Genomic DNA, 57,671 nt, shown 5'->3' on the forward strand with positions numbered 1-57,671 from the left:
TAGAACTATGCTTCACACGCTTAATTATACCGCCTCCGACTTAAATAAAAAAGCCTCACAACAAGACTTTTCCTACTTCAACAAAACATTAAAACAACATCACTTATAAAGCTTTCGAAAAAAAACTCAGAAAAAGGACCAAATAGGGCTTATTTAAACAAATAAGACATGCTGAGAAGTTATTTACAATAGAGTTCTTGGATAAGCAGCTTCCTTTAGTATTTTTAATAAATCAGCTTTATTAAAAGCTTATTTCCCTAAAATAAGCCAATTCAATTCTATATTATATTCATGATGTATTCCCTTATTAGACATAAATGCAAATTAATCTCACTTTAAATGATTAAAGACCATCAAATAGTGACTTTTTATAAAAAATAGCAAACATGAATAATAATCATATTTAATAGATTTTGAAGCCTTTTTTGAAAATTAAGGTCAAATTCTATTATTTTAAGAAATTTGACCCATTCTAATACTTAGTATAATGAATAAATTTTTTTTGGAATAAATAAAAGCCAATTTGATTACATATAACATTACATATAATAAAACATGAAATAAATTTTAGGCATAAAAACTCCATAAAAAATATATAAGACTCTAAAGTTATTAGGATTTTTAATTATATTTATACTGAATATCAATTCCAATTTTAATTATTGTTGAAAAAATCCATCATTTATACCACTTAAATTACTGTTATATTAGTTAGAAGTGAGTTTGAAGGTGAAAGAATAAGATGTCATTATCTAATCAAGCCATTGAATCATTACAAAAAAAAGGATACCGATTTGTAGGTTCAAACCAACATAGTGCTGCCAAAGTGTGTCACTGGACCAAAAAAAGTCTCCTGGATGAAGGTGTTTGTTACAAGGAAAAGTTTTATGGGATAAAAAGCCATCGGTGTCTACAAATGTCGCCAAGCATACCCTATTGCCATCATAAATGCTTGTTCTGTTGGAGGGACATTTCAATAACCAGCACAACTTGGGATGAAGAGTTTGATGATCCTGGTGAAATAATCGAAGGCTGTATTGAAGCTCAACGAAAACTTTTAGTGGGCTATTTTGGCAATCCTCATGCAAATCAAAAGAAATTAAATGAAGCTCAAACCCCTAACAACGCAGCAATATCATTAGCAGGTGAACCTCTTCTATATCCAGCTATAGATGAATTATTGGAAGAGTATAAAAAAAGACACTTCACCACTTTTCTGGTAAGTAATGGTTTGAGCCCTGAAAAACTAAAAAACATGAGCATGGAACCTACACAGTTATATTTATCCCTTGATGCTCCCAACAAAGAAGTATATCATGATATTTGTAATCCACAAGTTAAAAATGGGTGGGAAAACTTAAATCAGTCCTTAGAACTTTTATCCAGTTTCAAATGCCGCACTGTGTTAAGAATAACTTGTGTTGATGGTTATAATATGAAAAATCCAGAAGGATATGCAAAAATAATTCAGGAAAGTAATCCTGATTTTGTGGAAATAAAAGCATACATGTTTGTTGGAAGTTCTCGTGAACGGCTGAAACTGAACAATATGCCTAAAAATGATGATGTTCATCATTTTGCCCAGTCAATTTCTGTTTTGTCTGGGAAAAAGATTGTAGATCAGTCACCTGAAAGCAGAGTGTTTCTTCTTGCTTAAAATCTATTACCACTTACTCAATAGTACCATAATAAAACCTATTTTTAAATCGAAAAGTAGAATTTATGTATATGTTGCAAAATTTAATCAAGTTTAAAGGACACAATCACTTTATTGAATCATTCCAATAAATTTAATTAGGTGTTGGATAAATATACTACTATAAATTTAGTAAAAAATATTTTCACTTATTACGTGTTCAAGAGAGGTGATATAATGAAAAAATTGTTGTTGGCTATAATAGTAACAATAATTGTTTTAAGTCCGGTATACAGTGCGAGTACTAATTCGTGGGGATCTGGTTTTGCAATAACGTATGGAGAAACAACTTATAATAATCCTTCATACAAAAATAGTGTGGTAAACTATTTTGAGTCCCATACTAACCGTAATTTAGATGAAGCTAATACAGAAGTTATCACTGCTATGGAAGTAAACAAAGTCTCTAAAGATATAACAGGTCGAACATACCCTTCAAATCAGATTTTTTCTTGCGCAATGGTGGATTTAAGCTACACTCAAGGTATCAAAGTGGTTGTGGATGAAAGCAAAATTACAGTAGTGACCTCAAAAATGTATGCAACTGCATTGAAATCTACTGGAATTGAAAGTGGCTATGTGGTGGTTACTTCACCAGTTAGTGCTACTGGTGAATCAGCTCTAACAGGTGTAATGAAATCTTATGAAATAGCAGTTGGTACTCCTATACCTGAAAATGCCAAAAAAGCAGCCACCGATGAATTATATACCCAAAGTCAGATAGCAGAGCAAACTGGTCAAGACCCCAACAAAATTGCCGATTTATTTGACCAAGTCAAACAAGAAGCGCAAAAACAAAATTTAGATGACCCTGCACAGATTAAGGAAATTGTGATCAACATTGCCGCCACCTTGAACATCAATTTAACTAACGAACAAGCTCAACAAATAGCTAATGCTGTTGCAAACTCCCAGAAAGCCCAAGACAGTCTTACTGATTTCAAAAATCGGTTGGAAAGCGTAACACAACAAGCATCAGAGTCTCAAGGAATAATTAATCAAATAATGAATTACTTGCAAGGTTTCATAGACTATATTATGAGTTTTATCTAAATTAAATCAATGCAATAATCTAATATATAAAAAAAATTAAGATAAAATTACGATTTAATTAAAGACAAATTATATGATGATAACCCTAAATATACAATAAAAATCATTCTAACTATTGCATAAGATTTTTTAAATAGTATCATGAAACGGCTAGTATCCTATAGGACATTGTAACTCAAACTATCCCCACCTAAACTTGACACCATTGTGATAATATGTTAACTGCTCAAAACCATTTACAATTCATAATTGAAGTGGCCGTACTCGTGCAAATGGGAGTTGTGATCCTTTTAAATATTATTCCCTTTACTTTAAGCATGGTTTTATTTCTTTCTCTTATCTTAACCATGTTTTTGGCAGGATTGTTCAGCGTGGATAGTATTCTACTTTTTATCCCCTATGTTTCTCACCAAGAATTCACCCACCCTTTTGGTCCATTGGCAGTTTTTGCATGGGTGACTCTTTCAGCATCAGCCAGTTTGTTGAGTGAAGTTGAAATCAAATCAACATCAATTACTGCCCTTGCTATAATCCTTTTTGGAGTTATAGCTATTGCCGGGGGCTTGATGCATAGATCATTCCTGATTTTATGGTTCTTAGGATGGTTCATCGGATACTTCATCATGTCAAAAAGCTTCCGCAGAAGCGTGAAAATAACGCCAAAAAGAATATTTACAGGGTTTGGAGCAGTTATAGGTGGTTTTGCAGTTCTAGAAATTTTGTCTAAAGTTTTGAATGCTTCCGTTCTCAGTCCACTTCTTCGCCTCAGTCGAATAGGAGAATATGCCATTCCCAGTATTAAAATGGTGATAAAAAACACGACTCTATGGGGACATGTCCAAGGGTCGTGTTATTGGGCTGCAGACTGTCTGGGTGGGTCTGATGGCTATATTTCACTCCCCATGAACTTAATAAAAACATTCACACTGCCATTCCCCCTTTTTTTCGGAGTATTAGTGGTTAAAAAAGATGTAATCGATTACATGCTCCCCGGTATTTTCGGGTTTGCCTTCGACTTTGGATATGGAGGCCTTTTAGCACTGCTGGGTTGGTGTGTTATTGTAATGAGTAGTGGATTTTATGTGCTCCGACAATATCGAAGTAAAAGAAGAGTAGGAAGTAGAAAATTCCTTGGAAGAGAGGCTCTTTTAATAGGTGCACTTACTGCCTTCATATCTCAAACTTTAATTGGACTTTTTATATTTAACAGAACCGTTAACGGAGCCGCCATGTTAATCTACATTTTGCTATCCGCGATGGTAATGGCTCATTTGGTCAGCACCAAGAGAAGTTTAGGATAAATTTGTTTTTTCCAAAACAAATATTTTTAGAAGTTGAAATGTAGCTTATTTCAAACTATCACATATCTCAACAGCTTTTTTAGCAGCATTTTCCATGGAAGTTTCAAAGCTAACTCCTGCTTTTTGCAAAATTCTCTGCCCTTCTTCCTCATTTGTTCCAGTTAGTCTGATAACCAAGGGAACATCCCTTTCTGAATTTTTTAAAACAGTGATAACACCATTGGCAACATCATCTGCCCTGGTAATGCCACCTAAAACGTTTAAAAAAACAACTTTAACATTTGAATTGGATATAACTAAATTTAATGCTCTAGCAATGTTTTCTTTTGATGCTCCCCCACCAATGTCAAGGAATGTAGCAGGTTTTCCACCGTAAAGCTTTAACATATCCATACCAGCGAGGGTAAGACCAGCACCATTGCCAATTACAGCAATATCACCCTCTAATTTAACATAAGCAAATTCATCCAAAGGTTCGGTCCTTAGTTGTGTTAGATCAGGATGACGGTATAATGAATCGTCATCAATATCTAGCTTGGCATCAGCGGCAATCAAACCATTATCAGTAAGAACCAGTGGATTGATCTCGGCAATATTAGCATCATAATTTGAGAAGACTTGGTGAAGTTTCCAGATCATCGCCCCCACTTGCGAGATTAAACTGGTTTGAACCCCCATTTTTCGAGCTATTTCCCGAGCTTGAAATGGTAAAAATTGTTCCAACGGATTCAAATAATATTTAACGATTTTTTCTGGTGTTTTCAGTGCTACTTTTTCAATATCAACTCCACCAGACATGCTGGCCATTATTAAAGGTTTTTTAAGGGATCTATCAACAGCAACACTAATATAAAGTTCATCTTGAATATCGAGCATTTCTTCAACTAAGACTTTTTCTACAGTTTCACCATGAATTTGCATTCCTAAAAGTTCTTCTGTGATTTCATAGGCCATTTTAGGGTTTTTTGCGAATTTAATACCCCCTGCTTTACCTCTTCCCCCCACTAAAACTTGTGATTTTATGGCTACGGGTTTATCCAAATCTTCAGCGACTCTTTGAGCCTCATCAGGAGTGGTTACCACCACGCTTTGGGGCGTGATTATTCCATTTGCTTGAAAAATCTCTTTAGCTTGATATTCATGAATTTTCAAAATTTACGCCTCCTCACTGCTAAGTTCCATTCCTGCTTCAAAAGCTTTTAGATTTTTTTCCTCAGTTCCTGGTGGAACACTAGCAATTATGGCTTCACGCGCTGCGCTTTCTGATATTACCTTGGTAAATCCAGTTATAGCACCAATCATTACGATATTAGCAACAATTCTCAGCCCCACCTTTTCATCAGCAGTTCGAGTTGCAGGAGCATGATAAACTTTAACATCATGTTCTTCCACGAATGGAGCTATTTCACTCTCTTCAACCATGTCCGGATCAATTATGAGAATACCTCCGGGTTTTAAACCATCAATATAAGTTTTTAATGCTTCATGAGACATGGCAACAAAAATATCAGGATGATGAACTTTAGGATAATCAATTTCCTCATCACTGATAACTAATTCTGTTCTTGATGCACCACCACGTGCTTCGGGTCCATAAGATTGGGTTTGAACCGCATGCAAACCGTCATACAAAGCAGCCGCCTTACCTATTACTATTCCCGCCAGTATTATACCTTGACCCCCAAAACCAGCTATTCTAACCTCTTTACGCAGTTTTATTCCCCCTGATATGCTGATTTGGTTACCATAGGCTTGCCAGTTGTGCATTTAGATTCCAATAACTGGCAGACCTTTTCTGAAAATTCAAGTTCATTTTTATTTTGAAATTCTCCAACTATGATCTTTCCTTCCAATTCTTCCTCAGAAAGCTTATCTGCCCTTTTTTTAACAACACTCTCTTCTTTCATCCATTTCATCATATCAATAGGTGAACGCATCTTATTCTTACGGCCAAAATATGTTGGGCACTGCGAAATCACTTCAATAAATGAAAACCCCTTATTTTTAAGGGCTTTTTTAATGGCATTAGACAGTTGAACTGGTTGGGCTGTTGTCCAACGAGCAACATAAGTTGCTCCCGCAGATTTCACTAATTCTGAAAGATCAAATGGTGTTTCCAATGCACCATATGGTGCGGTAGATCCAAAACTACCCTTGGGGCTTGTAGGGCTGATTTGACCTCCAGTCATGCCATAGATGCTGTTGTTAATACAGATTACAGTTAGGTTGATATTTCTGCGAGCACCGTGAATTAAATGATTGCCTCCTATGGCTGCTGCATCTCCATCCCCAGTAAACACTATAACTTCATTTTGAGGATTTGCCAATTTGATGCCGGTGGCAAATGATATTGGACGACCGTGAGTGGTGTGAAGAGAGTCACACTTGACATATCCTGGTATTCGAGAGGAACATCCTATCCCCGAAACCATGATCACTTTTTCGAAGTCCATTTCTGCCATTTCCATGCCATTAAAGAATGTGTTCATAATAATTCCATTTCCACATCCTGCGCAGAATATATGAGGAAGTCTATCCTTTCGTAAGTATTTAATAAAACGGTTTTCCCTGTTTTCGTCCATCTTCTCCAGCTCCCAGGATACGATTAATTCCTACCCTTGGTGAATTTAGTGATTCTAATAAAAATCATCAGATTTAATCCTTAGTTGATTCAATTTTGTCTAGAATTTCTTGGGGAAGGTGCATTTCCCCACCTATTTTGGCAGCTAAATCCACTTTAACTCCTGGTAGAATTCTTTGAACCTCATAATATATTTGACCCAAGTTCATCTCCACAACAATGACCTTTCGAGCTTTTCCAACTGCCTCACGTATCATCTCATCAGGAAAAGGCCATATAACATCTATTTTTATAAATCCCACATTAACTCCTTGATTTCTTGCAGTTCTGACTGCTTTAAGGGCTGATCTTGACGGTGCACCGTATGATATTACAATTAATTCCGCATCCTCAACAGACTCTGTTTTTATCCGAGAGATGTCATTTTTATGGTTCAAAATCTTGTTACATAATCGTTTTACAAGTTTAGAATGCGTTTGAGGATTTGATGCTTCAGGATACCCTCTTTCATCATGGGTAAGTCCAGTTATATGTATTTTGTACCCATCACCAAATGCAGGCATTGGACTAGTTCCATCAGAATCTGCTTGATAAGGTAAAAAGTTTCCAGGTTCTTGGGTGGGCATTTTCCGGGCAGTTATGTTAACTTTCTCTGGGATACTGATCTTTTCGCTCATATGGCCTACGATCTCGTCACTCATAACCATCACTGGAACTCGATATTTTTCAGCAAGATTAAATGCTTCGACAGTGAAATCGAAACATTCCTGCACTGATGAAGGAGATAACGCTATTATTTCATAGTCTCCATGGGACCCCCATCGAGCTTGCATCATATCACTTTGACTGGCCATGGTGGGCTGCCCAGTTGATGGAGATCCTCGCTGCATATTCACAATTACTAGGGGTGTTTCAGTCATAACTGCATAACCAATATGTTCTTGCATAAGGGAGAATCCAGGTCCAGATGTGGCAGTCATTCCCTTCATACCAGCCCACACGGCCCCTATAACTGCTCCCAATGCAGCAATCTCATCTTCCATCTGGACAAATGTTCCTCCTTCTCTAGGTAGAAACAATGCCATGTCTTCAGCGATTTCTGTAGATGGAGTTATGGGGTAACCAGCAAAAAAACGGCATCCAGCTTTGATAGCTCCTCTGGCACAGGCCTCGTTGCCTTGTATAAAATAATTTTCAGTCTTCATCCTTCTCATCCACTTTTTCATCTACTTTTATTGCTTGATCAGGACACATCATAACACATAACTGGCATTTAGTGCATTTATCCTCATTTTCAGGCACAGGCACATGCACACCCTTTTTGTTCAGAAGATCAGATTTTTGGTAAACCTTTCTGGGGCAGAACTCAGTGCAGATATCGCAGCCCTTGCAGAGATTCTCGTTAATCGTTATCATTAAATCTACCATTTTTTGTAATAGTTTAGTATTGATATTTTAAATAATTGTTGTTGACTTAAACTGGTATAAATCCTAAATCCCAATATAATATGTTTAATTAATGGAAAACAATTTTTTATAGGATTTCAATCGATTTCTTCCACATACATTAGAGGATATTCTAAATCTTCAATATATTTCATTCGAACTGCAATTTTTATTCCATCATATTCTGAAACAACGCGTGCATCTAACATTTCCCCGGTAAGTGAAAGATACTGATATCTGTTTTCTGTTTTTTTCAAAAAATCACGATTAATTTCTATGTCAACCCGCACAATGCAAGGTTGTAATTCTAAGGATATCTTAATTGCGTTTTCTAGAGAATGTGCGCTTTCAAGACTAACTGGTGTCCCCACAAACTGGTGAAAAAGGGCCCCCATTGTGATTGCCCCTTCAAATATGGCTCTTTCTCGTGAGGTGATGTTTTGGAAGTATTTTTCATCACTCATCTTCATCACTCATCTTCACCTTGATCCGCATAATTGTTATAAATAACTATTCTTCAACAATCACTTTAAATAACGATAATACTGGAACTCTATTTTTAGGGAATTAATAGTTTATTCTACCACCATCTAATTGTTTTTTTGTCAAAATTTTAGTTAATATTAGAGATGGATAGTATTTTATTTAGTGATAGATTTAAAAACCTAACCCAATTAGGTCACTTATACGCGAAATGTTTGATTCCAATGTATCAGGAGGTGTGGGGAAGAAATAGCCAAGCACCAAGAAGAATGTTAAAGCTAGTGTTGCCAAAAATACTATAGCTCTTTCTTCTTGTATAGGGTAGAAAAAACTTAAAATAGTACCCACTGCCATGAAAGCGATGATAATAATTAGAGCATAATGTTTCTGAGAATTTGTTTTTCGTATAGTTTTAATTGGATATGTTTTCCCTTGTTCTGCCTTGATTATCAGCCTTTCCTTGGTTGAACCCAATGGATAACATGTAATAAGAAAGAGGACATTGCCTTGTTCAATTGACAGCCTGTAATCTGCTGGAACTATTGTACTGTTTATTATTTTATATTCAACATAGCCTATACCAGGCCATTCCAAAGTAACATTATCTCCTTGTTTTAGCTGATCAAGCTTAAGGAAAGGAGAACCATGCAAAGTACGATGGCCAAAAAGAACGACTGTTCCACTAGCAGGTTTAGCAGATTGTGGTTCATGATAAATCCCATAATCTACGGATTTGTTGTTAATTGCTTCATCAACACCAATTTTAGGAATGAGGATATAAGGAATATCTTCAGGCTTCTGATTAATGGTTTGAGTGGAAGAATAATAATTAACTTCTACCAATGCATAAAAAGAGATGATCATCATCCCGGCTATTATTAAAAAAGTGGATATTCTCATTATATTCACTGAGTGCTCTTAACTGATAACAGAACATTAGTTGTTATGAGTGGAGGGATGGGTGTTCCTTACATCCATATTTCTATTCAGATAAATTACCATGACTAGGACATCATCACTTTACTAGGAATTTCGTAAATACCTAAAAAAAGGTAAATGTAGTAAAGGGTACCTGTTCACAAATGATAAACCTTTGCTAAGTTATCGGAAGAACTTAGCGTAGGTTACACCACCAGCTATGCCAATAGCTGCAACAACAAATAGTGCAAATGGAACTCCAGTTTCTGATGTGGTAGGCACAGAAGCACTATTATGTGCTGCTGCAGTAGTCGGGATGTTATAAGATGATGAACCTCCACTTACACCATAGTCCGAATTTGATGATGCCGGCCATTGATAAGTGTAGGAGAAATGTTTACTTTGTCCAGGGTAGAGCAGAACATCCCATGCAGCAGTATCCGCCCAGGATACCTCTTTGTCAATATAAGTTACTTTAGGATTACTATAAGTGAGTTTTGAGTCTATAGGTACAATAGGTGCCCTGACAATTCCGGATACTTTTGGACGTTTATAATCAAAGTTTTTAACCCAAAAGCAGAAATGACCCTTCCACCAGACAAGATCTAAGCTGGGATTCAAGTACTCGATTTCATTGGGAAGGAACCATGAAGCTTGCAATCCAGGTTCATTTAGAAGAGGCCAAAAACTATTATTCATTCCAGGTTGTCTGATATAAGCAGGATGTATTGATGTGGGTTCGGGGTATGCGCGCAGTTTAAAGGAAACTGTTTTAGTTTCTCCGGGTTGAACTTTCCAACCAAGATCATCATCATCAACATCAGACATATACTTAATCATTTTTAATGCACAAGGATTGGTCCAGATTATGTTCCAAGTTATGGGAGTTTCAGGATCCAGAGTCCCCTGATACCTTTGACTTATTTTGAAGTATTCCACATGATCATTGTTGTTCTTGATCGTTGCAGTTATGGTAGCCTCGAGATAAGTAAATTTTACTTCTGCATCTTTTTCTACAACCCATGCTTTCTGATCTTTGAACGGATTATCCGCTGCCCATGAAGATGATATGGCTGTGAACAAAATAATTAAGGAAATCACAGCCACGCATATTTTGTTTATGTTCATCTTACAACCTTCCTATAAACTTTCTTATCTCATAGTAGTACTTAGATTTTACAGTACTGAACATTATCCTGCTCCATATATGCGTTTTAATTCTTTTACCATCCATTCTGGAGCATCTTGGGTTGGAACTGTTAGTTGAATATTTTCACTGTTCTGAATCAGGAACAATGCATTTTCACGTGGAACTTCTAAAACCACCATGTATTTTACATCTAGTTCACCTAGATTGGAAGCCCTTTCAAAGTCAGATAATCTCCAACCATAAGCATTTAGTAAACGGTTAACTTGATTTTCATTCCATGTTCGTGAAGCAGCGGCTTTAAGTAATTCTTGTAATCCTTTACCTTCTTCGGTAGTTGCTATTTGTTGACGGGTGTTAGTCATGGTTAATGTGTTTATGGCAATGGATTGTGATTGTTTCAAGTCAGCATCCATATCTCCACTTTCTTTTGCTCTTAAAATTGCTAAAACAGTACATCCACTAATATTAGGAGTCTTAGCAGACTCACCTATCTGAGAGGTTGGTTGCGTTGCGTTAGTTTCATTAGATGTATTGGTAGTTTCAGCAGGGGCAGTAGCATTGGTTGTGGTTAGGTAAACATCCACTGCGTCCCCTACATTAACCAGACCTCCAGCTGCTTGTAATCTAGATATTATTATAGGTACTGCAACAGTGTCCGGGGTTTCAATCACTAAGTTGGATAACACCGCAGCATCAGCTTCATTGACTACCTTTTGAGCCTCTGAAGTTTTCATAATCATGTTTTTCTGTCCACCAGCCTCATAAGTAATCATAACTCGGCCGTAGGGATCCTTCCTAGATTGAACTTGCTGTTTTTGATAATCTCTCCATGCCTGTGTAGCTGGACCTAAAACATCAACTGCTAACACCATTTCTGGAGTGGTTCCACCGTCGATCTCTGCTAAAAGCGAAGTTTTTTGAGGATGTAACGCAAGAGGTCCCTTAAAGTAAGTATCAACCTCTGTAATTTTCGTTTGCTTTGCATCCGCCATAGATTCCTGATATGGTGCAAAAATCATAAAGTAATAAGCAGCACCAACTAGCACAATAAATATAATACCAAAAACAGCTGCACCAACCAGGGTCCTCTGATCATCATCTGGAGCTCTCTTACCAAACCCAGCCCCACTAGTTATACTACTCAATGATCCTTTTTTCTTTTGAGGTTGCTTTTTAAGTGGGGGTTTCAGTGTAGGCTTGTCCTTTGGCTTTGGACGCGGTTTTGGCATGGGTCTGGGGGCTTTTTCAACAGATGGTTGTTGACCCTCATCTTTCCGACTAATCTTTCCTTTGGATTTTTCCGTTGCTTTGGACACCATACCTTTAAGACGACCCCCAATATCCGAATCAGACTTTTTTCCATCTTTTCGCAGATCAGGAGCATCTTTTTTATCTTTATCCTTTTTTCCTAAGATCTTATCTAACATGTGGACCACTTCTCAAGAAGCCTGCCGTATAATTTCATAAGAGGCACAATTATTACATATAGTATCGTGAAGATGAATAAAAGCTTTGCGGGAATAAATGCAATTGAGGATGAAATGTTCTGGGGTAAAAGTGTTCCAATGATCAATATACCGCCGACAACCATTAACATCATACCCCTAAACTTAGGATACTCAAATGTGCTTATCATGAACACCGCTACCACCGTCATGATGATTAATCCAAGGTCCATTCGGAACATACCCGAGAGGTAGAATGATCCTAGGATAAGTGCAGTGGTAGGTATAGGTAATCCCACGAATTTATCTCCACCTGGAACGTCACTTGAATCTGCCAGTACATTAAACCTGGAGAGTCGTAAAATTCCACATATAACTATTAGGAGTGATACTAGTATATTAATGTATTGGATCGAAAACGATTGGCACGCGCAAAACAAAAGCATTCCGGGAGCAACACCAAATGAGATCACATCAGAAAGTGAGTCCATGTTCTTGCCGAAACCATGTTCATCAACCCGATTAGTTCGACGGGCCACCCATCCATCCACAGAGTCAAAGATCACCGCCAAGAGCATGAACTTGGCTGCCAGTATTAAGTTTCCAGTGGACAGCATTACCACTGCTAAGAACCCTGAGGAGGCGTTAGCCAATGAAACAAAGTCAGCACTCGCCACATAATAAGTTATCTTCATAATAATGCTCCAATATCAATTTTAAGAATATTTTTAATGTTTTTTTCGCATTGAGGCAATTACTGTCTCTCCAGCCGTTGGTTTTTCACCTTCACTGACCATCAATTCTGTATTTTCAAGTGGGATTATTAGATCAACTCTGGAGCCAAATCTTATCATTCCAAGACGGTCCCCCATCTGTACTTTGTCACCAACTTCCACATACTGAACAATACGCCTAGCCACGAAGCCAGCTATCTGTATAACACCCACTTTACCAAATTCGGAATCTATAACTATTAAATTCTTTTCATTTTCAGTGTGTACACTTCCCATGGCAATTTTAAATTTTCCAGGGTAATGTTTAGTCTTGGTAATAGTACCAGAGATGGGAGCCCTGTTGACATGAACATCAAAGGGTGACATAAAAGTACTTACCAAAATACCTCGTTTTCCAGGACTTAGTACATATTCCATCAAGGGTTCATTATGATCAATTATTTTCACACAATCGATTTTCCCCTTTAAAATTCGCCCATCAGCAGGAGCCACAATTAAATCGCTGTCTAAAGGAATTTTCCGATTAGGATCCCTGAAAAATTGCATTAAAAAAGCTATTGCTGAAAACATTATAAAACTTATAATTACATAACCAAAAATAAAAGGCAAAACTGCTATTGTTAATAATATGCCTACTTTTTTAAAAGTTCCCCTGACAAACATATGATATCACTGTTGGTAAAAATTCAGTTTTTCAAATATTGCATAATGCGAATATGCCAAAAAGCCAACACCTATGAAAATGTATATATGGAGTTAATATGTGCATATGATAGTAGCTTTAATCACTTACTTATATATTTTAGAAACCTAATAGTAGCTTAGTATCAATTAGTGGTTAATATTTAAATAATAGTTATTGTTAGTTCAATAATCTTTAATTTAAAAAAATTGATGAAAACTTTTATTGGAATTTAATCAAATGGAAATTAATTTATATTAAGTGGTAATTGATGATTGAAAATAAGATAAAAATCCTAAGAAAAGCAGCTGAGGTTTCCACAGTCCAAGATTCAGATTATATATGGTGTGTCATCGCTGGTAACGAGGAAATGGTTAACAATGTGGCTTACTCTGCGATAATGGATAAAAAACGGGTCAAAGTATTATGCAGGGAGCATATTACCACCAAGGAATCATTTGTAACCAAAAAATTTGATTTTATCATGCTTCACGGCGAAACAAGTAAGATAAGAGAGTTAAGCATGATATGTAAAGAAAATGGTGGGGCTTACCTCAAAATTGCACCTTACTATGTTAAGGATGAACCCAACTTAATGTTAACAGTTGGTCCTGACAATTCCATAAAAAATTTCGTTGGTAATTGCGAAAAAAACAATATAAAACTTTCATTTCTAATCGAGGATCAAACCACCGGATTCATTGAAACTGACGTGTATATAACCAATATGTTGCCCCGTTTCATTCGTAACACCATTGATCCCTTATTTAAAATGGCGGATGTTGCATTATCAACTGTTTTGTTATCATCAGAAGATCAAGAACTTCCTAAAATTAAGGAACTTGCCAGATCCAATAAAATATTCTTAATCGAATTTAACAAAATTTTAAAGGAGGATTAATTAAATGTTCAGTTTTTTAGGTAAAAAAGATGAAGTAAAAGAGGAGAAGAAAAAAGCTTTATCCCACACTTTAGGGATAGATCTTGGAACTCTAAATACAGTGGTGGCCAAACCATCAGGTGATAAATTTGATTTATTCAAAATACCCTCAGTAGTGGCTGTAAAAAAAGAAGATCCAGGTTATGTTTTAGCTGTTGGAGAAGAAGCCAAATCAATGCTAGGGAGAACTCCTGAGGATATTATTGCAGTTCGACCACTGAGACAAGGAGTAATTGAAAGTATAGCTCAAGCAGAAGCATTACTTATTTATTCCATGAATCTTGGATCAGGAGAAGAAAAAGAAATTATAGACCGAATAGTTGTTGGTATCCCTGGGGATGCTTCTGAAGTAGAAAAAAAAGCAGTTGAAGACATAGGTATAAAAGCAGGCGCCAATTATGTCCTGGTCATAAGTGAAGGACTGGCAGCAGCAATTGGAGTCGGCCTACCAATAGCAGAAGCATCAGGAACAATGGTTATTGATATAGGTGCAGGGTCCAGTGATGTTGTAGTTATCTCGTTAGGAGGCATAACGGACATCGAAACCATTCGCAGCGGCGGAGACGATGTTGACTCCAATATTGTGGAAAAAGTTAAAGAAATTTATAACGTGGAAATAGGAATTCACGAAGCAGAAAAGGCAAAAATTGAAGTGGGTATGGTTCACTCAGAAAGTGAATCTGAAAGTGGTAAAACGACTGTAATTGGTAAATCACTTGAAACCAACAAACCAGAGAAAGTTGAAATAGATTCTAAGTTAGTGGCAGACGCAGCTGAACCAATTGTCGTTAAATTAGTTGATGCTTTAGCTAATGTACTTGAAAGAATGTCTCCAGAATTGATTTCTGGAGTTTACGAAAAAACTGTGGTAGTGGGAGGAACTTCACAACTCAAAGGACTGAAAGAACGGATATTTGAAGAAGTAGGTGTGCCTGTTGAGATTTCTGATGATCCCATGAATGTTGTCGCCAAAGGAACAGCCATTGTAGCAGCCGAACCACGTGCCCTGGAACCAGAAGTACGTTTAAAGGCCATGAAATAACATCTTGGAGTAAAAATCATCCATAACAACATTATGAAAATTTTAGGAATTGATGAAGCAGGCAGGGGTTCTGTTTTAGGACCACTTGTTGTTTCAGGAGTAGTTTTAGAACAGAATCGGCTGAAGTATCTAGAAAGGCTTGGTTTAAAGGATTCTAAAAAGATATCACCCCAAAGAAGGATAGCTTTATCACGTAAAATTGAACGGATTGCTGAATGCCATACAATACATATAACAGCAAAAGATATTGATAGGCTACGTTCAAGGGATGTTAATCTCAATGAAATCGAAAAAATCGCGATAAACCGTATCATCAGAGAATCTGCACCATCAACTTGTTTCATTGACTCAATTGATATTAAACCAGAACGTTTAACCATTGAGTTGGAAACAATTCATCCTGATGTGAAGGTGGTAGCTGAACACAAAGCAGATGATCGTTATCCCATAGTTTCGGCAGCATCTATAATTGCGAAAGTAGAACGTGACAGGGCTATTCAAGAAATAAAGAAGAAATATAAAGATATAGGATCTGGTTATCCTAGTGATCCTAAAACCATCAAATTCTTGAAGAACATTCCACCGGGAGATCTACCAGACTTCATACGCAGATCTTGGGCCACAGTTGAAAAAATAGTAGGATAGAACTATTCTAAACCATAAAAGAGGATAAAATGATCTACGAGTTTTTCACGAGCTCTTTAAACACCATACTTGAGATGTTTAAAAGTGGAGGAATCATAACCTATATCATCACTATAATTGGAATTTATGGATTTTTTTATTCATTGGAGAAGATTTTCTATCTGCGAAAAATATCCCAAGTTAGCTTGGCAGAGATTATGGGTGAAGTTAACAAAGCCATGGAAAGAGGAGGTTCATTAGAGGCTTTACGCTCCATTGGCAGTTATCAAAACCCAGTTTCGAAAATAGTGGCTGAAGCTTTGAAAATTGGTTTCAGAAATAATAGAGAAGTAGAAGATGCTATGGAAAGAGTATTTATTGTGGAAATGGGTCGTATGACCAAAGGTATGGATACTATTCGTACTATTATAGAAATTGCTCCTCTTTTAGGGTTGATTGGAACTGTTCTTGGCATGTGGTACACTTTTAAAGCAATGGGAGTTAATGCCAGTGCAACGGGAATGGCTGAAGGAATTTATATTGCCCTTATAACTACAATTGCTGGTTTAGCCGTTGCTATTATCATCCTACCCCTTTACAGCTTAATAAACAGTAAAATTGAAAGTGAACTGGATAACATAGAAATTGCCAAAAAAATGACAAACTGGCGGTCTGCAGAAATGCGTATAAAGATAAATGCAGATGTTGAAAAAGCAATTAAAGCTTTGAAAGAATCTGATGGTATTTTGGAAGCAAAAAAAGTTCTGGATGACAAAAATGCCAACATATGGATTTTAATTAATCCCCATATGTTGGAAAAGAGCATTGGTAACATACTCAAAGAAAACTGTAATGCAGAAGCCAAAATAGTGGAAAGTAAACTAAAACAATAAAAATTAGAAACTTATTTATTAATTCAATTGCAGGAATGGATTAATTTGACCATCGACACCCAGAGTTATCGTAGAAAATTACGGAGCAGACAAGCTAAGGTGAATTTGGTCCCCTTAATAGATGTAATTTTTACTATTTTAATATTTCTCATGGTCACCAGTAGTTTCCAGACAGCCACAGATCCTGGAAGCAGTGGCAAACCCCAAGTAAGCCAGTCCAGTGGAGGTTCAGAGTATTATTTAATACCAGTTGCAGGACTGGAAAAAGTGACAGTTAATGGTGTGGATATGTCCCGTGACATCCGCAACAGTGCCATTGCAGTACATACCCGAGTTATTGATGAAGGAGAGATCATTATTAAACCAAAAGACAGAGCAATTATCATCACTGCCCCTCCGGGAATGAGTCCAGATAAGGCGGTTAATATCCCTCAAACTTAAAAAAATAATATTGTTAACAACTAAATTTTTAACCAACCTTAGTTTTCCAATATTTGTTGATGATGAAAAAGTTTAAAAAAAAGGTGATTTTATGTATCTAGGAAGAATATTGGCAGTTGGAAGTAATAAAGAAGGGAATTTCGTGGCTTATAGAGTTTCCAGTCGGTCTTTTCCCAACAGAACTACCCAAACATTCCAGAATAGGGTAGCTGTTGTTCCTAAAGAAGGTTATGAAACAGATGTATTTAAAAGTCCATATATTGCCTATAACTGCATTCGATTAGAAAATGAAGTTGCAGTAGTTTCCAATGGATCCCACACCGATGTGATAGCCGAAAAAATAACTTCAGGAATGAGCATTAGGGATGCTTTAACTCTTTCTCTTTTAACCATGGATTATGAGAAAGATGATTTTAATACTCCTCGGATTGCAGGGGCTACCACTCTAAATGGTGAATCATACATCGGAATTATTACTCATGAAAAGGTACAAGTGGAAAAAGTACCTGAAGGCAAAGCATGTTATATTGCTGTTTATGAACATATTGCTCCCCAAATAGTTGAATTTGATGCAACCAATGCATCAGAAGCTGCTCAATTCATAATGGACCAGGGGACATTTGCTCAATTCACCAATCCTGTGAGTTCTGCAGCTGCATTTGGTCGGGAAACATGGGATTTAAAATCAATTTAAACGCATGTTTTTCTTATTTATCAAATTACAAAAAAACCTAAACTCAAACATCATCTCAAAAAAAACCTTAATATGTTTTTTAATATGTGCTGGTCATACATTGATTATTATTAGTTGTTGGGTGAAAATATGGAAATAAAGGTTATTGGCATTAAAAACATTCCTTTAATAAAGAAAGGCGATGATTTATCCCAATTAATTCTGAAATCTGCGGATAGTCAAAATATTAAGTTGGATGATGGGGATATTCTAGTTATTGCTGAAACTGCTGTGGCCAAAGCCGATGGAAATGTTATTAACCTAAAAAATATTGAACCCGGAAAACAAGCTTATAATCTTGCTAAACTTACTGGAAAAGAAGCAGAACTTGTTGAAGCAATAATTGAGGAGTCTAATGAAATAGTCAAAGTGGGTCCTGATTTCATTATTTGTGAAACTAAGCATGGTTTTGTTTGTGCCAATGCAGGTATTGATGAATCTAATGTAGATAAAGGGATGGCAACACCTATTCCCTTGAATCCCGATTCCAGTGCCCATCAGATAAGGAAAAAAATGGAAATTAGTACTGGAAAAAAAATAGCAGTCATTATATCTGATACACAAGGAAGAGCATTCCGTGAAGGTGCAATTGGAACTGCAATAGGTATTTCAGGGATGGAACCACTTTGGGATCGTTGCGGCGAATTTGATCTATATGGAAGGGAATTAAAAACAACCAGCATAGCTGTAGCAGATGAATTAGCCTCAGCCGCATCCCTAGTTATGGGGCAAGCAAATGAAGGAATACCTGTAGTTATTATTAAAGGAATTTCTTACTTTGATAAACTTGAAAATGACAAAGCCACTATAAATCCATTGATAAGGCCAAAAAAATATGATGTATTTCGTGATTAATATATATTATATAAATAAAATCTAAATTCTTTAATTGACGAAAATGATTGAAAAAAATGAAAAATAGTAGTATTTAAAAAAAAGTTTTAGATCTTAAAAATCAATGATCATTAATATGAGATGATGATATGCCTATAAATCAGATTGAAACCCAACTCGAAGCTATAACTACCACCATCGCATATCTGGAAAAACAAGAATCTTGTGATCCAGAAATGCTAGAAAAGTTAAAAATTGAACGCGAACGTCTCTTAAGAGAACTGAACGTGCATCAGATTTAAAATTAATAATAGAGTATAAAATGATAAGCGTCCTTTCCGGTGGTACTGGAACTCCGAAACTCCTGCAAGGCATGGTACAAGTTACAAAACCTGAAAATATCACAGTAATTGTAAATACCATTGAAAATAATTACTTCTCTGGAGTTTATGTTGCTCCCGATGTGGATACTGTTATTTACACCTTAGCTGGAATCATCAATGAGGACACATGGTACGGAGTTAAAGATGATAGTTTTATTACCCATGAACGTTTGAAAGAAATTGGTTGCCCAGAAACCCTTAGAATTGGGGACCGTGATAGGGCCCTGAAAATTCAGAAAACAATTTTAATGGAAAATAATTCTCTTTCACAAGCCATTGATATTCAAAGGAAAGAATTGGGCATTAAATCATTGATAATTCCCATGAGTGATGATGAATCACATATAACCATCAGTACAGATGCAGGTGAAATGGAGTTTCACGAATTTCTGGTTGAACATCAGGGAAAACCTGAAGTTCTTGAAGTAAACTATCAGAAGGTTGATCCTGCTTGTGGAGTAATAGAGTCTATAGAAAATTCTGATATGGTGGTTATCGGACCATCAAATCCCATAACCTCGATTGAACCAATAATTTCAGCAAGAAACGTAACTAAAGCCTTGAAAAATGCTTATGTTGTTGCTGTTTCCCCAATAATAGGAAATCAGCCAGTCAGTGGTCCTGCAGCTAAATTTATGGAGGCCAAAGGATACGAAGTTTCGTCGATTGGAGTAGCGAAAATATATCAAAATTTTTTGGACAAATTCATTATAGATTTGTTAGATGCAAAGTATCAGGAAGAAATAGAAAAACTAATATCGGATGTTATGTTAACACAGACCATCATGAGAAATAATGATGACAAAATAAATTTAGCCAGATGTATTATTGGGTGAAAATGTATGATTCAAATGACTTTAATTCAGATTGACAACTACGGGCCTTGGACCGTTACTCCTACACCTAGGGCCGAATCAGACTTGCAAATCTTGCAGGCAGAGTTATACGCAGATGTTCAAAGGCAATTCGCAGCTAAAGGTGGATTGGTCTTCTTCACCCGCTTTGACAATATGCTGGCAGTTACAAACGGAGTGGATATGGAACATCACTTGCATATCCAGAAATCAATTGGAAACCGTTACCCCATAACCTTAAGTATGGGCGTGGGAACTGCTGAAACACCCTATGAAGCACAGAGAAGCGCTACCAGTGCCTTACAAAAATATGGTGGAGCCCAATCTGAAGAACGCAGCGAAATATTAGCCATTGAAGGATTAGTAAATCCAGATGATAGCTTTGTGCAAATAGCCCACATCGACATCAACGGTATCACTGATTCCTTAACTGATATTATTCCAGCATATGATACTTCTTTTATTGTCAATAGAGTTCAACATTTCTTAATGAAAAAGTTAATTGAAAAAGGTTCATTACTCTTCTTTATTGGAGGAGATAACTTTATGTCTCCTTGTAACGGCATGACACCAGAAGGAATACTTAAAGTCATTGAAGAAATTGAAGAGGAAATCAACATTGCCTTGAAAGCAGGGGTAGGTAAGGCACCCACAGCTGAAAAAGCAGCGAATCTTGCTGATCTCGCATTGGAAGAGATCAGAGATGGGAATACCTACAATTTGGTTCATGTGATGAAATAAGTTACTTAAAGAAATATAAATAGCCAAAAATCATTTTTCAAAAAAAAAATATTGATTACTTAAAATCATCAAAATATCATATCTAATTATAATCCAATGAAAACCGTCTAAAAATGATCAACTTTTGATTAAATTTTTAATTTACTGATAAATTATTGAATTTATTTAAGTGGAGTTGAATTAAATTAAAGTCTTAGCTCCCATGGCCGGCATTACTGATGGGACATTCTGCAGAGGCTTGTTAAATCATGGTTTTGACATGATAACTTTAGGTGGTTATAACGCAGACCCCCCCACTGTACGTGCAGGTCGAGAAATTCTCTCACGCGGAAGGCCTGAATTTGACATTAACGAAGAAGAACTAGTTGAGCACATTGACAAACAAACCAAATTAATCAAAGATCAAGATTTTTGGAATGGCCTAATCTCAGTTAACCTTCGTTCAATTACTCCTGAACCAATCATTGCGATATCCAAGCTTAAAAATGTGGATGTGGTGGAAATTAATGCCCACTGTAGACAACCAGAAATAACAAAACTAGGGTGTGGGCAAGAACTATTAAAAAGGACAGTTTTTTTGGAAAATTTCACTAAAGAAGTGGTTCGAAAAGCCAAGAGTCAAGTTTCAGTTAAGATCAGGGCCAATGTTCCAGAAGTTGATGATATTACTATAGTAAAAACAATTGAAAAAACTAATGTAGATTACTTGCATGTAGATGCTATGAGCCCTGGTTTTGACACTGCAGATTATGATTTAGTCAAAAATATTCGTGATGCAACTACGCTATTCATTATTGGTAACAATTCAATAAAGGATATTGAATCTGCAAGAAAGATGTTATCCTCAGGTGCTGATGGAATATCCATTGCTCGGGCTGCTATTAATGGAACATTGCCTTTTGATCTATCCAAAATATAGGAAGTCAAGATTTCCAATATAAAATTTTTAATATAAAATCATATAAAATAAAGAACAATGATCAAAATATAAGAACCAAAAGAAATATTTAATAAAAATAACTCATGAATTTAATTATTAAACATAGGTGGTTAAATGTCTTTCATAGAACTAAAAAACGTCACCAAAACCTTTAACGGAGCAAATGCCCTTAAAAACCTGAATATAACCATAGAAGAAGGACAAGTCCTGGGTGTTCTGGGAAGAAGTGGCTCTGGTAAATCTGTTCTCCTTAATATGCTGAGGGGCATGAAGGATTATCGTCCAACTGAAGGTGAAATTATATACAATCTTGCTGTTTGTCCATATTGTTTAAGGGTAGAACCACCTTCAATGTCAGATAAAGTTTGTGGATGCGGAACCAAATTCGAATCTCAGAGAGTTGATTTCTGGAATGCGGATCGAAAACTTTTTGCAGCTATTAAAAGGCGCATATCCATTATGTTGCAGAGGACTTTTGCTTTGTACGAAGATGACACTGTAATTGATAATGTTATAAAGTCCATAACTGGGCACACTGAAGAAGAAAGCACATACATGGCCATTGACCTTTTAGATCTGGCTCAGATGACTCACAGAATTACCCATATTGCCCGTGATCTATCAGGTGGAGAAAAACAAAGAGTTGTTCTAGCCCGACAAATTGCCAAAGAACCTATGCTATTTCTAGCTGACGAACCCACCGGTACTCTAGACCCCCAAACTGCGGAATTAATCCACAAAGCGTTAATTGAGGGTGTGAAGGATAAACACACTACCATGGTAATCACCTCACACTGGCCAGAAGTTATGCGTCAGATATCTGATTATGTGGTTTGGTTGGAAAATGGAGAGGTGATGGAGGAAGGAAATCCAGAAAAAGTGGTTCAAAGCTTCTTAGATCAAGTTCCTCTCCCTGAAAAGAAAGAAGAATTCGAAACAGGTGGTCCCATAATTCAAATGGAAGGAGTAAAAAAACATTACTACTCCATTGAAAGAGGAGTTATCAAAGCAGTGGATGGTATTGATCTCACAGTAGATGAAGGAGAGATATTTGGAATAGTAGGACTTTCCGGTGCAGGAAAAACTACACTTTCTCGTATCCTTTACGGCCTAACCGATCCTAGCAGTGGCCAGATAGAGGTTAAATTAGGAGATAACTGGATAGACATGACCGAAAAAGGAATATTTGGCAGAGGTCGTGTGAAGCCATATTTGGGAATCTTGCACCAAGAATATAGTCTCTACCCTCACCGAAACGTTCTGGGTAACCTCACTGAAGCAATCAGTCTGGAACTACCTGCTGAATTTGCCAAAATGAAAGCTTTGTACGTACTTCACGCAGTTGGCTTCGATGAGAACTATGCTGAAAAAATAATAACCAAATATCCCGACGAACTGAGTGGTGGAGAACGTCACAGAGTTGCATTAGCCCAAGTTCTCATTAAAGAACCGAACATAGTCATATTAGATGAGCCAACCGGCACTATGGATCCTATAACCAGAGTACAAGTTACTGATTCTATCCATGGAGCTCGAGATGAATTAAATCAAACTTTCCTCATCATCAGCCACGATATGGACTTTGTTCTGGACGTATGTGACCGTGCTGCCCTCATGAGAGGTGGAAAAATCCTTAAAATAGGATTACCTGCAGATATTGTGGAAGATTTAACCCCCTCTGAAAAAGAAAGAATGTTAAAGGAGGAATAAGATGGTATGGGAAGATGCGCCATCACATGTATGCCGAGGGGGAGATAAAAGAGCAATGACATTCTGCTGTCCTCCAGTAAAGCCATGCCCCATAACACTTGCTCTTGAAGATGCAGGAATTAGTGCACAAGAATATGTTGAAATAAAAGAGAATTTTGGAAAAAAAACACGCCTCGGAGAGGGTGAAGGAACTTGTTTCGGATCATTGGTTTGGTGTTGTAAACCCTCCAAACCATGCCCACTCAGAGATATGGTATTGCGCAGGATAGAAATGACAACCGACGAATACATGAATTTAAAACACCAATTATCACAGGAATTAGTTGGACATGACCCTGTAAATAATGAAGCCGATATCAAAGCCCTTTCTGAAACCTTTAATGTGTCTCTAGATGAAGCAGCTCAAGTTCTCTCTGAGTGCGGAAATGATATTAAAACTGCCATTAAAATCATAAGAATGAAAAATTTGGAGTTATAAGAGGGAGAGTATCAAGATGGGATGGACTCCCCTCTACTTAGATCTGCAAGATAAAAACGTGTTAGTAGTAGGATCAGGAGAAGTAGGTCAAAGAAGAGCACAGCGTTTCCTCAGTTCAGGAGCAAACGTGATTATTATATCCAGACACACTTCAGATGAGTTAAAAAAAATGGGAGCCCTCTACAAATCCCGGAAAGAGCTTAAAAAATGGGTAGAGTGGGCAGATCTAATGGTAGTGGCCAGTTCAGATTCCCAATTAAATCAAAAAGCTACTTTTTTATCTAAAGATAAATTAATAAACAGAGCAGACTATCCTGAACACGGAAATCTAATTGTTCCATCCGTATTTTCCATAGGTGATGTTCAATTTTCAATTTTCACCCAAGGTAAAAGCCCGCTGATGGCTAAAGAGCTGAGAAAACGCATTGAGTCTATTGTTAAAAATAAAGACATTTTTCAACTTGAACTGCAACATTTCACCCGCCAATTATTGAAAAAAAAAGTAACAGATCAAAAAAAACGCCGCGATTATTTATACCAAATCTTAAATGATAAGAAGATAAATGAATTTTTAGATAATGGTGAAGTAGACGAAGCACATGATTACGTTACTCAAATTCTAGAAAATCTGAATTAAATAATAAAATCTAAAAAAAAATTAAATCCTATTTAAACTACTTAATATTAATTAAAATAAAATTATTAATAGATCCTATCCATGATCTGGAGGAACACAATGATTCTAAATATCAGAATCGATCATAAAACAGCAGATATTGGTAAAATTGAAGAGTCTACCATGAAAATGGATGAAATTTTCACCAAAATCCAAGAAGATCATGAGATACAAGAACATGTTCAGATAAAAACTTGTAACCGTGCTGAAATTTACCTTGTAATGGATGATTCCCCCCTAAACTATCATTGGGATGGCTTGGTAGTTGAAAAGAATGAAAAAGCCTTGGAACATGTTCTTAAGCTTTCTTGTGGATTAGAATCTATGATAATTGGTGAAGATCAGATATTAGGCCAGTTGAAAGATGCCTATAAAACCAGTGTTAAAAAGATGTCTTGCGGCCCTGTTTTAGGCACAGTATTTACGAAAGCCATACATGTTGGACAGGCAGTGCGTAAAAAAACACAAATTAATCAAGGATCTGTTTCTATAGGTTCAGCTGCTGTGGATCTAGCCGAATCAGTTCTTGGTGATCTAAAATGTAAAAAAGTATTAGTTATAGGGGCCGGTAAGATGGGAACACTAGTAGCCAAGGCCCTGGTGGAAAAACACCTTAAAGCCATTGTAGTTGCTAATCGAACATATGATCGGGCCGTTTGCCTAGCCAAAGAATTGGGAGGGAGTGCTATACATTTTGATCGCCTGTCCAAGGCAATGTCCGATGCAGATGTGGTTATAAGTGCTACTGGAGCCCCCCATACCATACTCACCACTGAAAAAGTAAAACTTGCAATCAATCCCGAAAACTTGAAAAAAATGGTTATGGTAGATATTGCTAACCCACGAGATATTGAAGAAGACATTGCAAAATTAGGAGTTAAACTATATAATATAGATGATTTAAGGGGAATAGCAGACAAAAACAAAAAGATGCGTAAATCTAAGGCAAAAAAAGCTGAAAACATAATTGCTGAAGAATTAGAACTTTTGGAAAAATCTTTAAGGCACCTTAAAGTAGAGCCCATCATAGCTAATATACGATCACAAGCTGAAAACATTCGAATTCGGGAAACAGAGAAGGCTTGCCGCATGATGGGAGATATTGAGGGTAAAGAAAGGATTGTGGATGATCTTACCAAAGTTGTGGTTGACCGTGTATTTTCAGACATAATCAGTAATCTTAAAGAAGCAGCAGAAAATGATAATGAAGAAGTACTAAAGTCTGCTGAGTTCCTTTTTAAAAAAAAATGAAATAAATATCATTTTGATATCAAATTAACTATTTTTTATAGTCAAATTTATTTTATAATTTAACATCTCAAAAAATATTTTCGGAAATTATAATTAATCTATGCCATCTGAAACATCAATCAGTCCCAATAAACGTGTGGTGAATATCATTAGGAAAGGAGCAAAAAAAACCGTGGAAATAATATCTCCTAATGATGAGCCAATATAGGGCAATTCATGCATGGTGTCAAAAACAACTTGTTGAATTATATAAAGGACAAAAACCGTGATAAATGATACCAATAGCATGTTTTTCAGTCCCACCAATCGTATTTTTCGGAATACCATTGAAAAGTCAAAAGCAGAAAGTATACGCCCATGATGGTGGGCCATGTTCAAAACTGCCCCCTGAAACATGATGTTAAAGGCTAAAAAGAATATAATCACAAATAATAAAGCATATTGCATAATTATAGGGCCTAAATCTAGATTTAAAAGGTATTCAAACTCTGAAACTCCAATTACAACCAGAATCAGAGGCACTATAAAATATAGGAGTAAGATCACACTCTCCTTCACCCCATGCCAGAACAGATCCAATGGATTATGAAAACTGGGGGGCTTGCTGGAACCCTGGACTGTTTCTTCCACAATACGAAAACCATAGCCTATCTCCATGAACGATAAAAAAACCACAACAATAAGAATTATGATATCATTTATTCCTTTTATTATTGATGGGATGTCGAAATCAATCAAATGATCAGTTAAAAAAATAATTAGTCCCAATATAAGAATATTTTGCCAGTTTGCGATAGTGTAGCGCAAAGCATTGGACATTTTTCCCTTCATTAAAATCCATTCCTTAGTTTAAAATGCTGATGAAAAAATCATCATGCTTAGATTATTCTTAGTAACTAAAAGATATCCCTATTCATACAATATCTAATAATCATCTAATTTAATCTAGACCCAGAAAACCAATACATTTTGTAAAATTAAGAGTTATCCTAAATTATTCTTTACATCAGACCCTTCACCCCCGTGGTGGAGAATACAATCTAGGAAAAGAATTCCAACAGAAGTAATAATCTGCCACATTGAAAAAAACCTGAAAATCTAATATAGTTCAAAAATGGCAATTTCAACACGTTTATCAGCAGCATGTTAAATGGGAAAACCATTTCCCATGCATTTTTGAAATTATTAAAATAAAAAGAGCTCATGTAACTATCAGGCAAACATGCCCTTTGGTTCATTAGTTTCTTTTTTGTAATGTTTCAGAGCGTAATGGAAGTCTTCCATAGTTACAACATCCTTATCTTCAGAGATGGCTTTGTGGAGGGCTACCTTCAGTAAGCGGTCTTTAATGTCCCTACCAGACATTCCCCTGGAAAGATGTGCTAGTTTTCCAAGATCTTGGTCAACTGGTAAGGGCATGGAATTAACGTACATTTCAAGGATTTGTCTTCTTTCATTTTTATCAGGAAGAACAAATTCAATTTCCTCTTCAAATCTACTTCTGAGAGCATAATCCAACAATTGAGGATTATTAGTGGCTCCAATCGTTACCACCCCCAAGTTAGGGTTGATACCATCCATCTCAGTCAAAAGAGCATTCACCACTTCGGAAACATCTCCCCTGAGGGACTGATACCGGCGGTCGAGGCCGATGGCATCTATCTCATCTATGAAAATAACTGAGGGTGAGCAAGCAACTGCAGCCTCGAAAAGTTCGTGTATTTGGCGTGCTCCATCCCCCACGTGTTCCCCTATGAGACTTGTGGCCTTAACCAGGAAAAGAGGTACTTGAAGCTCATTAGACAAAGATTTTGCCAGCATTGTTTTTCCTGTACCTGGTGTTCCATGGAATAAAACATTGTTAGGTGCCCATTCCTGAAAACTCTCTGGTTCCTGTAAGTATCGTGTTATGATTTTGCACTTGGTTTTGGCTCTTTCCTGACCTATAACATCAGTGATTTTGAGGTTGCTCTCAATTTTTTTAATTTCCCGAACCTCTTCCACCTCCATGAGGAGGATGGAGGTGTTTTTGGTTATCCTTGAGTCATCGGGATGGGCTTTTATCACTTTAAAAGCAAAATCTGGTAATAATTTTTGGTCAAAAAGGAATGATCCTTCCTTGACCTTGTACCCGACCCATTGTTCTCGGGCGTATAACTCAAAAAGTTCATTGTCAAATATTTCTATTTTTGGATTCTCCACCAAGTTACACAAAAATGGGTATCCAATGGATTGGAGTACAACCATCTTTGTTTCTTTTCCAGAGTCCTCAAGACCAGCGGAAGTCTTTTTCTCGGATACAATAGGATCATTAGTAATGTTATTGTGTTTCAAAATATCACATTAAAATTTTATTGATTCTAATAAAAATTTGACTAAAGCGGGGAAGTATAAAAACTAAATTCATGTTAAAATTATATTTGATGTAGGTTATTAAAGAGCTTTTTGTTAAATATATATAATTCTTGATCTATTGTCAGGGAAAAAAGGAATGATTATCTTTAAGATGCTATTCTGATAGATAGATCAACGCCACCGATCTGATAAAGAATATGTATAAATAGGGTAACCAAATCAAGGAAGACAATCCCCACACAATAAATCCCCCTAATTCCCTATTAAAATGGCTTAAAAACCGAATCAAAGCGGGCACGGCAAACAACAAATTGAAGATAAAAAATACTGTCAAATACCATTTTATTAGGTTACCCCATCCGATATAATTTATTTCACCTATAATTTCACTGAATTGGAATGCTGAGAACAGATCGCCATCGTAGTCTGCCATATTTGCTAATGCCATTAAAAACAGGGGAACTATTACAACCAAATATATAATTCCCGCAGTAGAATAGATAGGCATAAAACTAGAAATAAAAGATAAACTACCAGCAGAAAAAAGGAAAAACTCCCCTACTTGTGACTGTATAATATTATCTATAATTAATGAATTAAAATCTATGCCATACATAGAAAGAACTTCTGGAAATGACGAGGTCATTAAAAACATTGAATGAAGCAAAATTAAGATAGCAGGGAGGATGTAGACTAATGCTACCAAGTAAATCTTTAAACCATCTCGTAACATTTCAATCCAATTGTCAAATTTTGGTAGTTCGTTCACATCATCTAAAGATGATTTTAAAATTCTAAATAAATACCCGTTGACAAAAAATCCTATAATAAACCCTGCAATGATAAATAATCGGTAAATTACAACATTTGTTACCCCCAAATAATCACTGCTTCTTGCAAGACTAATTGCAAATATAATAATTCCCAATGTCAAAATTTTCTTCCAGTCTGAAAGCGGATATTTCAAAGAATCAATAACTATTTCCTTTATAGCCATATAATCACTGAAAATATTAGAAAAATAATTATATTTAAAAATTTGTAAATTTGACCGAGTTCCAGAGATAATCCTTATAATAACAATGATTTTAACTTTTTTAAAGAATATTCAAGATTTATTCAATCTTTTATCGTTAATCAAATGGATATTCACCCAGATATTGGCCAATTTTTTTATAGTGAAAAGGATACCAAAACCTTTAAATATTTTGTTCTACTACAATAGAACATTCGATATATGCAGAACTATTCGGCATTTGTAAAACAAATTTAGCATATACGAAAACCCCAAAAAATGAATAAACTTGTTCCAAATTGGAGGAAATAATATGGGATTTGTTGATTTAATTAAAAAACCAGGAGTATTTAAAGAAGATGACCAAGGAGGAGATAAAATGGATAAAAAAGAAGCATTAGACATGTTTTGTTACCAGTGCTCGCAAACAGCACGTGAAACTGGTTGTACTATTGTAGGAGTATGTGGAAAACAACCCACAGTGGCTAGGCTACAAGACAACTTGTTATTCGCCATAAAGGGAATATCAGCCTATTTATACCACGCCCGTGAGTTAGGATATACTGATGATGAGGTAGATGCCTTCCTAGAGAAAGGTTTCTTCTCTACACTGACCAACGTTAACTTCAACGCTGAGGACCTGGTTGAACTAGCCTTGGAAGCAGGACGAATGAATATCAAAACTATGCAACTTCTAAAAAAAGCTCACATCGAAACTTACGGCGAACCAGAACCAACTGAAGTACCAGTAGGATCAATTAAAGGTCCTGGAATTGTGGTGACCGGACACAGCCTCAAAAACTTAGAAGATCTCTTGAAACAGACTGAAGGAAAAGGTATCAATGTATACACTCACTCGGAAATGTTACCAGCCCATGGATATCCCGGACTTAAAAAATACAAACACTTAGTAGGACAACTGGGAGGACCATGGTTTGACCAAAAACAGACCTTTTCCAAATATCCTGTAGCTATTCTGGGAACTTCCAACTGTGTACTCTTACCAAAAGATGAATACAAAGAAAGAATGTTCACCAGTGGTGTAGCTCAGTTACCCGGAGTTCAACACATAGACGACAACGATTTCACCCCTGTAATTGAAAAAGCACTAGAATTGCCAGAATTGGATGATGAACCCCGTGATACTGTATTAACAACTGGATTTGGGGCCTCCACAGTCCTATCTCTTGCACCTAAAATCAAAGAATTGGTAGAAGCTGGAAAAATAAAACAATTTATCTTGGTTGGAGGATGTGACTCTCCGAAACCACAAGCCAAATACTACAGAGAATTCGTTGAAAAACTCCCACAAGAAGCTGTGGTACTCACTCTTGCTTGCGGAAAATACCGATTCAATGATTTGGATCTAGGAGACATTGAAGGAGTACCCCGCTTAATTGATCTAGGACAATGTAATGATGCCATAGTCGCCGTAGATATTGCTGTAGCTTTAACTGAACTATTCGGTGTTGAACTCAATGAATTGCCATTAACCTTGGTTTTAAGCTGGATGGAGCAAAAAGCAGTGGCAATACTATGGAGTTTGCTCGCACTAGACATTAAAAACATGTATATCGGACCAATAATACCTGGCTGGGCAAATGACGATATTCTTAATGTTTTAGTAGAAAAGTATGGTTTAACGCCAATTGGAGATCCAGAAGAAGATATAAAAGCCATCATGGGGTAATTATGTTACCCTATTTCCACTTTTTCTTAATTCAGGATTTTAAATTTTAGGGGAATAGTTACATCATAATTGATTAAATTAGTAACTAAACAATAAAGGGATGTATCAAATGAAAGTAGTAAAAAAAGATGAAACCCCAATCGCAGACACTCCACACAAGGTAGATGTACGAAAATTGTACGATACCGAAAATGCACAAGCTGTTCATATCAAACTTGAGCCAGGAGAATCTCTCAAAAAACACATCACCCCTGTCGATGTATTTTTCTATGTTTTAGAAGGTGTTGGCATTGTTGAGATAGGTGATGAGAAGAAACAGGTCACTAGAGATACACTAATTGATAGTCCTGCCCGTATACCTCACTGCTGGTATAATGAGAGCGATCAAACACTTCGATTCTTGGTTGTTAAAGTACCTAGACCCACTGAAAATACCAGATTATTATAAAACTTTAAAAGAGATGATAAATTGTCGAAAAAAGTTATTGATGAGGATAAAGCATTTGAACAAGCATTGAAAGGGAAAATGGGTTGGAAATGTTCCTGTGCCCTTGAAATAATTGATAAAAAGTCATCTTTACGCGATGTTACTTGTAAAAAATGCGGTAAGACTTTTAAAACTGATAGAAAGACCGACACGTGCTTTCGTTGCGAAAGAGGCCAATAATTACAGCTAATCTGCAATACCTGAAAAATCTCCACAAGGATTAAAAAAATGGTAAATAATGTGAAAGAAAACGAAATAAAACCTTCAAAACCACCAGATAACAGCCAAATAGAACTTTTTGCAACTCCTGAAGGTGTGTTGGCTATTAAAAGCCCTGTTAGAGTGAAAATCCTATCAATGTTGAGAAATGGTGATTTGAGCTTTGATGAAATTGTGAAGCTTTCAGGCCGTGCAAAATCCACTGTATCAAGTCATCTTAAAGCAATGAGCCGTGATGGGATAATTAACTCCCGTGTTGACCCTGAAGATGCTCGTAAAAAGATATTTTACATCCAATCAGGGTATATTGGAAAATTACATCGCCAAAAACTTCAAGAAGATATTTCAGCTTATATCCAGAGGTACATTGCCAGTGAAAATGAACCTTTTGAATTTTTTAGACTCATCTTCCACACCCTGAGGATTTCTCTATTAAATCAAGGAGTTGACATAGATCCAATACTTTATGAAGCTGGTTTAAAAGTTGGAGATGCTTTATACGAAAAAGTGAAAGATCCGGATCAGTCTACTTTTCTTTCTAATATTGCTCAATTCTGGAAAACCCACAACTTGGGATCTATAAAGATTCATAGTTTAAAACCAATTACCATAAGTGTAACCGATTGTTTCGAATGCAGTGGCCTTCCTTATTTAGGACGACCTGCCTGTGCATTTGATAGCGGAATATTAGAATCATTATTCAGTTCATACAACCAGGAAAAGGTAAAAGTTTTGGAAACTGCATGTTATGCCTTGGGAGATAAAGCATGCCGTTTTGTCATCCAATAAAAATGCAAAATGGATCTAGCATGTAATTTTTCCAGTGTCCACAGATCATAACTTCTGCATAATATAAATTCAGAATTATAGACTGAATACTAAATCTACTTCAAAATATGAATATTAATCTTGAATTTAATCTTGAATAGCCCTAAATCTTGCTTTAGCCGCTAACCATCTAATTTCCCGTTCTTTTACTTTCAAATAGTCCGCATCTTCGTCGATAAACTTGTTAATGAGATTAATTAACACGTTTTCTTCGATTACATCATGAACAAACTCTAATAATTCTGTATCACTTGAACAATCTGCATTATCCAAGAAATTGAACCCAACTTGCTCTCCCATTAAACCACCCAGTATTCCGAGTAATATTTTGTTTAAACCAATATATACTTTATCAATACTTTATCAAAAGATTCTCATAATTCATTTAATGTTCAATAATTAATTAATAATGAAAAGGAATATTAACAGATATTTATAAATTAGTCACCTTTTTTATTGTTAAATTTGAAAATAGTATTCATTATCAGATTTATTCTAAAGTAAATTTTGGTATTTTTGCTTCATTATAAGAGCATCTCTTTCCAGAAAAGGAGTTTCACAAATTATAGTAGCATACCAACCACATTCAATAAGTGTTTCCAACAATAAGTCTAATGGTGGGCCAAATTCAGTTTCATTCAAAACATGATGTTTTCTCTCACCGGCATCTGTGTACTCGATCTTGGTGAAATGGCAATGTAGAGGTTGAACTTTTTTACCAACATCCACCAGGACATCCTCTAATTTCCTTAATATTTTAAAATAATCATCTAATTCTTTAATACAGCCTCTGCCTCTGGCATGTAAATGTGCAAAGTCAATTGTTGGTGAAAAATTATCAAATGAATCACAAATATCTATGATTTCATCTAAATTTCCTAGTTGTGACCTTTTTCCGGTAGTTTCAGGGGCAAAAGTGAAATTTTTAATTCCTAGAGAATCAAGATCATCCATTAATTTTGAAATTGCGAACTTACATCGATTAAGAGCCTCTTGAGGAGTGAATTTTGTATAAAACCCAGGGTGAAAAACAATTCTATACGCTCCCATCCATTCTGCAGCACGGGCTGATTGAACCAGCCTATCAATAGATCTTTCTAAAACATCGTCCTTCTGCGCTGATAAATTGATATAATATGGAGCGTGCATTGAAACCTTAATATCATTTTTTTTAGCATTCTTTTTCAATTTAAGGGCAGATTGTTTCTGAATACGTACTCCGTATGTGGCTTGGTATTCGTAAGCGTCCAATCCTAATTCACGAATGTAACCACATACTTCAACAGTTTGGCCATTGAAACCAATTGGATTTCCTGCTGGGCCGAATAAAATATTTTGTTTCATGTTAAAATTCTATAAATAGGTTGAATGACAAATTGAATTGGGAAATAGGTTTTCAGTTTATTGTATCATTATATGCTGAAATTGCTGCCACTGCACCTTCAGCACAAGCTACAACCCATTGTTTAATCCCACCAGTGATGTCACCAGCTGCATACATTCCAGATATATTTGTCCTTTGAAATTTGTCAGTGATGATATAACCATTGCCATCAACTTCAACACCTGCATTTTGTGCAACTTTACTAAGGGGTTCCTCACCAATTGCAATAAATATACCATCTACATGTAGTTTATTTCTCTTTTCTGTTTTGATGTTGCGAAGTGTTACACTATCCACGTTTTTATCTCCGTTTATCCGTTCAACTACGGAATCCCATATAATAGGGATGTCATTTTCATCTAATTTTTCCTGAAGATATTTTTCAGCCCTTAATTTGTTCCTTCGATGGACTATTGTGACCTTGCAGCCTAAACTTTTTAGATAAATTGATTCTTGGACTGCAGCATTTCCACCCCCTATTACCGCAACATCCTTGTCTGAATATAATGGCCCATCACAAGTAGCACAATAACAAACTCCACGACCAACAAAATCTATCTCACCCGGTACTTTGAGTCTTCTGTGACGACTTCCCGTGGATATTATAACAGACTTAGTTTTATATGTGCCTTTAGAGGTTTTGACAGTAACATACCCCCAATCATTTTTTATAATTTCTTTGACTTCTTCCATGTTCGCTATGGGAACACGTTTTTCAACCTGTTTTCTCATTTTTTCCAGCAAATCCTTCCCAGAAATCAAATCAAACCCCGGATAATTCTCCATAAGAGGGACCATATACCCAGAACCAGCACCAACCATCATTTCCAGTATGATGGTTTTCATTCCCTGCCTACCAGCATAAATTCCGGCAGTTAATCCTGCTGGCCCTCCTCCAACAATAATCAGATCAAATTCTTCCACCATATCTTTCACCACAATCTACCCTTCACTTTATACCCTTCACTTTAGATATTTCTCTATTTCTTCCTTAACAAGTTTATTTACCAGTTTTCCATCAGTTTTACCCTTAAGTTCTTTCATTGCCATCCCCATGAGGGGTCCCATGGATCCCATATTCCTTTCCCTAACTAAGCCCTCATTAGAAGAAACAATTCTCTTAATTATATTCGCTACATCCTCTTCTGAAAGCATCATCAAATCCAAATTATTTGCAACTTCTTCTGGATGTGAATTATCCTTTAAAACTCCGGCTAAAACGTTTGAAACTGCTTCTTTGGAAATTTTACCCTGTTTGAGGAGATAGAAAGTTTCTAAAATATTATTATGGTGGAGATTGTCAACGTCTAACCCTTCCCTTTTAAGTTCTTTTAGAGTGTAAGCCAGTACAGAAGCAACTGTAGTGGGTTCAACAGAACATTCTGCCACAATTTCCTCAAATTGCTGAACCCTATCTTGCTTGACTAGTTGACTTGCCAGATCCTCGCTTAAATTATATTCCGCAATAATACGTGCTTTTTTATCTTCAGGAAGTTCCGGAAGGTTTGCTTGTACACGATTCAAGAGTTTTTTGGATATAACTTGTGAAGGGATATCAGTTTCAACATGCATCCTGCTGGCAGTAGGTAATGGCCGGAGATATTCAGTATTAGCATCATCAAGTGCCTTCCTAGTTTCTTCAGGAACACCTTCTATCGCCATTTTAGCTCGTCTTTGCACTTCTAGCATGGCATTTCTAGCTTTTTCTTCGTCATCTGCCACCAAGATGAAAGCATCATTTTCCCGGATATCCATGACTTTATTAATTTGCTTCACATCTGCTTGAGTTATACCATATGCCGGAAGTTCATCGGTGTGGAATATTCCTGCTACACCCATTTTTTTCGCATACCCCGCCAGTTCAGTTCCAAACCTACGGTTAGGTTGTAATTCCTTACCTATTAATCCCTTGAACCCTTTTAATTTTATGGCTAAAACCTTTCCATTCTTTTTAAGGGCATTTTTTATTATATCTGATTCTGTTCCGCGAAATATCTCTTCTAAATAATAAATTTCTTCTTCAACATGAGCTTTACGTTCTTGAAGCTTTTCACGTATTTTTAAAAGTTTTAATTGACGTTTAACCTCATTTTCTACCATTAATGGCATGGAATCCAAGTCTTGTACACCTTTTATTTCAATTCGAGCTCCATCTCTTATCGATATATTCAAATCTTGGCGAATGGTCCCTAATCCACGTTTTACCTTTGTGCTACGCAATACCTGACCGATCTGATAGGCCACTTCCCTTACTTGTTCAGGTTCACGCATGGATGGATCCGTGGTTATCTCCAGAAGAGGTATGCCCAGCCTATCAAGACGAAATTCTACCTTGCCTTTCCTCTGACCCATCCTACGCGCAGCGTCCTCCTCTAAACACAGATTTTCAATAACTACCCTACCATAAGGTGTTTCCAAATATCCATTACTAGCCACTAATCCAGTTCTCTGAAACCCACCGGTGTTACTTCCATCAATCACTTGTTTTCGCATGGTATGGAATTCATCCACTACTTGCATGTTTAAAAGTGATGCTATTACAAGGCCAATTTCCAGTGCCTCCTGATTTAGAGGGTGCGGTGGTTCATCATCTGTTTCCACCAGACAAGTGTGCTGAGGATAGGCATCGTAGATAAATGTGAGTTTTCGTCGAGATTCTTCAAATGCAGCCCGATCAATTTTTCCTAATTCACTTTGAGTCGGCCTGAGATGCCGTAAAACATTGTAGTCAGGTTTTTTATCAGTTAATTCACATTCACAAGGGCAGAATAGTTTTGTTTTCGTGTCGAGCTGTTGATGTATTTCTAGACCCATCATGAGACCCAGTTCATTGTAATCCATTTTTTCATCCATATCAATCACCATAGTCATTCTATTCCCCATAATCCCTTGAGAAGTATTTTGAGGATGATTTAACTTCGAATTCCCCTTTAAGGTTAGTTAACATCATGTTTTTGACTTCTTCCTTATTTACAGATTGTCCTAAAACCCATGCTAGTTTTACGTAGGCTGTCTCAGGTAACATATCACCAACAGGTATTACTCCAGCAGATAGAAGTTTGCGCCCAGTACTGTACACATTCAAGTTGGTTCGACCGTATAAACACTGAGATGACATAACAACATGTACTCCTTCATCCACCGCTCTCCTAATGGGGGGGAGGAGATGATCTGGACAGTGCCCCAAACCAGTTCCCTCTAACAACATTCCTTTGTATCCTTTATCAATATGATAATCAATTAATTCACTAGTAATGCCTGGATAACTCTTTATGAATGCGACTTTTGGTTCAAATGAGTCATTTAACGTTAATGATGTTTGGTTTCGTTTTCGGTATGGATAATTTGTGTCAATGATTTTTATCTTCCCATCTTGCACTTGTGCTAGTGGATTGCTGTTAATACTGGTGAAGGTGTCACGACGACTAGTGTGCATCTTGCGAACTTTTGTTCCACGATGTAAATGGGCTTTGTTGTCGCTTTCAGTGGCGTGCATGCAGATCATTACCTCTGCAATATCAGATTTAGCAGCAACGACTGAACTCATGAGATTAAAAAATGCGTCAGATGATGGTCGGTCGGAACTTCTTTGAGCACCGGTAATAATAATTGGAACTGTAGAATCAATCATGAAACTAAGTGCAGCCGATGTGTAGTGCATTGTATCAGTTCCATGAGCTACTACTACTCCATCAGCACCATTATTTATCTCATCTACCACTGATCGGGCTGATTGAACCCAATTTTCCGGTTTCATATTCTCGCTTAATATGTTCATGATCGCCTTTCCCTGAATGTTAGCTTCATCCATAAGCTCCGGAGTGGCTCTAAGAAGATCATCAGCAGTGAATGCAGGATGTACCGCTCCTGTTTTATAGTCAATAAGAGATGCAACGGTACCTCCTGTGGATATAATGGATATATTCATCAGTTTTGGATCTTTCTGCATATCCATTGGAGAATGATCAATTTTTGACCGTTTTCCTTTGTTTATAAGATTTATTTCAGCTTTATCTATGGCAACACCAATATTATATCCATTATCTAACTTTAACACAATATGGAATTCATCAGCATCTTCTACTCGGTCTAATAACATACCCTTATATTCTATGCCCTCTTTTTTTATGGATATAATGTCTCCAATTGATATTCCCTGTGATTCTAAAAAATTTTTAGCTAATCCATGATAACTCATAACATCCCTCAAATCTTTTTTTAGATAAATTAAATTACGAAAACTAAAAATTACAGTGTTGCATGCCAAAATTTTAGATTGCTGAAATTCTGTCTAATAAATCTAATTTTTATTTTAGTCCCCTAACACAATTCTCGAAGACTATTAAGAGTTTCTTTATTTTTTGATAGTAATAATATAAATTATTTTTAGGGATTATCAAAGTTGTTCTGAGATTATGAATTTATTCCCTTAATTCTTTTTCAGATCCTTTGATACAGTAAAGATCATATTTAAGATCTAAATCTTCCACAACTTCACAATCAGGACATATGCATTCATCCTCTTCTAGAGTACATTCTGATTTGCCTAAAATACAGTAAAGTCCCTCATACTTTTCTTTGGCACACTGGTTGAACATTGGGCAATCTGGACAAATGCATTCGTCTCCCATTTCATCTAAAATTTTCTTTTCAACTTCTTCTTCCGACAGACCTTTCCTTGCAAAAACTTGTAATTTTTCCTCAAATTTGTCCATTTAATCCACCAAGATATATAGTTTATTTGGTTTCCGTCTATATGATTTCCTATTGCATGAACTTTCCTATAATTTTTAGTTGAATTTATTTATTGATAGTTTAATCATCTAATTTTAAGTCTATTCCCACAGGACAGTGATCAGAACCCATGACTTCAGACAAAATGTATGAATTTTCTACACGTTCCATGAATTCTTGGTTCACGAAGAAGTAGTCCAATCTCCATCCAACATTTCGATCTCTTGCCCGTGTACGATAACTCCACCAAGTGTAATTATCAGGTTCATGGTTAAATTCCCGGAATGTGTCCACATAACCATGACTTAAAAAGCGATCAATCCATTCCCTTTCAATAGGTAAAAAACCAGAGACTTTCTTATTTTCCTTGGGTCTTGCTAAGTCAATTTCTTTGTGAGCTGTGTTGACATCACCGCAAACTATTATATTACGCCCGTCATCTTTGAGTGTGTCTGCATATTCTAAAAATGAATCATAAAAGTCTAATTTGTATTGAAGTCTCTCTTCGGACATTTTTCCGTTGGGAAAATAAATATTGAATAGTACAAAATCCCCATAATCAGTGATTAAAGTTCGACCTTCACGATCAAATTTGGGTATCCCCCACCCATTTCGAACTTTTTCGGGCTTTTTATTAGTAAACGTTGCCACACCACTGTACCCCTTTCGTTCTGCCTCTGAAATATATGTCTGATAACCATTAATGCTCCTAATATCTGATGGAAACTGTTTACGATGTGCTTTAGTCTCTTGAATGCATAAAATATCAGGTTTATCTTTCATAAACCATTGCAAGAACCCTTTTCTATGCACAGCCCTGATCCCATTTACGTTCCATGATAATATTCTTAATTTTTTCATTTTCCACCTATAACTTTTTTTAATACGTTAACTAATGATTCCGAAACTAACCATAATAATAAACAATATGTATTCACACATCATCTTTTACTGTCTATTAGAGCTTTGATTTGATTTATATCAATTGTTCTTTGGAATAATGGTGTTTTTTTCTTTGAGTAAACGTTTAAATTCTTTTCAAATGTTTTTTTATTGGGGTTCATGTAAAAAACTCCTAAAGGATATTCTCCAGTTTCAATAGCTCGGTTGAATGCCATGGATCTGTCTAGAGGATCGTGATCATCCTCCAAGTAATAAGTATGTTCCCTAAACCAGTTTTTTGTATTCACCCGATTGAAGGTGACACATGGCTGAAATATGTCCACCAGTGCGTATCCTTTATGTTTTATGGCCGATTTAAAAATTTCAATGGTTTGTTTACGGTCTTCACTGTAAGCCCTGGCCACAAATGACGCATCAAGAGCAATAGCTACCCCTAATGGATTAAATGGCTCTAAAAATACTCCTTGAACTTGTAAAGGCGTGTTAAAATCTTTTTGGCTTGTTGGCGATGCTTGTCCCTTGGTGAGACCATATACCATGTTATTATGAACTAAGTTAGTGATATCGGGGTTGCGCCTTATGGTGTGCATGAAGTGATTTCCACCTTCTCCATACATACATCCATCTCCACTAATATCAATGACTGTTAATTCAGGGTTAACTGCTTTTATTCCCGTAGCAGGAGATAATGACCTTCCATGCAATCCATTGAATACATTACCTCGGATATAATGTGGGAGTTTGCCAGCTTGCCCTATTCCTGATACAAAAACCAAATTCTCAGGTGGAATTTCAAGATCAGCAAGTGCTTTCTTGAGGCTGCGTAATATAGAAAAATTACCACACCCCGGACACCATGCCACATCTGCATGAGGCATGTTAAAATCTTTCAGTTTCATTATAACACCCCCCTATCCCCATTATTATTAATACTAATACCCATGAATTTTTTAATCTTTTCTTCCACTTCCTCTACAGAAAATGGCATACCATCATATTTAAGAATCTTTTCTTGTATTTCAAAACCAGTTTCAAGCTTAATGAGGTTAGCCATTTGTCCTTGGGCATTATTTTCGAATATGATCACGTCATCTGCCTTTTCCAAATATCCTGAAACACTTCTGTGGAAAGGATAAATTTGTTTAAAATGAAGGAAGCTGATCTTATAATCAGGATGTGTTGTTCTGATGTTTTCTAAAGCCTCCATTATGGGCCAGTAGGTGGAGCCCCAGCCAATAACAAGATTGTTGTAATTAGTTGGTCCTTCTAAATCAGGCGGAATGACATCATTCTTCATATTTTCCATTTTTTTCAATCTTTTATCAACCATCTTCTTCCTTATAACCAAGTCTTCAGTTAGATGTCCTTCTTCATCATGTTCATCAGAATCAACAACCACCAGTCCTTCCCCATATCCAGGTATTCCCCTAGGAGTTATTCCATCATGAGTTATTAGGTATCTTTTGTATTCTGGAGGTGTTTTAATAAGATGATTTTCATTCTTAATATCATCAACAGGTAGTGAGGGTATGTTATAATAGCAATCAGCGAAGTACTGATCTGAAAGGATAAATACTGGGATTTGATATTTTTCAGCCAAGTTAAATGCTTTCTGGGTTAATGTAAATGCGTCTTCCAGTTTTCCTGGTGCAAATATGATCTTGGGAAACTCTCCTGTTCCTGAATATAATGCCAAGTTTAAATCTTCCTGACTGGTGCGGGTGGGAAGTCCCACTGCTGGGCCCGGCCTTTGACCTATATAAATAACAACAGGAGTTTCTATCATCCCTGCCAAGCCCACTCCTTCTTCCATAAGAGCAAATCCACTTCCCGAGGTGGCTACAATGCTTCGAGCGCCTGCATATGATGCGCCTACAGCCATATTAATAGCTGCAATTTCGTCTTCTGCTTGTTCATATACGAGTTCAAAATCATGAGAATGGGCTGCCAAAAATTCCTGTAAAGGTGTGGATGGAGTCATAGGATATGATGACATGAATTTACAATTTCCAGCCAGACACCCAAACCCTACAGCATCAGTACCATTTATCAACAATTCATCTTTTATTTTTGAGTTCACAGAAAGTGATAATTGAATTTTTCCTGATTCAGAATCCATTAATTCCCTGCCAAGATCATAACCTTTTTTTCCTGCCTTTAAATCCTTTTGAAGTATCTCATCACCTTTGCGTGCGAAAATATCATGGATGATCCTATTAAACATCTTTTTAGGAACGTTTAAAATACAAGATAAGATACCTGCCGCAACAACATTAGCAAATATTAGGCCCCCCATTTCTTGAGCAGTTTGTATTAGGGGAATCTCCAAAAAATGATACTGTTCATTAACTCCTGGATGATCCCTATGTTGAAATTCTTGGGTATTGTTCTCTTTTATAGATTTAAAGTGTTCTGGATCTCCGATTATGAATGTATCTGGAGATATTTTATCTTCAAGATGTTTTATAGCACCTGAACTTAGCACAAAAAGTATGTCGATTCTATTAACATATGAAGAAACTCTGTGAGAGGAAACTCTTATCTGTGTAGAATTGTAACCACCTCTAACCCTCGACATATACTCCTTGGTAGAAAAAATATGGTAACCACTACGTTTAAGAGCTTGAACCAAGATTGTCTCTACAGTCTGAATTCCCTGACCTGCTTCACCACAAATAACCACAGAAACATTATCTTTTTTGGATAAAAAAGTCATAAATTCACCCCTACAACATATACAGTTATTTACACCCCTTTAACCACTCACTTTAATTTTATCCAATAATTAACTTTGAGATTAATTTGTTACTCGATTAACTTAAAATTTTATATTTAATATTTGATGAAATAAAAAAAAATGGGAAAAAGAATTCACTCAAATGATATTAAAGGGAAAAATGATAAACAATACGTCAAACTGCTAAAATAACCTCAATATGGATTTTTATGGACTTTTTTAGACTATGAGATATTATATAGCAGTGCCAAGTAAACCTTGATAATTTTCCTAATAAAATTCAAACTATTTCTAAGCGTATTGCCTTCAAATTATAGTTCAAGGTTCTCTTGAGCCCATTGAACACCTGTTTCGAGTATTTCTAGATTCACGTTTATCAGTTTAGGTTTTTTATGGAAAGTATGTTTAATAGCCTCTTTAAAAACATTTTCCGGAAGGTTGGTCACTCCCATCGCCATGAGCACTCCTAACATTACAGTGTTTGCAGCTCTTGGCACACCATGTGCCTTGGCCAATTTTCGGGCTGGTACTGCAATTGCCCTTAAACCTTTGGGCACAAACCCTTCAACATCCTTAAAACGAGATATGCGCTTGTCAAATAGAATTAATCCATCTTTTTTAACTTTTGTAGCAAATTTCTCAAGTGCAGGCCTGTTTAAAGCTACAAGAATGTCTGAAATTTGTATTACTGGTGAACCTATGGTTTCTCCGGAAATTACCACAGTACAATCCGAAGTTCCTCCTCGTTGTTCGGGCCCATAGGCAGGATACCAAGAAACATGCCTTTGATCATTACAAGCAGCTTGAGCAAGTGTAAGTCCCATGCTCAAAACACCTTGACCTCCAAAACCAGCAATCCTAACCACTTTTCGAGCGAAAGACGGATCGTCCCGAGCTTCCCAAGATGTGTCTTTCTTTACTTCAAAGATGTTGTCCAGAGCTTCTTGTGAAAAATCGCTGCTAGCCCTGCAGAGAGGTTTAGCATCCTTTCTACGGTCCCTAAAATTTCTAATTGGGAATTCTTTACTCATTTCTTGATTGACAAAATCTTCGCATCCTTGAGCATCCATTCTAAGGTTAGTTGGACATGGTGAAAGTACTTCCACAAAAGCATATCCTTTACCATTTTTTTGCACTTCAAGGGCTTTCTTAACCGCTATTTTAGCTTTTCGAATATTTTTGGGATCTGAAACAGCTACTCTCTCAATAAAAACAGGTGCATCCAGATTGTCCAGTAATTCAGACATGTGCAAAGGGTAACCAGTGTAGCGGGGATCTCTACCACTTTGACAAGTTACAGTGACTTCTCCCACTAGGGTGGTGGGTGCCATTTGCCCTCCAGTCATACCGTAAACTGTGTTGTTTACGAAAAATACGGCCATCTTTTCCCCACGGTTTGCAGCTTGAATAGTTTCATTTAATCCTATAGACGCTAAATCTCCATCTCCCTGGTAAAGTATCACCACTGCATCTTCTTCAGCACGTGATAGGCCTGTTCCCACTGCTGGGGCACGACCATGGGCCACTTGTACATGACCACAGTCAAAGTAATAGTAGGCGAAAACTGCGCATCCAACTGGACTGGCCATTACTGTGCGGTTCTGAATTCCTAAATCATCAATAGCCTCCCCTATGAGTTTATGAAGTATACCATGGCCACAACCAGGACAGTAATGAGTAGCCGTAGGTGCACTACCCCCTTTACGTGGATATTCCTTAAGGATGGATTTGGGTTTCTGGATAATCTTTTCTTCCACTGTTGTCTCATAGTAAAGGCCATTTTTCTGGGTTTTTCCGTGTCCTGACATTTAGATACCCCCTGCCATTTCATGTATTTTATCAATTATGGTTTTTTGATCTATGAGGTTTCCTCCCATCCTGTTAACCAGTTCAACCGGGCGAAGGCATCCTATTGCTAATGTTATGTCCTCTTTCATCTGACCATTACTCATTTCCACTGATAAAAATTTGCATTCTGTTTTAATAGCAATTTCATTGAGTTTTTTTGAAGGAAATGGAAATAATGTCTTGGGACGGAATAATCCTGCCCGAATTCCCTCTTTTCTAACATAATCCACTGCTGAACGGGCTACGCGGCTGCTAATTCCATAGGCCACTAAAATTATCTGAGCATCATCCATCATGTATTCCTCAAAGTCCACTTCATTCTCCATTATTTCCAAGTATTTATCCTGAAGTCTATAGTTAAAGTCTTCTAATTGATCAAAATCAAGAAAAATACTTGTTACCAAGTTTTTCCTAGTATTTTTGTTGCCTCTAACCGCCCAAGATTCATCAAATACTGGTTTGATAGACTTAGATGGAAAATTAAGCCTTTCTACCATTTGTCCTAACACTCCATCCGCCAAGACCACTGTAGGGTTTCTGTATTTATCAGCCAAATGGAATGCCTTCATAGTAAAGTCACACATCTCCTGCACAGAATTAGGAGCTAGTACTATGTTTCGGTAGTTTCCATGACCTCCTCCTTTAACTAATTGAGTATAATCAGATTGTTCTGGCCCAATATTCCCAAGACCGGGACCTGCACGCATAATGTCTACAATAACACAGGGAAGTTCTGCTCCGGCCAGAAATGACATTCCTTCCTGCATAAGACTGATTCCAGGACCTGAAGATGCAGTTATTACCCTATGACCTGCTGCAGCTGCTCCGTAAACCATGTTAATAGAGGCTTCCTCTGATTCCGCTTGGACAAATGTGCGACCCACCTTGGGAAAGTATAGTGAGGCTTCGTGTAATACTTCTGAAGCAGGAGTTATGGGATATCCGAAGAAGCAATCACAGCCAGCATACATTGCACCTATTATAACAGCAGTGTTACCTTTTATTAATTGGATAGTCATTTGTTCTCCTCTTTTTCACCTTTGTTTATTTCTAGGATTAGTTTTGGCCTTTACTTTTTTTCTGAGGGGTATGTGAACTTCCACCGCCAGTGGCTCTGGACAAGTGTAATAGCAGTCCCCACAGCCATTACATCCATTACCTGTATATTCTGCGTAGTGATAACCTCGTTCATTTACTTCATCACTCATTTTAAGGACATGTTGACGACATGCTATTATACAGCGTTCACAAGCCTTACATTCCAGTTGGTTAAAAACTGGATATGGTTCTTTCTTTTTTCTAGTCATGATCTACTTCATCCTTAAAGTCTTCAATTACAATATCTTATTCTAATATCTAAAATCAATGTTGATCTCCAATTCATTATTCCAAAAAATAAAAAAAGGACAGTGTATGTTAAAAACAAAAAAATCGAAACATATCAGTTTTTCATTGCCCTTGGTCTTTTTCTCTGATTTCAACCCGCCGAATTTTACCACTGATTGTTTTTGGCAATTCTTCAACAAATTCAATGACTCTAGGGTACTTATAAGGCGCAGTAACTTGTTTAACATGGTCCTGAATTTCTTTTGCCAGTTCATCAGAAGCTTTATAATTATTAGTTAGTACAATAGTAGCTTTAACCACTTGGCCTCTGACAGAGTGGGGAACACCAGTTATTGCACATTCTAATACAGATGGGTGAGATATAACTGCACTTTCAACTTCAAATGGACCTATACGATAGCCTGAGCTTTTTATCATATCATCGTTTCGCCCAACGAACCAGTAATATCCGTCTTCATCCATCCAAGCAGTGTCCCCTGTATGGTAATATCCATCGTGCCAAACTTTTTCTGTTCGTTTTTCCTCCTTATAATATCCTTGGAATAAACCTGGTGGCTTGGCTTCAGATGTTTTGATAACGATTTCTCCTTCCTCACCCACATCACAAAGATTACCTTCATCGTTCATGAGCAGTATATCATATTTTGGACATGGCTTGCCCATGGATCCTGGTCTCGGTTCCATCCAGGGAAAATTAGCAATACAAACCACACATTCTGTCTGTCCATAGCCTTCCATCAGCTTAAGTCCTGTTAATTCATAAAATCGATTATAAACCTCCGGATTTAATGGTTCACCAGCGGTAACAGCATATTTAAGTTTTGAAAAATCATAACCCGAAATATCTTCTTGGATTAAGAATCGGTAGATAGTTGGAGGGGCACAAAAGGTTGTTACACCATGATAAGTTAATTTTTCCAGCATCTTTCCTGCATCAAATCGGTCATAATCATAAACAAACACTTTGCTGCCTAAAAACCACTGCCCATAAATCTGACCCCACATGGCCTTTGCCCAGCCAGTGTCAGCCACAGTATAGTGCAATCCTTCATCCATAACATTCTGCCAGTGCGAAGTAATAATATGCCCAAAAGGATACGTATGATCGTGCATGATCATTTTTGGCATTCCAGTAGTTCCTGATGAGAAATAAACAAGCATTACCTCATCATTTTTGGTTCCAGCAGCACCGGTGGGACGTTCAAATTTTTTGGATGTGTTTTCAATTTCTTTCCGGAAATTCATCCACCCTTCCCTATCGTGTTCTCCTACAATAACTTTTAATAGTTCAGTGCCCTCTAATTGGCGATTTGCTTCATCAAAGAATTCTGGAACACCATCTTCAGCTATACATACCACCATTTTGATACCTGCTTTCTCAACACGGTATACTATGTCCTTGGTCTTGAGCATGTGAGTGGCAGGGATGGTTATGGCCCCTAATTTGTGTAATGCTAATATGCAAAACCAGAATTCATAGCGACTTTTTAGGGTAAGCATAACCCTATCTCCTTTTTTTATACCTTGCTGTTTGAAAAAATTGGCAGCCCGATCTGAGTACTCTTTCAACTCTTTGAAAGTAAACGTACGGTCTGTTTCGTCATTACACCAAACCATTGCAACCTTATCAGGTTCTATGCGGGCGTACTCATCCACAACATCGTAGGCAAAGTTGAAGTTTTTGGGGATTTCAATATTGAAATTACTTTTAAAATCAGAGTATGACTTAAAATTCGCTTGTGAAACAAATTTATCCAGTAAAGATGACATCTTATCACCACTTAAATAATCCTCTTGCAAATAATTATAATTTACGATTAAACGAGTTATTTTGTTCTTACATTACTATAGCCAGGAATCGGGCAGTTTTATTCTCTAAAGCTTCCATGGCATGTTCATATGATGAATCAAAAAAGATTGAATCTCCTTCATGGAGAATAATTTCATTATCATGAATGTAAATTTTCAGAGTTCCTTCCAAAATATAGTTAAATTCCTGTCCAGGGTGTGTGTTGGTTGAAGGTTTATTCCCATCACTTTTAGGTTCTACAGTAACAATAAAAGGTTCTGCTTTTTTATGTATGAATTTTTCAGCAAGATTTTCATATTGATACTGTTTTCTACGACCAACTTCTACTCCTTTGCCTTTTCTAGTAACACTAAATATGTGCATTCTAGTTTCCTCTCCGGTTAAAAGGAGCCCCATATCCACTTGCATTTTTTGGGCTATTTCAAATAGAATACTGGCAGGGATATCTTTTTGTCCATCTTCATACTCTTGGTAGGTTTCCAGGGATATTTCAAGGTAATTTGCCATATCCTGAATACTGATGTCAGAAAGCTCTCGTAACTCCTTTATCCGAAGTCCTATTTCCTTCATTTTCTCTTTCATAATGAAAACCTCAATTAAATGCGGTTTAGACTTTTTGTTAGGCCTTGGCTTGGTAGCCATGGTAAAAAAACAACATATTCATTGATCTAATCTCTAATTTGAGTTCCAATTTATTTAATATTTATGTAATAAAGTTAAAATATTTTATAATGATTGTTAATGACAATTTATTCTGCTACTATAAATAAATTACCAATGCAAAAATTATTCTCAAAAAAGTATACTAATCCACAAACTGTTAAACTAACAAACTTCCAATTTATAACTAGGGGATCTTATGAAACTTGAAATCAAAATTGTTAAATTAGAATCGCCAGAAGGTTGTAATCTTATTTTAGGCCAAAGTCACTTTATAAAAACTGTTGAAGACCTTCATGAAGCCATAGTTAATACTGTACCGCAAGCAAAGTTTGGTCTTGCCTTTGGTGAGGCTTCAGGAGATTGTCTGATTAGAGTATCCGGAAATGATAATGATTTAGAAGAATTAGCCGGTGCTAAAATGCTAGAAATTGGTTGTGGTCATAGTTTTCTGATTTTCATGCAAAATGCCTTTCCCATCAACTTAACTCAGAGAATTAAGAGCGTTCCTGAAGTGGTGAATCTGTTCTGTGCAACTGCCAATCCAGTTCAAGTTTTAATCGTTGAATCTGAACAGGGAAGAGGCATAATTGGAGTTATTGATGGTTCCAAGCCTCATGCTTTGGAAACAAAGGATGATGTGGCTTGGAGAAAAAATTTCCTCCGAGACATTGGTTATAAATTATAAAAATCCCATAAAAAAAAATTGGAGGTTAAAAAAAATGGCAAACATAGTTTTCCATAGGGTTAGTGGTAGTAAAAAGAAAGATAAATCATTGGACGTAGATGATAAATTCATATCTCTCCAAAACAGACATGAAGGAGCAATGATTGTTAAATTTAGAGGTCCAGAAAAAAAAATAATTGAAATATGTCAATTTTTTGATGGTTTAGATGATATGGAAACTGTTCAAGTGGATATAGATAATACTGGCGCTGTTGACCATTATTTCAGAGGAATTTCACCCATAAGTGATGATGAAGAAGATGGTTTACCTATTAAAAAGTTCAACGTTACACTACAACTGAGAAAAGAGCTTATTTAATCATTACTGGCATATTTCTCAAATATATTAGGGATATCCTCAGGAGATTCAAATGCAGTAGTGTTTTCCATTTCAGATATTTTTTCCACGTGTTCCGCATCCTCCCTAGTAATATTCAACTCCAAAAATTTTCCATTAGGTAGTTTTGTAGTAACTATGCCCTCTCTAAAGTCCGTGGGCATTATGAATAATGGTGTTCTAGTTTTCTGGCCCATTATAGCAGCATTAGAAAGAAGAGTGTCTGCTATTCGCAACGATATCTTAGCCACCGTGTTGGATGTTGCTGGCGCAATTAGCAAAAATTCATATCTTCCCATCTGAATTTGACCGGCCAAAAAAGGAGCATTTGAATTTATTTCAGTCCATGTCTTATCAAATTTTGTTTCAAGCGTGGTGGAAAGGTTATAATACTTTAAAACTTGATCTCCAGCTCTTGAAATAAAAACTCTAATATCAAATTGCTTATGGTATTCATCCCGCATCTGTTGCATGATTTCCACGGTTTCAACCAGTTTTTCACCACTTCCAGTAATCCCCCAAGCAACTTTTCTTTTTTTCTTCATAACTATACTTATTATAATTATTCCATAATTTACTTTTCGCTAAATTTCCTATGGATTAATTAACTAGAATTGAAAAATTGAATATTAAGACAAAATCCATCAAATCAGCAGCATACATAAACTGATATATTGACAGGAAAAACTAAACAATAAAAAAATAATTATCATAAAGTGAAGGCAAATGGCGGTGTTAAAATAGAAAATTCCAGTTGTACAAATAACCAAACAGATGACAACTTACATGAAAAGTCAAAGAAAAATATGAAAAGTGAAAAAATTGAAACTTGTTACACTTGTGGTAAAAAATTTGATATGAACAAAGAAGATGGTAGTCGCTACCGTTATGAGAAATTTCCTCTTTGTGCTTATTGTGCTGAGTTTTACGGATTTTACTTTGATGACCCCGGTCAAAAAAGAAAAGAAAAATAGTAAGAAGTAGATAAAAAATCAATTAACAATTATTTATTTTTTAAATGCTTTTTAACAAGAGATATTCCCCATTCTGCCATTTTTTTAGCATCATCCACATTTTTAGACTCTGCAAAACATCTGAAGATGGGTTCTGTTCCCGAAGGACGGATAATGAGCCATCCTTCATCTCGGAAAATTTTAACCCCATCTGTGGTATCAACCTTGTATTGTTGAGTGTCTTGAGAGATTTTATCCATGACCTCTTGTTTCCGGTCATCAGGGCATTCCACCTTCATCTTCACAGATTGGTAGGCAGGAAGTTCTGCCACCAGTTGAGACAGTGGTTTTGATGTTAATGCCAATATTTCCACGATTTTAGCAGTAGAAAGAGCTGCATCCCTACCATAAACAAAATCCGGAAATATTAATCCACCATTTTCTTCTCCCCCAAACAAACCATCCCTATTTTTAAGTTCTCTGGCCACCAACAAATCTCCAACCCTGGTTGCAGTCACAGTTCCACCATACTCCTCAGCAATGTCATAAATAGCCGATGATGTGGCAACAGTAGTTACAATAAGTCCTCCCTGATTTTCTTGAAGTAATTGCTTCTCTACGAGGGCAAAAGTCTTATCACCCATTACAAAATTTCCTTTTTCATCTATGCATATAGTACGATCAGCATCCCCATCATGAGCAATGCCTAAATCAGCATTTGTAGCTTTTACAGTTTCTATGAGCTCTTGAAGGTTGTCTTCAGTTGGTTCTGGATTTCTTCCAGGGAAAAATCCATCAGGTTGACAGTTTAAGGTGATCACATCACACCCTAACTTACGAAGAACGTAAGGAGTGGTGAAACATGCTGCTCCACTACCACAATCCACAACAACCTTCAATTTAGCCTTTGCAATGGCATCATGATCCACCCGTTGTACTACTTCCTCATTGTATTCATCAACCAAACCCTCATTAGTGATAACTTCTTTGATTTCATCATAAGATACCCTGTTAGGATTGTCATTGAAGAACATGTCCTCAATTTCTAGTTCCATATCTTCAGCTATACCAATCCCATCTTGGTCAACGAATTTGATCCCATTATAATGTGGAGGGTTATGGGAAGCTGTTATAATTACCCCCCCATCATAATAGTTTCGAACAGCGTATTGAACCGTTGGTGTGGGTATAATTCCCATATCAACCACATTACATCCTGAAGAAAGCAGTCCGGCTATTACTGAGTGTTTTATGAGAGGAGTAGATGTTCTAGGATCTCCGCCAACTGCCACCCATCCTTTAACAAGTGACCCGTATGCTGCAGCTAATTTTGATGCAAATTCCGGCGTTAATTCTTTATTTGCTATTCTCCTAACCCCAAAGGTTCCGAATAATTTTTTCATGACAAGCACTTCCTTATAACACTACAATAAATTTTTATTGTTAATTATTATTTCACAAACTGTTTTAGATTTCTACTCGCCAAACTTTATAATCTTTGTTCTGATAAACCAATTTAAAATAATTAGGATTAACCATATCAGATGTTTCGACTAAATATCCTATATTATCCCGAATTAAATCTTCCCTCGTATAATTTCCACTATAATACATTTCACGATTTAAAACTTTAACCATACCCGGATGGTATCCCCCAGTGGAGACCGGTTGCCTGGAAACAGAAACAATCACTGGATCAATTCCTTCAGACAAAGACATTACTACTCTTTTTTTATCCCCGTTCTCCGCAAACCATTGAGCCACATCAATTTGAGAATTATTAACTAATGGTTCAACTGAATGAGCATATAAAAAACCTTGACTTACTCCACCAAAAATTAAAACTACAACCAGAATTCTGTATAAATTATTATAATAAATTGATTTTTCAGAATTAATAGACCTAACGTATTCCAATCCAAATGATGCCATTATCACCACCGGAAAAACAGCAAAGTTAAAAATTCGATCGATTAAAATAGGGATACCAATTAAATAGGCACTAGTGATTATTAAAATAAATGTTAACCAAATAACTAATAATAAATCATTCCTTGATAATTCTTTAAAAATCTTTCCGATAGATTTTTTTTCCATACCATTTTTAATCGATACAACAGCCCATAAAAATGCAAAAACGGTGCCAGGACCCCCCCATACTTTAAAAATTGTTTTTATGTACCATGTTAGACCAAAAAAAGCCGTGACGGGATTATTAAAAACATAACCATTCTGAAATATCAGTGGCCCCCACCACAATGAAGCGCAAAGGAAAGTAACCCCCAAAAATACCCACAAAGACTTGAATTCTACATTATCATTTCTTAGTTTAAGGGAAAATGTGAAAATTAGAACCACTCCTAACAGCAGCAGTGCAGTTAAAGCATGGGTTAAAAACATTACCCCAGAAATAATTCCAGAAATGAAAGCATATTTAAGACCTTTGCCTTCAAATGCTATGAACAAAAAGTAAATTGATAATGGGAAAAAAATCAAAGCCAATGTTTCAGGTATTGGAAGCATTGATCTGTGAAATACATTTGTGAAGAAAAGGAATCCCCCAGAAATAAGAGCTACTCTTAAATTATACAGTTTTTTAGTCACAAAAATGAAGGAGAAAACAAAGGAAAAAGAGAAAACTGGTTGCAAAAATCGGGACACTTGGAAAGGATCCATTTTAAGAATTTGTGAAAAGATAGCTAAAATGTAATGAAAAAATGGAGGATAAAATATTGGCCTGCCAAACGGAGCGTAAGTTAAATGATCCCCTAATGTGAACCATTGATCCATGTAAAGTTTGGCCAGATGAACATGGTAATAAATATCCCAACTTAAAGGTTGTTGAAATTTCAAAGTAGGGATTAAAGCAATTATAAAAGCAATAATCGGGAATATAATCAACAATAAATTTTCGTTGGTGAATATGTTCTGATATCTCATTACTTACCACCAGTTAGTTACTTACAGATCAGGACATAAGATTAGTTGAAATTTTTGCATTACTTATAAAATAATATATTGCAAATTCCTTGTTTTCATAAACCAGGCGAGTATAGGGTGGTGCTTTCATGCCTTTTTTCAACACAAAATACCCCACATTATACTTTAAATATGTAGATTTGTTGACTTTTCCATCAACATATTTCTGTATATCTAACGATTTCGTTCTTCCCTGACCATAGCCACCTAATGCAACTGGTTGTCTGCAAAGCGCCGCTATAAAACTGTCCCTATAATTAGAAGCTACTACAACACTTTTTTTATCCCCATGAGTTTGAAACCATTCTGCTACGTCAAGTTCTGGGTCTGAACATCTTAACCATGAATTACCTTCATCTACTTCAACCAGCATTGTAAACCCAGTTGCAACTGCAGTTATGTATACAGATATAATGAAAAAATGATAAAAATTCATTGATACGTTTTTTTCTTCAAATTTGACTTTTAAGAACTCAAATCCCACTCCTGCCATAACAACCAGTGGGAAAAGAGCAAAAGTCAATATTCTATTACTTATGATGGGAAATCCTAAATAATTCAAGTTACTGACAATCAAAAAAAACATCAAAAAGATAAGGATCATTACATCCTGTTTAAATCTTCTTTTCAGGGCTAAAATACATCCAAATATTGCAAATAATAGTGTAAATACTCCAAAAAATTTCGGATACTTAAATATACTCATCTTATTAGGAATATCACCGTCAACATTTAAAATAATCCCATATTTAGCCAGTAATGGCAACCACCATATCATAGCTACAGAAAAAGCAATGATGATTAATAATATCCCGTAAAAAAACATTTGTTTATCTTTTAAACCTATTATTATCGAATAAACGGATGTGGCTATAACAAATGAAAATGCTGAGAGAATATGTGTTAGTGCCATTAATCCAGCGATTATACCGGATGAAAATGCATATTTATAATCTCTTTTGTCAAATGCTAGATATATCATATAAAAAGCTAGTGGAAACATAATTAATGCCAAATTTTCTGGTAAAGGCAGTAAAAATCTCTGGAAAACTAGACTGAAAAATATGAAGAATCCAGCAGATACCCCTACTAATATGCTTTTATACAATTTATAGGCCACAAAAGAAAAAGAAATGAAAATGAACATGGTTAATATTGGTTGCAGAATACGAGCTGCTTGAAAGATATTTCCAAAAAGTGAGCCTATTGCAAGTATTAATAGATGAAATAGGGGAGGATAAGAAATTGGCCTCCCAAATGGTGCTGAAGTTAGTGGATCCCAGTAAACGAAACCCTGATCCATATAAAGTTTGGCTAAATGTATATGGTAAAAAATATCTCCACTTAAAGGCCACTGATATTTTATAGTGGGGATGAGAGATATGAAAAATGCTAGTACGGCAGGAATTAACAATAACAAAACTGGTTGTTCATAGAGAATAGACCGACAATTCATTTACACACCATATGTTACACCATTAAATATATTAAATTAGATTATTTGAATTAATCATATAATATTTTGCTGAGATTATGACTTTAATGCATTATAGGAATTTATATGAAAATCATAACGATTATTCCTGCTTATAACGAAGAAAAAACCATTGCTAAAGTGGTAGAAGCTGTTAAATATTACTCTGATGTAGTAGTGGTTGATGATGGATCCACAGATCAAACATCAACACTGGCGGCAAATGCCGGAGCATATATACTTAATCATTCCGAAAACATGGGTAAAGGTGCTGCATTAAAAACCGGCTTAAACTATGCTATTAACTGCGATTATAGTAAGATAGTTCTCTTGGATGGTGATGGACAGCATGACCCCCAATATATACCTCGATTATTGGAGGGAATAAACGGTGCTGATATGATCATAGGCTCTCGTTTCCTTGGAGTCAACCCCCAAAACATGCCATTGCAAAGAAAGTTTTCCAATGGAATAACCACCAGACTTATAAGGTTCGTGACTGGTTACCCCATTACTGATAGCCAATGCGGATTTCGAGCAATTTCTAAAAGAGCAGCACCATTTTTCGTAGACATATCATATAATGACTATGTTTATGAATCAGAAGTCCTTTGTAAAGCCTCAAAAAACAAACTTAAAGTAGATGAGATGCCGATCAAGTGTGTTTATGGAGATGAAAAATCATACGTCCATTTCAGACATGTTATTCACTATGTAATGTTCACTTTTCGCCTGTTACTTTGTAAATTATTAGGGAGGATCTGAAATTTGAAAAGATATTATGTTTTTTTGGTCAGTATCCTACTTCTAGCTCTTTTGATAATCTGGATAGGCCCACATCAAATGTGGGATGTGATAATAAATGCAAATATATGGTTGATACTATTGGCAGTATCCATACACCTATTTGTAGTGTGGATACGCTCTTTAAGATGGGGTTATATTATCAAACAACCGTGGGAGTTCAAGAAAAACTTTATAGTGAAGACAATTGGACTATTTGCCGGTAATTTCACTCCCATGCGCACCGGAGGCGAAGTTTTGAGCGCAGTGGCCGGCAAAAAAATCAACCAAATAACCCTTTCTGAGGGTTTATCTGCAGGCCTTACTGAAAGATTCTTTGACAGCATTATAGTAGCAGTTTTATTAATAACATGCGCTTTTTTAATTCCTAAAGTTAAATTAATAGCTATTTTAGGAGGTTTAGTGTCATTAGGCCTTTTATTATTAATATATCTTATTAACTGGAGAGAAGACACTAGTTTATGGATTTACAATCGGGTTCACTATATTTTTAGATTTTTACCCCTTTCTGAAGAATTGGTGGAAAACTTTTATCATAAATTCACCGTTGGATTGAAAAGCATAGTAGAATACACCAGATTATTCAGTAGCTTAAAAAATCTGTTAATAGTTTTGCTTCTAACCACAGGATCATGGATTTTTGAATGTGTGCGCCTTTACGTGGTATTCATGGCATTTGATGTTAAAATTAGCTTTTTGGCCATTATAATAATTTTCTTACTGGCCAATATAATTGGAATATTGTCTATTCTTCCTGGAGGTATTGGTTCCATTGAATTATCCCTCACTGGACTTTTCATGCTCTTTGGAGTTCCAAGCGCATTGGGAGGAAGTATAGCGATGGTAGATCGATTAGCCTCATTCTGGATTATAACTGCCTTAGGAATAATATTCTCTGCTTATTACGCTCGTGACATATTGTATGAGATAAAAAATTATACTATTGGACTTAAATCATCTGAAAAATAGGACCATACTTCCCATTTACTTGCATCATCACCGCAGTCCTAATATCAATCATATTTGTGATTATTATACTGGACGAGATTTACTTTCTTGTAATCAGGTAAAAGGAAGTGTAAATGATTAATTAATCATTAATTATTTCTTTCTTGAAATATGAAACTTTCATTAACTTTTTTGTGATAAATGGAACAAGAAAAATCCTTTTTGATAATGCAGTCTGATGATGGCTTGGTATGATAAAAAACACCATTGTGATTATGCAATAATTTTCAGCGAACTTGAATCTTTTAAAATTACTTCCAAACTACCGTGATATTCAGTTACTCGTCCCATCACCCTTATGCGCCTATTATTAAAGTTTTTGATGTTAATACCAGTTTTTTGGATTTCAAATGCCTCACTTTCAAAAATAATAAGCTTTATTTTACCAGTGCCATCCATTAACTCCAAAAAATATGTTCCACCACTCCGAGACTTGCTAACATCTGTTACTAACCCTTCAACTGATACCTCTTTATCAAGCATACCCCGGTTCATGTCTTTGATTTTAACTTCTTGAGGTGTTATGTAATTCGCAGCAAATATCACCCCTACTAATCCGAAAATAGTAGTGAATAAAGCCAATTTAAATATCTTTTGATCTTCCATATTACCACGAAATAATATAAATATTAATAATATTAATACTTTTGTATGTTAAAAATCTTATTAAAAAATTAACTAAAAAAAACAATAATCAGCTTTTTTGGGATTGTCTAAAAATAGATTCTACTCTTTCCAGAGTATCAATCTCATCAAGCCCTCGATCATTACGAATCCTCTTCACAACAGGGAATCGAAGTGAATATCCAGTTTCAGATTCAGGACTTTCGACTATCTCACTAAAAGCAATTTCCAAGATTATTGAAGGCTCAATTTTCACTTCTCTGCCCATTTTACTTATGATAAGCGGCTCCACCATATCAGAAAGTTCTTGCAGAGTATTATCATCCAAACCTGTAGCAGCGTAGGCTAATGGTTTGAGTTGGTTGTTTTCATCTTGAATGGCCATTAAATAAGAACCAATGAGATGTGCTCTTTTTCCAGTCCCATAAGTACCTCCTAAAACAACTAAATCGAGGGTTTCTGGTTCTGCTTTTAATTTAAGCATTTTTTTACCCCTTATACCCGGCATGTAAGGCGCATTGGGATCTTTGATCATTATCCCCTCATGCCCTCCCTTAATCGAAACTTCAAAAAGATCATTTGCCTTTTCAATTTCTTCAGGAGTCACAATGACTTGTGTAGATAACTCTAATTTACCAGGATCGGTTTTAACTAGAGATTCCAATTTTTTTCTCCTTTTTTTAAGAGGTTCATCCAGAACAGGTTTCTGGTAGTAAAGC

61 protein-coding genes (1 of these 61 running past the window's edge) are annotated in these 57,671 nt (G+C 36.2%); 27 read left to right on the forward strand and 34 right to left on the reverse strand.

Going from position 1 to position 57,671, the window contains the following annotated elements; genetic code table 11:
- The first annotated feature begins 742 nt into the window (after positions 1–742).
- The 3 genes from GXZ72_06655 (at position 743) to GXZ72_06665 (ending at position 4,050) form a co-directional block, all read left to right on the forward strand.
- The gene (locus GXZ72_06655; protein HHT19222.1) at positions 743–1,657 is read left to right on the forward strand and encodes a 4-demethylwyosine synthase TYW1; all 915 of its coding nucleotides are present in this window, start codon (positions 743–745) and stop codon (positions 1,655–1,657) included.
- Positions 1,658–1,873: 216 nt separating this feature from the next.
- Complete coding sequence (locus tag GXZ72_06660; GenBank protein HHT19223.1) at positions 1,874–2,749, forward strand: DUF1002 domain-containing protein; 876 nt, start codon at positions 1,874–1,876, stop codon at positions 2,747–2,749.
- 215 nt (positions 2,750–2,964) lie between these two features.
- Positions 2,965–4,050, forward strand: a complete 1,086-nt coding sequence (locus GXZ72_06665; protein HHT19224.1) for a hypothetical protein — start codon at positions 2,965–2,967, stop codon at positions 4,048–4,050.
- A 45-nt stretch (positions 4,051–4,095) separates the two neighbouring features.
- Here the strand turns inward: GXZ72_06665 and sucC are convergent, their stop codons facing one another.
- The 11 genes from sucC to GXZ72_06720 form a co-directional block, all read right to left on the reverse strand.
- Positions 4,096–5,202, reverse strand: a complete 1,107-nt coding sequence (gene sucC / locus GXZ72_06670) for an ADP-forming succinate--CoA ligase subunit beta (protein HHT19225.1) — start codon at positions 5,200–5,202, stop codon at positions 4,096–4,098.
- A gap of 3 nt (positions 5,203–5,205) precedes the next feature.
- Entirely contained in the window at positions 5,206–5,763 is a 558-nt protein-coding gene (locus tag GXZ72_06675; GenBank protein HHT19226.1) for a 2-oxoacid:ferredoxin oxidoreductase subunit gamma, read from the reverse strand.
- A 2-nt stretch (positions 5,764–5,765) separates the two neighbouring features.
- Positions 5,766–6,632 carry a 2-oxoacid:ferredoxin oxidoreductase subunit beta gene (locus tag GXZ72_06680; GenBank protein HHT19227.1) on the reverse strand — a complete coding sequence of 289 codons (867 nt, stop codon included), beginning with the start codon at positions 6,630–6,632 and terminating at the stop codon, positions 5,766–5,768.
- Between the two features lie 73 nt (positions 6,633–6,705).
- The gene (locus tag GXZ72_06685; protein HHT19228.1) at positions 6,706–7,836 is read right to left on the reverse strand and encodes a 2-oxoacid:acceptor oxidoreductase subunit alpha; all 1,131 of its coding nucleotides are present in this window, start codon (positions 7,834–7,836) and stop codon (positions 6,706–6,708) included.
- Entirely contained in the window at positions 7,826–8,047 is a 222-nt protein-coding gene (locus GXZ72_06690; protein HHT19229.1) for a ferredoxin family protein, read from the reverse strand. The genes GXZ72_06685 and GXZ72_06690 overlap by 11 nt, the downstream gene beginning before the upstream one ends.
- Positions 8,048–8,175: 128 nt before the next feature.
- Positions 8,176–8,541, reverse strand: a complete 366-nt coding sequence (locus GXZ72_06695) for a dihydroneopterin aldolase (protein HHT19230.1) — start codon at positions 8,539–8,541, stop codon at positions 8,176–8,178.
- A 193-nt stretch (positions 8,542–8,734) separates the two neighbouring features.
- A complete protein-coding gene (locus GXZ72_06700; GenBank protein ID HHT19231.1) occupies positions 8,735–9,460 on the reverse strand; it encodes a class E sortase in 726 nt (241 codons plus the stop codon).
- Positions 9,461–9,661: 201 nt separating this feature from the next.
- Positions 9,662–10,606: a hypothetical protein gene (locus GXZ72_06705; GenBank protein HHT19232.1), complete on the reverse strand. Its 945-nt coding sequence runs from the start codon at positions 10,604–10,606 to the stop codon at positions 9,662–9,664.
- Between the two features lie 63 nt (positions 10,607–10,669).
- On the reverse strand, positions 10,670–12,055 hold the full coding sequence (locus GXZ72_06710) for a DUF515 domain-containing protein (GenBank protein ID HHT19233.1): 1,386 nt from the start codon (positions 12,053–12,055) through the stop codon (positions 10,670–10,672).
- Complete coding sequence (gene pssA, locus GXZ72_06715) at positions 12,049–12,768, reverse strand: CDP-diacylglycerol--serine O-phosphatidyltransferase (protein ID HHT19234.1); 720 nt, start codon at positions 12,766–12,768, stop codon at positions 12,049–12,051. The genes GXZ72_06710 and pssA overlap by 7 nt, the downstream gene beginning before the upstream one ends.
- A gap of 33 nt (positions 12,769–12,801) precedes the next feature.
- Positions 12,802–13,470: a phosphatidylserine decarboxylase family protein gene (locus GXZ72_06720; protein HHT19235.1), complete on the reverse strand. Its 669-nt coding sequence runs from the start codon at positions 13,468–13,470 to the stop codon at positions 12,802–12,804.
- A 290-nt stretch (positions 13,471–13,760) separates the two neighbouring features.
- Here GXZ72_06720 and GXZ72_06725 point away from each other — a divergent pair, with 290 nt between their 5' ends.
- The 15 genes from GXZ72_06725 to GXZ72_06795 all read left to right on the forward strand — a co-directional run bounded on the left by GXZ72_06725 (position 13,761) and on the right by GXZ72_06795 (position 26,029).
- Positions 13,761–14,390 carry a hypothetical protein gene (locus GXZ72_06725; protein HHT19236.1) on the forward strand — a complete coding sequence of 210 codons (630 nt, stop codon included), beginning with the start codon at positions 13,761–13,763 and terminating at the stop codon, positions 14,388–14,390.
- 4 nt (positions 14,391–14,394) lie between these two features.
- Entirely contained in the window at positions 14,395–15,471 is a 1,077-nt protein-coding gene (locus tag GXZ72_06730; GenBank protein HHT19237.1) for a rod shape-determining protein, read from the forward strand.
- Between the two features lie 33 nt (positions 15,472–15,504).
- Positions 15,505–16,116 carry a ribonuclease HII gene (locus GXZ72_06735; GenBank protein HHT19238.1) on the forward strand — a complete coding sequence of 204 codons (612 nt, stop codon included), beginning with the start codon at positions 15,505–15,507 and terminating at the stop codon, positions 16,114–16,116.
- 29 nt (positions 16,117–16,145) lie between these two features.
- Positions 16,146–16,988, forward strand: a complete 843-nt coding sequence (locus GXZ72_06740; GenBank protein HHT19239.1) for a MotA/TolQ/ExbB proton channel family protein — start codon at positions 16,146–16,148, stop codon at positions 16,986–16,988.
- A gap of 45 nt (positions 16,989–17,033) precedes the next feature.
- Positions 17,034–17,429: a biopolymer transporter ExbD gene (locus GXZ72_06745; protein HHT19240.1), complete on the forward strand. Its 396-nt coding sequence runs from the start codon at positions 17,034–17,036 to the stop codon at positions 17,427–17,429.
- Positions 17,430–17,520: 91 nt separating this feature from the next.
- Positions 17,521–18,123: an IMP cyclohydrolase gene (locus GXZ72_06750; GenBank protein HHT19241.1), complete on the forward strand. Its 603-nt coding sequence runs from the start codon at positions 17,521–17,523 to the stop codon at positions 18,121–18,123.
- Between the two features lie 129 nt (positions 18,124–18,252).
- Positions 18,253–19,017 carry a coenzyme F420-0:L-glutamate ligase gene (locus GXZ72_06755; GenBank protein HHT19242.1) on the forward strand — a complete coding sequence of 255 codons (765 nt, stop codon included), beginning with the start codon at positions 18,253–18,255 and terminating at the stop codon, positions 19,015–19,017.
- A gap of 128 nt (positions 19,018–19,145) precedes the next feature.
- Positions 19,146–19,298, forward strand: a complete 153-nt coding sequence (locus GXZ72_06760) for a hypothetical protein (GenBank protein ID HHT19243.1) — start codon at positions 19,146–19,148, stop codon at positions 19,296–19,298.
- Positions 19,299–19,318: 20 nt separating this feature from the next.
- A complete protein-coding gene (locus GXZ72_06765; GenBank protein HHT19244.1) occupies positions 19,319–20,215 on the forward strand; it encodes a 2-phospho-L-lactate transferase in 897 nt (298 codons plus the stop codon).
- Positions 20,216–20,221: 6 nt separating this feature from the next.
- Positions 20,222–20,974 (forward strand): GTP cyclohydrolase IIa, encoded by a 753-nt coding sequence (locus GXZ72_06770; protein HHT19245.1) that lies wholly within the window; start codon positions 20,222–20,224, stop codon positions 20,972–20,974.
- Positions 20,975–21,176: 202 nt separating this feature from the next.
- The gene (locus GXZ72_06775) at positions 21,177–21,893 is read left to right on the forward strand and encodes a hypothetical protein (protein HHT19246.1); all 717 of its coding nucleotides are present in this window, start codon (positions 21,177–21,179) and stop codon (positions 21,891–21,893) included.
- Positions 21,894–22,028: 135 nt separating this feature from the next.
- On the forward strand, positions 22,029–23,624 hold the full coding sequence (gene atwA, locus GXZ72_06780) for a methyl coenzyme M reductase system, component A2 (protein ID HHT19247.1): 1,596 nt from the start codon (positions 22,029–22,031) through the stop codon (positions 23,622–23,624).
- 1 nt (position 23,625) lies between these two features.
- On the forward strand, positions 23,626–24,102 hold the full coding sequence (locus GXZ72_06785; protein HHT19248.1) for a methanogenesis marker 9 domain-containing protein: 477 nt from the start codon (positions 23,626–23,628) through the stop codon (positions 24,100–24,102).
- A gap of 16 nt (positions 24,103–24,118) precedes the next feature.
- Entirely contained in the window at positions 24,119–24,739 is a 621-nt protein-coding gene (locus GXZ72_06790; protein HHT19249.1) for a bifunctional precorrin-2 dehydrogenase/sirohydrochlorin ferrochelatase, read from the forward strand.
- A 99-nt stretch (positions 24,740–24,838) separates the two neighbouring features.
- A complete protein-coding gene (locus GXZ72_06795; GenBank protein ID HHT19250.1) occupies positions 24,839–26,029 on the forward strand; it encodes a glutamyl-tRNA reductase in 1,191 nt (396 codons plus the stop codon).
- Positions 26,030–26,122: 93 nt separating this feature from the next.
- Here GXZ72_06795 and GXZ72_06800 read toward each other — a convergent pair whose 3' ends face one another.
- From GXZ72_06800 to GXZ72_06810, 3 genes are all read right to left on the reverse strand, one after another.
- Positions 26,123–26,866 (reverse strand): DUF4013 domain-containing protein, encoded by a 744-nt coding sequence (locus tag GXZ72_06800; protein ID HHT19251.1) that lies wholly within the window; start codon positions 26,864–26,866, stop codon positions 26,123–26,125.
- A gap of 375 nt (positions 26,867–27,241) precedes the next feature.
- The gene (locus GXZ72_06805) at positions 27,242–28,363 is read right to left on the reverse strand and encodes an AAA family ATPase (protein ID HHT19252.1); all 1,122 of its coding nucleotides are present in this window, start codon (positions 28,361–28,363) and stop codon (positions 27,242–27,244) included.
- A 175-nt stretch (positions 28,364–28,538) separates the two neighbouring features.
- The gene (locus GXZ72_06810) at positions 28,539–29,381 is read right to left on the reverse strand and encodes a DUF4013 domain-containing protein (protein ID HHT19253.1); all 843 of its coding nucleotides are present in this window, start codon (positions 29,379–29,381) and stop codon (positions 28,539–28,541) included.
- Positions 29,382–29,778: 397 nt separating this feature from the next.
- Here GXZ72_06810 and hcp point away from each other — a divergent pair, with 397 nt between their 5' ends.
- From hcp to GXZ72_06830, 4 genes are all read left to right on the forward strand, one after another.
- The gene (gene hcp / locus GXZ72_06815) at positions 29,779–31,089 is read left to right on the forward strand and encodes a hydroxylamine reductase (protein HHT19254.1); all 1,311 of its coding nucleotides are present in this window, start codon (positions 29,779–29,781) and stop codon (positions 31,087–31,089) included.
- 109 nt (positions 31,090–31,198) lie between these two features.
- Positions 31,199–31,537, forward strand: coding sequence for a cupin domain-containing protein (locus tag GXZ72_06820; GenBank protein ID HHT19255.1), 339 nt, complete (start codon positions 31,199–31,201; stop codon positions 31,535–31,537).
- A gap of 21 nt (positions 31,538–31,558) precedes the next feature.
- The gene (locus GXZ72_06825; GenBank protein HHT19256.1) at positions 31,559–31,756 is read left to right on the forward strand and encodes a hypothetical protein; all 198 of its coding nucleotides are present in this window, start codon (positions 31,559–31,561) and stop codon (positions 31,754–31,756) included.
- Positions 31,757–31,804: 48 nt separating this feature from the next.
- Positions 31,805–32,584 (forward strand): ArsR family transcriptional regulator, encoded by a 780-nt coding sequence (locus GXZ72_06830; protein HHT19257.1) that lies wholly within the window; start codon positions 31,805–31,807, stop codon positions 32,582–32,584.
- A 126-nt stretch (positions 32,585–32,710) separates the two neighbouring features.
- Here the strand turns inward: GXZ72_06830 and GXZ72_06835 are convergent, their stop codons facing one another.
- The 14 genes from GXZ72_06835 to GXZ72_06900 form a co-directional block, all read right to left on the reverse strand.
- Positions 32,711–32,923: a hypothetical protein gene (locus GXZ72_06835; protein HHT19258.1), complete on the reverse strand. Its 213-nt coding sequence runs from the start codon at positions 32,921–32,923 to the stop codon at positions 32,711–32,713.
- Between the two features lie 195 nt (positions 32,924–33,118).
- Positions 33,119–33,967 (reverse strand): TIM barrel protein, encoded by an 849-nt coding sequence (locus GXZ72_06840; protein ID HHT19259.1) that lies wholly within the window; start codon positions 33,965–33,967, stop codon positions 33,119–33,121.
- A 52-nt stretch (positions 33,968–34,019) separates the two neighbouring features.
- A complete protein-coding gene (gene trxB / locus GXZ72_06845; protein ID HHT19260.1) occupies positions 34,020–34,931 on the reverse strand; it encodes a thioredoxin-disulfide reductase in 912 nt (303 codons plus the stop codon).
- Positions 34,932–34,970: 39 nt separating this feature from the next.
- Positions 34,971–36,848, reverse strand: a complete 1,878-nt coding sequence (gene gatE, locus GXZ72_06850) for a Glu-tRNA(Gln) amidotransferase subunit GatE (protein HHT19261.1) — start codon at positions 36,846–36,848, stop codon at positions 34,971–34,973.
- A 31-nt stretch (positions 36,849–36,879) separates the two neighbouring features.
- The gene (gatD, locus tag GXZ72_06855; GenBank protein ID HHT19262.1) at positions 36,880–38,205 is read right to left on the reverse strand and encodes a Glu-tRNA(Gln) amidotransferase subunit GatD; all 1,326 of its coding nucleotides are present in this window, start codon (positions 38,203–38,205) and stop codon (positions 36,880–36,882) included.
- A gap of 223 nt (positions 38,206–38,428) precedes the next feature.
- Complete coding sequence (locus GXZ72_06860) at positions 38,429–38,722, reverse strand: DUF2769 domain-containing protein (protein HHT19263.1); 294 nt, start codon at positions 38,720–38,722, stop codon at positions 38,429–38,431.
- 100 nt (positions 38,723–38,822) lie between these two features.
- Positions 38,823–39,602, reverse strand: a complete 780-nt coding sequence (gene xth / locus GXZ72_06865; GenBank protein ID HHT19264.1) for an exodeoxyribonuclease III — start codon at positions 39,600–39,602, stop codon at positions 38,823–38,825.
- 80 nt (positions 39,603–39,682) lie between these two features.
- Positions 39,683–40,543: a 2-oxoacid ferredoxin oxidoreductase gene (locus tag GXZ72_06870; protein HHT19265.1), complete on the reverse strand. Its 861-nt coding sequence runs from the start codon at positions 40,541–40,543 to the stop codon at positions 39,683–39,685.
- The gene (locus GXZ72_06875; GenBank protein ID HHT19266.1) at positions 40,543–42,360 is read right to left on the reverse strand and encodes a 2-oxoacid:acceptor oxidoreductase subunit alpha; all 1,818 of its coding nucleotides are present in this window, start codon (positions 42,358–42,360) and stop codon (positions 40,543–40,545) included. Before GXZ72_06875 ends, GXZ72_06870 begins: the two co-directional genes overlap by 1 nt.
- Before the next feature lie 332 nt (positions 42,361–42,692).
- The gene (locus tag GXZ72_06880) at positions 42,693–44,189 is read right to left on the reverse strand and encodes a ketoisovalerate oxidoreductase (protein ID HHT19267.1); all 1,497 of its coding nucleotides are present in this window, start codon (positions 44,187–44,189) and stop codon (positions 42,693–42,695) included.
- Positions 44,190–45,248, reverse strand: a complete 1,059-nt coding sequence (locus GXZ72_06885) for a 3-methyl-2-oxobutanoate dehydrogenase subunit VorB (protein HHT19268.1) — start codon at positions 45,246–45,248, stop codon at positions 44,190–44,192. It lies immediately after the preceding gene.
- 15 nt (positions 45,249–45,263) lie between these two features.
- Positions 45,264–45,536: a ferredoxin family protein gene (locus GXZ72_06890; GenBank protein ID HHT19269.1), complete on the reverse strand. Its 273-nt coding sequence runs from the start codon at positions 45,534–45,536 to the stop codon at positions 45,264–45,266.
- A 142-nt stretch (positions 45,537–45,678) separates the two neighbouring features.
- Positions 45,679–47,346, reverse strand: a complete 1,668-nt coding sequence (locus GXZ72_06895; GenBank protein ID HHT19270.1) for an AMP-binding protein — start codon at positions 47,344–47,346, stop codon at positions 45,679–45,681.
- Between the two features lie 67 nt (positions 47,347–47,413).
- The gene (locus GXZ72_06900) at positions 47,414–47,968 is read right to left on the reverse strand and encodes a helix-turn-helix domain-containing protein (protein ID HHT19271.1); all 555 of its coding nucleotides are present in this window, start codon (positions 47,966–47,968) and stop codon (positions 47,414–47,416) included.
- Between the two features lie 277 nt (positions 47,969–48,245).
- On the opposite strand from GXZ72_06900, the gene GXZ72_06905 reads away from it, so the two are divergent.
- Both GXZ72_06905 and GXZ72_06910 read left to right on the forward strand, forming a co-directional pair.
- Positions 48,246–48,734: a hypothetical protein gene (locus tag GXZ72_06905; GenBank protein HHT19272.1), complete on the forward strand. Its 489-nt coding sequence runs from the start codon at positions 48,246–48,248 to the stop codon at positions 48,732–48,734.
- A gap of 34 nt (positions 48,735–48,768) precedes the next feature.
- Positions 48,769–49,092 (forward strand): hypothetical protein, encoded by a 324-nt coding sequence (locus GXZ72_06910; protein ID HHT19273.1) that lies wholly within the window; start codon positions 48,769–48,771, stop codon positions 49,090–49,092.
- Here the strand turns inward: GXZ72_06910 and afpA are convergent.
- Positions 49,089–49,655: an archaeoflavoprotein AfpA gene (gene afpA, locus GXZ72_06915; protein HHT19274.1), complete on the reverse strand. Its 567-nt coding sequence runs from the start codon at positions 49,653–49,655 to the stop codon at positions 49,089–49,091. The genes GXZ72_06910 and afpA overlap by 4 nt on opposite strands.
- Before the next feature lie 261 nt (positions 49,656–49,916).
- Between afpA and GXZ72_06920 the strand changes: the two genes are divergently transcribed.
- The gene (locus GXZ72_06920) at positions 49,917–50,084 is read left to right on the forward strand and encodes a hypothetical protein (GenBank protein HHT19275.1); all 168 of its coding nucleotides are present in this window, start codon (positions 49,917–49,919) and stop codon (positions 50,082–50,084) included.
- Between the two features lie 29 nt (positions 50,085–50,113).
- Here GXZ72_06920 and glmM read toward each other — a convergent pair whose 3' ends face one another.
- From glmM to GXZ72_06935, 3 genes are all read right to left on the reverse strand, one after another.
- A complete protein-coding gene (glmM, locus tag GXZ72_06925; GenBank protein ID HHT19276.1) occupies positions 50,114–51,466 on the reverse strand; it encodes a phosphoglucosamine mutase in 1,353 nt (450 codons plus the stop codon).
- Positions 51,467–51,530: 64 nt separating this feature from the next.
- Positions 51,531–53,003 carry a hypothetical protein gene (locus GXZ72_06930; protein HHT19277.1) on the reverse strand — a complete coding sequence of 491 codons (1,473 nt, stop codon included), beginning with the start codon at positions 53,001–53,003 and terminating at the stop codon, positions 51,531–51,533.
- Positions 53,004–53,031: 28 nt separating this feature from the next.
- Complete coding sequence (locus GXZ72_06935; protein ID HHT19278.1) at positions 53,032–54,498, reverse strand: hypothetical protein; 1,467 nt, start codon at positions 54,496–54,498, stop codon at positions 53,032–53,034.
- Between the two features lie 105 nt (positions 54,499–54,603).
- Here GXZ72_06935 and GXZ72_06940 point away from each other — a divergent pair, with 105 nt between their 5' ends.
- Both GXZ72_06940 and GXZ72_06945 read left to right on the forward strand, forming a co-directional pair.
- Positions 54,604–55,281, forward strand: a complete 678-nt coding sequence (locus tag GXZ72_06940; GenBank protein HHT19279.1) for a glycosyltransferase family 2 protein — start codon at positions 54,604–54,606, stop codon at positions 55,279–55,281.
- Between the two features lie 3 nt (positions 55,282–55,284).
- On the forward strand, positions 55,285–56,289 hold the full coding sequence (locus GXZ72_06945) for a flippase-like domain-containing protein (protein ID HHT19280.1): 1,005 nt from the start codon (positions 55,285–55,287) through the stop codon (positions 56,287–56,289).
- Positions 56,290–56,541: 252 nt separating this feature from the next.
- Here GXZ72_06945 and GXZ72_06950 read toward each other — a convergent pair whose 3' ends face one another.
- Both GXZ72_06950 and GXZ72_06955 read right to left on the reverse strand, forming a co-directional pair.
- A complete protein-coding gene (locus GXZ72_06950; GenBank protein HHT19281.1) occupies positions 56,542–56,934 on the reverse strand; it encodes an exodeoxyribonuclease VII large subunit in 393 nt (130 codons plus the stop codon).
- 88 nt (positions 56,935–57,022) lie between these two features.
- Positions 57,023–57,671, reverse strand: the 3' portion of a protein-coding gene (locus GXZ72_06955; GenBank protein HHT19282.1) for an ATP-dependent DNA ligase. The gene runs 1,025 nt beyond the window's last position; the window shows 649 of its 1,674 coding nt (coding positions 1,026–1,674); the start codon falls outside the window, past its right edge — the gene reads right to left on this strand; it ends in the stop codon at positions 57,023–57,025.

The sequence above is a fragment of the Methanobacterium sp. genome, from assembly GCA_012838205.1.
Classification (GTDB): Archaea; Methanobacteriota; Methanobacteria; order Methanobacteriales; family Methanobacteriaceae; genus Methanobacterium.

Bases quoted from the DNA above. Each gene is read 5' to 3' on its own strand.
- GXZ72_06760 (HHT19243.1), top strand. From the start codon at position 19,146: ATGCCTATAAATCAGATTGAAACCCAACTCGAAGCTATAACTACCACC.
- glmM (HHT19276.1), bottom strand. From the start codon at position 51,466: ATGAAAAAATTATTCGGAACCTTTGGGGTTAGGAGAATAGCAAATAAA.
- gatE (HHT19261.1), bottom strand. From the start codon at position 36,848: ATGGATTACAATGAACTGGGTCTCATGATGGGTCTAGAAATACATCAA.
- GXZ72_06935 (HHT19278.1), bottom strand. From the start codon at position 54,498: ATGAATTGTCGGTCTATTCTCTATGAACAACCAGTTTTGTTATTGTTA.
- GXZ72_06730 (HHT19237.1), top strand. From the start codon at position 14,395: ATGTTCAGTTTTTTAGGTAAAAAAGATGAAGTAAAAGAGGAGAAGAAA.
- GXZ72_06890 (HHT19269.1), bottom strand. From the start codon at position 45,536: ATGACTAGAAAAAAGAAAGAACCATATCCAGTTTTTAACCAACTGGAA.
- GXZ72_06880 (HHT19267.1), bottom strand. From the start codon at position 44,189: ATGTCAGGACACGGAAAAACCCAGAAAAATGGCCTTTACTATGAGACA.
- GXZ72_06690 (HHT19229.1), bottom strand. From the start codon at position 8,047: ATGATAACGATTAACGAGAATCTCTGCAAGGGCTGCGATATCTGCACT.
- GXZ72_06900 (HHT19271.1), bottom strand. From the start codon at position 47,968: ATGAAAGAGAAAATGAAGGAAATAGGACTTCGGATAAAGGAGTTACGA.
- GXZ72_06895 (HHT19270.1), bottom strand. From the start codon at position 47,346: ATGTCATCTTTACTGGATAAATTTGTTTCACAAGCGAATTTTAAGTCA.
- GXZ72_06820 (HHT19255.1), top strand. From the start codon at position 31,199: ATGAAAGTAGTAAAAAAAGATGAAACCCCAATCGCAGACACTCCACAC.
- GXZ72_06930 (HHT19277.1), bottom strand. From the start codon at position 53,003: ATGAGATATCAGAACATATTCACCAACGAAAATTTATTGTTGATTATA.
- atwA (HHT19247.1), top strand. From the start codon at position 22,029: ATGTCTTTCATAGAACTAAAAAACGTCACCAAAACCTTTAACGGAGCA.
- GXZ72_06860 (HHT19263.1), bottom strand. From the start codon at position 38,722: ATGGACAAATTTGAGGAAAAATTACAAGTTTTTGCAAGGAAAGGTCTG.
- GXZ72_06710 (HHT19233.1), bottom strand. From the start codon at position 12,055: ATGTTAGATAAGATCTTAGGAAAAAAGGATAAAGATAAAAAAGATGCT.
- GXZ72_06950 (HHT19281.1), bottom strand. From the start codon at position 56,934: ATGGAAGATCAAAAGATATTTAAATTGGCTTTATTCACTACTATTTTC.
- GXZ72_06920 (HHT19275.1), top strand. From the start codon at position 49,917: ATGAAAAGTGAAAAAATTGAAACTTGTTACACTTGTGGTAAAAAATTT.
- GXZ72_06905 (HHT19272.1), top strand. From the start codon at position 48,246: ATGAAACTTGAAATCAAAATTGTTAAATTAGAATCGCCAGAAGGTTGT.
- GXZ72_06705 (HHT19232.1), bottom strand. From the start codon at position 10,606: ATGAACATAAACAAAATATGCGTGGCTGTGATTTCCTTAATTATTTTG.
- GXZ72_06870 (HHT19265.1), bottom strand. From the start codon at position 40,543: ATGAAACTGAAAGATTTTAACATGCCTCATGCAGATGTGGCATGGTGT.
- GXZ72_06740 (HHT19239.1), top strand. From the start codon at position 16,146: ATGATCTACGAGTTTTTCACGAGCTCTTTAAACACCATACTTGAGATG.
- GXZ72_06775 (HHT19246.1), top strand. From the start codon at position 21,177: ATGGCCGGCATTACTGATGGGACATTCTGCAGAGGCTTGTTAAATCAT.
- GXZ72_06660 (HHT19223.1), top strand. From the start codon at position 1,874: ATGAAAAAATTGTTGTTGGCTATAATAGTAACAATAATTGTTTTAAGT.
- GXZ72_06685 (HHT19228.1), bottom strand. From the start codon at position 7,836: ATGAAGACTGAAAATTATTTTATACAAGGCAACGAGGCCTGTGCCAGA.
- GXZ72_06770 (HHT19245.1), top strand. From the start codon at position 20,222: ATGATTCAAATGACTTTAATTCAGATTGACAACTACGGGCCTTGGACC.
- hcp (HHT19254.1), top strand. From the start codon at position 29,779: ATGGATAAAAAAGAAGCATTAGACATGTTTTGTTACCAGTGCTCGCAA.
- GXZ72_06735 (HHT19238.1), top strand. From the start codon at position 15,505: ATGAAAATTTTAGGAATTGATGAAGCAGGCAGGGGTTCTGTTTTAGGA.
- GXZ72_06790 (HHT19249.1), top strand. From the start codon at position 24,119: ATGGGATGGACTCCCCTCTACTTAGATCTGCAAGATAAAAACGTGTTA.
- GXZ72_06720 (HHT19235.1), bottom strand. From the start codon at position 13,470: ATGTTTGTCAGGGGAACTTTTAAAAAAGTAGGCATATTATTAACAATA.
- GXZ72_06830 (HHT19257.1), top strand. From the start codon at position 31,805: ATGGTAAATAATGTGAAAGAAAACGAAATAAAACCTTCAAAACCACCA.
- GXZ72_06680 (HHT19227.1), bottom strand. From the start codon at position 6,632: ATGGACGAAAACAGGGAAAACCGTTTTATTAAATACTTACGAAAGGAT.
- GXZ72_06695 (HHT19230.1), bottom strand. From the start codon at position 8,541: ATGAGTGATGAAAAATACTTCCAAAACATCACCTCACGAGAAAGAGCC.
- GXZ72_06785 (HHT19248.1), top strand. From the start codon at position 23,626: ATGGTATGGGAAGATGCGCCATCACATGTATGCCGAGGGGGAGATAAA.
- GXZ72_06765 (HHT19244.1), top strand. From the start codon at position 19,319: ATGATAAGCGTCCTTTCCGGTGGTACTGGAACTCCGAAACTCCTGCAA.
- GXZ72_06750 (HHT19241.1), top strand. From the start codon at position 17,521: ATGTATCTAGGAAGAATATTGGCAGTTGGAAGTAATAAAGAAGGGAAT.
- GXZ72_06910 (HHT19273.1), top strand. From the start codon at position 48,769: ATGGCAAACATAGTTTTCCATAGGGTTAGTGGTAGTAAAAAGAAAGAT.
- GXZ72_06840 (HHT19259.1), bottom strand. From the start codon at position 33,967: ATGAAACAAAATATTTTATTCGGCCCAGCAGGAAATCCAATTGGTTTC.
- afpA (HHT19274.1), bottom strand. From the start codon at position 49,655: ATGAAGAAAAAAAGAAAAGTTGCTTGGGGGATTACTGGAAGTGGTGAA.
- GXZ72_06795 (HHT19250.1), top strand. From the start codon at position 24,839: ATGATTCTAAATATCAGAATCGATCATAAAACAGCAGATATTGGTAAA.
- GXZ72_06940 (HHT19279.1), top strand. From the start codon at position 54,604: ATGAAAATCATAACGATTATTCCTGCTTATAACGAAGAAAAAACCATT.
- gatD (HHT19262.1), bottom strand. From the start codon at position 38,205: ATGAGTTATCATGGATTAGCTAAAAATTTTTTAGAATCACAGGGAATA.
- GXZ72_06875 (HHT19266.1), bottom strand. From the start codon at position 42,360: ATGACTTTTTTATCCAAAAAAGATAATGTTTCTGTGGTTATTTGTGGT.
- xth (HHT19264.1), bottom strand. From the start codon at position 39,602: ATGAAAAAATTAAGAATATTATCATGGAACGTAAATGGGATCAGGGCT.
- GXZ72_06655 (HHT19222.1), top strand. From the start codon at position 743: ATGTCATTATCTAATCAAGCCATTGAATCATTACAAAAAAAAGGATAC.
- GXZ72_06835 (HHT19258.1), bottom strand. From the start codon at position 32,923: ATGGGAGAGCAAGTTGGGTTCAATTTCTTGGATAATGCAGATTGTTCA.
- GXZ72_06885 (HHT19268.1), bottom strand. From the start codon at position 45,248: ATGACTATCCAATTAATAAAAGGTAACACTGCTGTTATAATAGGTGCA.
- GXZ72_06700 (HHT19231.1), bottom strand. From the start codon at position 9,460: ATGAGAATATCCACTTTTTTAATAATAGCCGGGATGATGATCATCTCT.
- GXZ72_06665 (HHT19224.1), top strand. From the start codon at position 2,965: ATGTTAACTGCTCAAAACCATTTACAATTCATAATTGAAGTGGCCGTA.
- GXZ72_06725 (HHT19236.1), top strand. From the start codon at position 13,761: ATGATTGAAAATAAGATAAAAATCCTAAGAAAAGCAGCTGAGGTTTCC.
- pssA (HHT19234.1), bottom strand. From the start codon at position 12,768: ATGAAGATAACTTATTATGTGGCGAGTGCTGACTTTGTTTCATTGGCT.
- GXZ72_06810 (HHT19253.1), bottom strand. From the start codon at position 29,381: ATGGCTATAAAGGAAATAGTTATTGATTCTTTGAAATATCCGCTTTCA.
- GXZ72_06755 (HHT19242.1), top strand. From the start codon at position 18,253: ATGGAAATAAAGGTTATTGGCATTAAAAACATTCCTTTAATAAAGAAA.